The organism is Mesorhizobium sp. WSM4847 (assembly GCF_055811335.1).
Genome location: NZ_JBVVPY010000023.1, coordinates 30,394 through 87,559 on the forward strand (window position 1 = coordinate 30,394; position 57,166 = coordinate 87,559).

Annotated in this window: 49 protein-coding genes (1 of these 49 cut by a window edge); 31 read left to right on the forward strand and 18 right to left on the reverse strand. The window is 63.2% G+C overall.

The genetic code is table 11. The features are described 5' to 3' along the window. From AC0L28_RS27150 to AC0L28_RS27160, 3 genes are all read left to right on the forward strand, one after another. Positions 1–2,616: DUF5801 repeats-in-toxin domain-containing protein (locus AC0L28_RS27150; protein ID WP_473481322.1), on the forward strand; the 2,616-nt coding region annotated here is incomplete at its 5' end. A gap of 125 nt (positions 2,617–2,741) precedes the next feature. Further along, a complete protein-coding gene (locus tag AC0L28_RS27155; protein WP_473481422.1) occupies positions 2,742–4,505 on the forward strand; it encodes a type I secretion system permease/ATPase in 1,764 nt (587 codons plus the stop codon). Between the two features lie 466 nt (positions 4,506–4,971). Beyond that, positions 4,972–6,303 (forward strand): HlyD family type I secretion periplasmic adaptor subunit, encoded by a 1,332-nt coding sequence (locus AC0L28_RS27160; RefSeq protein ID WP_473481324.1) that lies wholly within the window; start codon positions 4,972–4,974, stop codon positions 6,301–6,303. Positions 6,304–6,394: 91 nt separating this feature from the next. Here AC0L28_RS27160 and AC0L28_RS27165 read toward each other — a convergent pair whose 3' ends face one another. Both AC0L28_RS27165 and AC0L28_RS27170 read right to left on the reverse strand, forming a co-directional pair. Further along, positions 6,395–7,669 carry an NAD(P)/FAD-dependent oxidoreductase gene (locus tag AC0L28_RS27165; RefSeq protein WP_473481326.1) on the reverse strand — a complete coding sequence of 425 codons (1,275 nt, stop codon included), beginning with the start codon at positions 7,667–7,669 and terminating at the stop codon, positions 6,395–6,397. 42 nt (positions 7,670–7,711) lie between these two features. Beyond that, positions 7,712–9,100: an aminotransferase-like domain-containing protein gene (locus AC0L28_RS27170; protein ID WP_473481328.1), complete on the reverse strand. Its 1,389-nt coding sequence runs from the start codon at positions 9,098–9,100 to the stop codon at positions 7,712–7,714. 312 nt (positions 9,101–9,412) lie between these two features. On the opposite strand from AC0L28_RS27170, the gene AC0L28_RS27175 reads away from it, so the two are divergent. The 4 genes from AC0L28_RS27175 to AC0L28_RS27190 are packed head-to-tail and all read left to right on the forward strand — an operon-like array spanning position 9,413 to position 13,765. Further along, a complete protein-coding gene (locus AC0L28_RS27175; protein ID WP_473481330.1) occupies positions 9,413–10,597 on the forward strand; it encodes an ABC transporter ATP-binding protein in 1,185 nt (394 codons plus the stop codon). A 5-nt stretch (positions 10,598–10,602) separates the two neighbouring features. After that, positions 10,603–11,652, forward strand: coding sequence for an ABC transporter substrate-binding protein (locus tag AC0L28_RS27180; protein ID WP_473481331.1), 1,050 nt, complete (start codon positions 10,603–10,605; stop codon positions 11,650–11,652). Positions 11,653–11,657: 5 nt separating this feature from the next. After that, positions 11,658–12,938 carry an ABC transporter permease gene (locus tag AC0L28_RS27185; RefSeq protein WP_473481333.1) on the forward strand — a complete coding sequence of 427 codons (1,281 nt, stop codon included), beginning with the start codon at positions 11,658–11,660 and terminating at the stop codon, positions 12,936–12,938. Positions 12,939–12,940: 2 nt separating this feature from the next. Then, positions 12,941–13,765, forward strand: a complete 825-nt coding sequence (locus tag AC0L28_RS27190; RefSeq protein ID WP_473481335.1) for an ABC transporter permease — start codon at positions 12,941–12,943, stop codon at positions 13,763–13,765. Between the two features lie 45 nt (positions 13,766–13,810). Here AC0L28_RS27190 and AC0L28_RS27195 read toward each other — a convergent pair whose 3' ends face one another. Next, positions 13,811–14,149, reverse strand: coding sequence for a winged helix-turn-helix transcriptional regulator (locus tag AC0L28_RS27195; protein WP_023799150.1), 339 nt, complete (start codon positions 14,147–14,149; stop codon positions 13,811–13,813). A 145-nt stretch (positions 14,150–14,294) separates the two neighbouring features. Here AC0L28_RS27195 and AC0L28_RS27200 point away from each other — a divergent pair, with 145 nt between their 5' ends. The 3 genes from AC0L28_RS27200 (at position 14,295) to ftsH (ending at position 17,842) form a co-directional block, all read left to right on the forward strand. Further along, a complete protein-coding gene (locus AC0L28_RS27200) occupies positions 14,295–15,209 on the forward strand; it encodes an NAD(P)-dependent oxidoreductase (protein WP_473481337.1) in 915 nt (304 codons plus the stop codon). After that, a complete protein-coding gene (locus AC0L28_RS27205) occupies positions 15,202–15,615 on the forward strand; it encodes a GFA family protein (protein WP_473481338.1) in 414 nt (137 codons plus the stop codon). Before AC0L28_RS27200 ends, AC0L28_RS27205 begins: the two co-directional genes overlap by 8 nt. 313 nt (positions 15,616–15,928) lie before the next feature. Beyond that, positions 15,929–17,842 (forward strand): ATP-dependent zinc metalloprotease FtsH, encoded by a 1,914-nt coding sequence (gene ftsH / locus AC0L28_RS27210; RefSeq protein WP_473481340.1) that lies wholly within the window; start codon positions 15,929–15,931, stop codon positions 17,840–17,842. A 114-nt stretch (positions 17,843–17,956) separates the two neighbouring features. Here the strand turns inward: ftsH and AC0L28_RS27215 are convergent, their stop codons facing one another. The 5 genes from AC0L28_RS27215 to AC0L28_RS27235 all read right to left on the reverse strand — a co-directional run bounded on the left by AC0L28_RS27215 (position 17,957) and on the right by AC0L28_RS27235 (position 24,922). Beyond that, positions 17,957–19,741 (reverse strand): ABC transporter ATP-binding protein, encoded by a 1,785-nt coding sequence (locus AC0L28_RS27215; RefSeq protein ID WP_473481342.1) that lies wholly within the window; start codon positions 19,739–19,741, stop codon positions 17,957–17,959. Continuing rightward, positions 19,741–20,757: a glycosyltransferase family 2 protein gene (locus AC0L28_RS27220; protein WP_287230071.1), complete on the reverse strand. Its 1,017-nt coding sequence runs from the start codon at positions 20,755–20,757 to the stop codon at positions 19,741–19,743. The genes AC0L28_RS27215 and AC0L28_RS27220 overlap by 1 nt, the downstream gene beginning before the upstream one ends. 46 nt (positions 20,758–20,803) lie before the next feature. Beyond that, entirely contained in the window at positions 20,804–21,907 is a 1,104-nt protein-coding gene (locus tag AC0L28_RS27225; protein ID WP_473481344.1) for a glycosyltransferase family 2 protein, read from the reverse strand. A 2-nt stretch (positions 21,908–21,909) separates the two neighbouring features. After that, positions 21,910–23,106: an acyltransferase family protein gene (locus tag AC0L28_RS27230; protein WP_473481346.1), complete on the reverse strand. Its 1,197-nt coding sequence runs from the start codon at positions 23,104–23,106 to the stop codon at positions 21,910–21,912. Positions 23,107–23,719: 613 nt separating this feature from the next. Beyond that, the gene (locus AC0L28_RS27235) at positions 23,720–24,922 is read right to left on the reverse strand and encodes an MFS transporter (RefSeq protein ID WP_473481348.1); all 1,203 of its coding nucleotides are present in this window, start codon (positions 24,920–24,922) and stop codon (positions 23,720–23,722) included. A 202-nt stretch (positions 24,923–25,124) separates the two neighbouring features. Between AC0L28_RS27235 and AC0L28_RS27240 the strand changes: the two genes are divergently transcribed. Beyond that, positions 25,125–25,556: a VOC family protein gene (locus AC0L28_RS27240; RefSeq protein WP_473481424.1), complete on the forward strand. Its 432-nt coding sequence runs from the start codon at positions 25,125–25,127 to the stop codon at positions 25,554–25,556. A gap of 130 nt (positions 25,557–25,686) precedes the next feature. On the opposite strand, the gene AC0L28_RS27245 is transcribed toward AC0L28_RS27240, so the two are convergent. Then, positions 25,687–26,580, reverse strand: coding sequence for a LysR family transcriptional regulator (locus tag AC0L28_RS27245; protein WP_128170482.1), 894 nt, complete (start codon positions 26,578–26,580; stop codon positions 25,687–25,689). Positions 26,581–26,677: 97 nt separating this feature from the next. Here AC0L28_RS27245 and AC0L28_RS27250 point away from each other — a divergent pair, with 97 nt between their 5' ends. Then, the gene (locus tag AC0L28_RS27250; RefSeq protein ID WP_473481350.1) at positions 26,678–27,427 is read left to right on the forward strand and encodes an SDR family NAD(P)-dependent oxidoreductase; all 750 of its coding nucleotides are present in this window, start codon (positions 26,678–26,680) and stop codon (positions 27,425–27,427) included. Between the two features lie 8 nt (positions 27,428–27,435). On the opposite strand, the gene AC0L28_RS27255 is transcribed toward AC0L28_RS27250, so the two are convergent. Next, complete coding sequence (locus AC0L28_RS27255; RefSeq protein WP_128170484.1) at positions 27,436–27,897, reverse strand: Lrp/AsnC family transcriptional regulator; 462 nt, start codon at positions 27,895–27,897, stop codon at positions 27,436–27,438. A 161-nt stretch (positions 27,898–28,058) separates the two neighbouring features. Here AC0L28_RS27255 and AC0L28_RS27260 point away from each other — a divergent pair, with 161 nt between their 5' ends. Further along, positions 28,059–29,066, forward strand: coding sequence for an ornithine cyclodeaminase family protein (locus tag AC0L28_RS27260; protein WP_473481352.1), 1,008 nt, complete (start codon positions 28,059–28,061; stop codon positions 29,064–29,066). Between the two features lie 78 nt (positions 29,067–29,144). On the opposite strand, the gene AC0L28_RS27265 is transcribed toward AC0L28_RS27260, so the two are convergent. Next, positions 29,145–30,077 carry a dimethylarginine dimethylaminohydrolase family protein gene (locus AC0L28_RS27265; protein WP_473481354.1) on the reverse strand — a complete coding sequence of 311 codons (933 nt, stop codon included), beginning with the start codon at positions 30,075–30,077 and terminating at the stop codon, positions 29,145–29,147. Between the two features lie 23 nt (positions 30,078–30,100). Next, positions 30,101–31,696, reverse strand: a complete 1,596-nt coding sequence (locus tag AC0L28_RS27270; protein WP_473481356.1) for a zinc-binding metallopeptidase family protein — start codon at positions 31,694–31,696, stop codon at positions 30,101–30,103. Between the two features lie 77 nt (positions 31,697–31,773). On the opposite strand from AC0L28_RS27270, the gene AC0L28_RS27275 reads away from it, so the two are divergent. The 5 genes from AC0L28_RS27275 to AC0L28_RS27295 all read left to right on the forward strand — a co-directional run bounded on the left by AC0L28_RS27275 (position 31,774) and on the right by AC0L28_RS27295 (position 36,875). Further along, positions 31,774–32,658, forward strand: a complete 885-nt coding sequence (locus tag AC0L28_RS27275) for a LysR substrate-binding domain-containing protein (RefSeq protein WP_473481358.1) — start codon at positions 31,774–31,776, stop codon at positions 32,656–32,658. A gap of 255 nt (positions 32,659–32,913) precedes the next feature. Next, positions 32,914–34,008, forward strand: a complete 1,095-nt coding sequence (locus AC0L28_RS27280) for an ABC transporter ATP-binding protein (protein WP_473481360.1) — start codon at positions 32,914–32,916, stop codon at positions 34,006–34,008. 91 nt (positions 34,009–34,099) lie between these two features. Further along, positions 34,100–35,212 carry an ABC transporter substrate-binding protein gene (locus AC0L28_RS27285; protein ID WP_128170923.1) on the forward strand — a complete coding sequence of 371 codons (1,113 nt, stop codon included), beginning with the start codon at positions 34,100–34,102 and terminating at the stop codon, positions 35,210–35,212. A gap of 23 nt (positions 35,213–35,235) precedes the next feature. Beyond that, positions 35,236–36,069 (forward strand): ABC transporter permease, encoded by an 834-nt coding sequence (locus tag AC0L28_RS27290; protein ID WP_023799168.1) that lies wholly within the window; start codon positions 35,236–35,238, stop codon positions 36,067–36,069. After that, positions 36,069–36,875 carry an ABC transporter permease gene (locus AC0L28_RS27295; protein WP_473481362.1) on the forward strand — a complete coding sequence of 269 codons (807 nt, stop codon included), beginning with the start codon at positions 36,069–36,071 and terminating at the stop codon, positions 36,873–36,875. The genes AC0L28_RS27290 and AC0L28_RS27295 overlap by 1 nt, the downstream gene beginning before the upstream one ends. 255 nt (positions 36,876–37,130) lie before the next feature. Here AC0L28_RS27295 and AC0L28_RS27300 read toward each other — a convergent pair whose 3' ends face one another. The 4 genes from AC0L28_RS27300 to AC0L28_RS27315 all read right to left on the reverse strand — a co-directional run bounded on the left by AC0L28_RS27300 (position 37,131) and on the right by AC0L28_RS27315 (position 40,705). Next, positions 37,131–38,195, reverse strand: a complete 1,065-nt coding sequence (locus tag AC0L28_RS27300) for a glycosyltransferase family 2 protein (RefSeq protein ID WP_023799170.1) — start codon at positions 38,193–38,195, stop codon at positions 37,131–37,133. Between the two features lie 375 nt (positions 38,196–38,570). Continuing rightward, entirely contained in the window at positions 38,571–38,879 is a 309-nt protein-coding gene (locus tag AC0L28_RS27305) for a HigA family addiction module antitoxin (RefSeq protein WP_023799171.1), read from the reverse strand. Positions 38,880–38,904: 25 nt separating this feature from the next. Further along, positions 38,905–39,183 (reverse strand): type II toxin-antitoxin system RelE/ParE family toxin, encoded by a 279-nt coding sequence (locus AC0L28_RS27310; RefSeq protein ID WP_473481364.1) that lies wholly within the window; start codon positions 39,181–39,183, stop codon positions 38,905–38,907. Between the two features lie 190 nt (positions 39,184–39,373). Next, positions 39,374–40,705, reverse strand: coding sequence for a dicarboxylate/amino acid:cation symporter (locus tag AC0L28_RS27315; RefSeq protein WP_023799173.1), 1,332 nt, complete (start codon positions 40,703–40,705; stop codon positions 39,374–39,376). A gap of 225 nt (positions 40,706–40,930) precedes the next feature. Here AC0L28_RS27315 and AC0L28_RS27320 point away from each other — a divergent pair, with 225 nt between their 5' ends. From AC0L28_RS27320 to AC0L28_RS27330, 3 genes are all read left to right on the forward strand, one after another. After that, the gene (locus tag AC0L28_RS27320; protein ID WP_473481366.1) at positions 40,931–42,805 is read left to right on the forward strand and encodes a sensor histidine kinase; all 1,875 of its coding nucleotides are present in this window, start codon (positions 40,931–40,933) and stop codon (positions 42,803–42,805) included. A 13-nt stretch (positions 42,806–42,818) separates the two neighbouring features. After that, on the forward strand, positions 42,819–44,174 hold the full coding sequence (locus AC0L28_RS27325) for a sigma-54-dependent transcriptional regulator (RefSeq protein WP_091599375.1): 1,356 nt from the start codon (positions 42,819–42,821) through the stop codon (positions 44,172–44,174). 292 nt (positions 44,175–44,466) lie between these two features. Continuing rightward, complete coding sequence (locus tag AC0L28_RS27330) at positions 44,467–45,192, forward strand: 3-keto-5-aminohexanoate cleavage protein (RefSeq protein ID WP_287260553.1); 726 nt, start codon at positions 44,467–44,469, stop codon at positions 45,190–45,192. Positions 45,193–45,241: 49 nt separating this feature from the next. Here the strand turns inward: AC0L28_RS27330 and AC0L28_RS27335 are convergent, their stop codons facing one another. Then, positions 45,242–46,072: an NAD(P)H-dependent oxidoreductase gene (locus AC0L28_RS27335; protein ID WP_287375659.1), complete on the reverse strand. Its 831-nt coding sequence runs from the start codon at positions 46,070–46,072 to the stop codon at positions 45,242–45,244. 93 nt (positions 46,073–46,165) lie between these two features. Between AC0L28_RS27335 and AC0L28_RS27340 the strand changes: the two genes are divergently transcribed. The 9 genes from AC0L28_RS27340 (at position 46,166) to AC0L28_RS27380 (ending at position 54,863) form a co-directional block, all read left to right on the forward strand. Then, the gene (locus AC0L28_RS27340; RefSeq protein WP_128170917.1) at positions 46,166–47,089 is read left to right on the forward strand and encodes a LysR family transcriptional regulator; all 924 of its coding nucleotides are present in this window, start codon (positions 46,166–46,168) and stop codon (positions 47,087–47,089) included. Between the two features lie 177 nt (positions 47,090–47,266). Then, positions 47,267–47,803: an Lrp/AsnC family transcriptional regulator gene (locus AC0L28_RS27345; protein WP_128170918.1), complete on the forward strand. Its 537-nt coding sequence runs from the start codon at positions 47,267–47,269 to the stop codon at positions 47,801–47,803. Further along, positions 47,800–48,963 carry a saccharopine dehydrogenase family protein gene (locus AC0L28_RS27350; protein ID WP_473481369.1) on the forward strand — a complete coding sequence of 388 codons (1,164 nt, stop codon included), beginning with the start codon at positions 47,800–47,802 and terminating at the stop codon, positions 48,961–48,963. Before AC0L28_RS27345 ends, AC0L28_RS27350 begins: the two co-directional genes overlap by 4 nt. Before the next feature lie 113 nt (positions 48,964–49,076). After that, the gene (locus AC0L28_RS27355) at positions 49,077–49,865 is read left to right on the forward strand and encodes an ABC transporter substrate-binding protein (protein ID WP_473481371.1); all 789 of its coding nucleotides are present in this window, start codon (positions 49,077–49,079) and stop codon (positions 49,863–49,865) included. A 175-nt stretch (positions 49,866–50,040) separates the two neighbouring features. After that, complete coding sequence (locus AC0L28_RS27360; RefSeq protein ID WP_236391119.1) at positions 50,041–50,712, forward strand: amino acid ABC transporter permease; 672 nt, start codon at positions 50,041–50,043, stop codon at positions 50,710–50,712. Beyond that, positions 50,709–51,383 carry an amino acid ABC transporter permease gene (locus AC0L28_RS27365; protein ID WP_128170922.1) on the forward strand — a complete coding sequence of 225 codons (675 nt, stop codon included), beginning with the start codon at positions 50,709–50,711 and terminating at the stop codon, positions 51,381–51,383. The genes AC0L28_RS27360 and AC0L28_RS27365 overlap by 4 nt, the downstream gene beginning before the upstream one ends. A gap of 29 nt (positions 51,384–51,412) precedes the next feature. Next, on the forward strand, positions 51,413–52,141 hold the full coding sequence (locus AC0L28_RS27370) for an amino acid ABC transporter ATP-binding protein (RefSeq protein ID WP_473481426.1): 729 nt from the start codon (positions 51,413–51,415) through the stop codon (positions 52,139–52,141). 460 nt (positions 52,142–52,601) lie between these two features. Next, positions 52,602–54,329, forward strand: a complete 1,728-nt coding sequence (locus AC0L28_RS27375; RefSeq protein ID WP_128173088.1) for an adenylate/guanylate cyclase domain-containing protein — start codon at positions 52,602–52,604, stop codon at positions 54,327–54,329. A 51-nt stretch (positions 54,330–54,380) separates the two neighbouring features. Continuing rightward, positions 54,381–54,863: a GNAT family N-acetyltransferase gene (locus tag AC0L28_RS27380; protein ID WP_473481427.1), complete on the forward strand. Its 483-nt coding sequence runs from the start codon at positions 54,381–54,383 to the stop codon at positions 54,861–54,863. Positions 54,864–55,716: 853 nt separating this feature from the next. On the opposite strand, the gene AC0L28_RS27385 is transcribed toward AC0L28_RS27380, so the two are convergent. Next, a complete protein-coding gene (locus AC0L28_RS27385; RefSeq protein WP_473481373.1) occupies positions 55,717–56,283 on the reverse strand; it encodes an NnrU family protein in 567 nt (188 codons plus the stop codon). 698 nt (positions 56,284–56,981) lie between these two features. Between AC0L28_RS27385 and AC0L28_RS27390 the strand changes: the two genes are divergently transcribed. Next, a protein-coding gene (locus tag AC0L28_RS27390; protein ID WP_473481375.1) for a hypothetical protein crosses the window boundary here: on the forward strand, positions 56,982–57,166 show its 5' portion. 163 nt of this gene lie beyond the right edge of the window; only the first 185 of its 348 coding nucleotides appear in the window; the start codon lies at positions 56,982–56,984; the stop codon falls past the right edge of the window.

A 57,166-nucleotide genomic window follows, 5' to 3' on the forward strand; every position in this document is an offset into this window, starting at 1 on the left:
AGCGACGACCTGGTGTTCACGGTCAGTGTAGACGGCACCGGCAATGTGACGCTCGACCAGAAGCGTGCGGTCGTGCATACACCCGACAGTGGGCCGGACCAGTCGACGACGCTGGCGGCCGCCAACCTCGTTCAGCTCACCGCGACCATCACCGACAAGGACGGGGACGACGAGGCGGCCATCCTCGACATCGGCCAGAACCTCAACTTCGAGGACGACGCGCCGACGATCAGCACCACCGGCACCCCGGCGACCCTGACGGTCGACGAGACCGACCTCACGACCGACACCAGCGCCAGCTTCGCGGCCAACTTCAGCTCGGCCTTCGGCGCCGACGGCGCCGGCACGCTGACCTACGCGCTGAACGTGGTTGCGGGTCCCTCGGGTTTGGTCGACACGGCGACCAATCAGGCGGTCGTTCTGTCGGTCACCGCCGGCGGCGTCGTTGAAGGCCGCACCGCTGTCAGCGACGACCTGGTGTTCACGGTCAGTGTAGACGGCACCGGCAATGTGACGCTCGACCAGAAGCGTGCGGTCGTGCACACACCCGACAGTGGGCCGGACCAGTCGACGACTCTGGCGGCCGCCAACCTCGTTCAGCTCACCGCGACCATCACCGACAAGGATGGGGACGACGAGTCGGCCACGCTCGACATCGGCCAGAACCTCGTCTTCGAGGACGACGCGCCCACCATCACGGGAAGTGGTACAGAGGCGATTGCCACGGTTGACGAATCTGATCTCGCGACCGACGGCACAGCTAACTTCTCGTCAAACTTCAACGGTGGCTATGGTGCCGATGGGGCCGGGACCACGACTTACGCGCTGAGCGTGATCGCGGGCGCATCCGGTCTTATCGACACGCTGACTGGTGAGGCGGTCAACCTGTCGGTTACTCCCGGCGGCGTTGTCGAGGGCCGTACGGCTATCGGTAACGCGTTGGTGTTCACGGTGACCGTGGACGCCGCCGGCATCGTGACGCTTAATCAGGACCGTGCAGTCATACATGATCCCAACAGCGGGCCGAACGATACCGAGACGTTGTCGGCGGATAACCTGGTCCAATTGACGGCGACCATCACCGACAAGGACGGTGATAGTGCCGCAGCTGTCCTCAACATCGGCCAGAACCTTGTCTTGACGGATGACGCCCCGACGATCGTCGACCAAGACGCCGCGACCGGTATCCAAGGGTTCGACGGCGACCCCGGCACGGCTGGTGCCCAGGGTGAGACCTTGACCAACGCGGTCGGTGCCCCGGCTACCGGTGTATTCGCGTTCGACATCGGCGCGGACGCTCACCTGCCGGCGTTCTACACGGGTGGTGGCTCCGACTTCGGTGATGCTGACCTCGTCACGGGTGGTGTCCAGCGGCTGGTGTTGACCGGCACGGTCGACAACGCGCAGAGCCCGAACATCACTAACATCTCGACGTCACTCACTTCGGAGACTGCCACCAGCGCAGTGTTCGCCTTCTCGTTCCATTACGACAAGGATCCGATCACGGCCGGTGTGCAGGACGCGACGGCGGGTGGCACGTTGACCTTCGACAAGGATGACGGCACGTACTCCATCGCCTTGAACGACGCGATCGACGGGTTCAGCTTCAGCGTCTTCCACTCTTCGGAGCTATTGTCGAAAGCACCTCCCGGTAACACCGGCCACCCCGAACTCGTGGTGACGGAGTTGGACGTCTTCGACGCGAATGGTGCTGACAACATCCCCGGCAACGCGGACGACGACACTGACGGGTTCTACGTGCAGTTCACCGCGAACTCGAACCCCGGCAGCAATGCTTTCGGGTTCAACGGGACGGGCGATGGTAACCCGATCGCCGGGGACACGACGTTCACCAACGGCCAGTTCGTCACCAGCGCCTTCGAGGATTGGGTGTCTGCCACGCAGAATACCAACGGCGTCGCCGGTGACACGATCCAGAAGGGCGAACTGCTCACCCTGCGGTTCTTCAACGAGAACATCCTTGGGGACGTGAACCCCGGCGCCCCCAATGGTGGTACCGAGAAGGTTTCCCCGACGGACGCCGTGGACGCTATCGCCATCAAGTTCGACGGCATCGGCAACGCCGAGGACCTTATCGTAGTCCTCGACCTGATCGACTACGGTGCTGACGGTGTCCTAGGTGGAACTGGTGTCAACGCAGACGTCGAGACGACGAAGTCGGTCTTCGTGCAGAACGCGGACTTCTTCAAGGGCAACACGGTGCCGGCACCGTATAACTCGGAGTTCACGCTCGACCGGAACGACGCCCTCGTGATCATCGAGAGCAACGACTACAACGCCACCGGCGAGCATTTCCAAATTCAGGGCATGCAGATCATGCAGTCCGGGAACGGGCTGGATGGTTCGGCCATTAACCTGAATCGAGTGACCGACAACCCGGGTACCGTCGCGGTGGAGGGTGCCAGCCTACAAACGGCGGGTTCGCTGCAGCAGTGGGAAGCTACGGACAACGACGTTCTCAAGATCACGGATATCGGCTTCATCCAGTCGACGTCCGGGCAGATCGGCGCCGACCTCGACTTCGCGGTCAACATCCAGGACGCCGACGGTGACACGACGGGCATACAGCACCTGCAGGTTGACGTCATCGCCTAGCATCTGACCAAAGGGAGGCGACTCACGTCGCCTCCCCGTACTGCCACCCACGATCCGTTGCACGAGATGACATCCGATTATGACGGGTGGTTCTGCTGCAACCGGCACGGCAGAGATAACAAATGATGAAAACGGCTAGACCATCTGCGTTGCAAGCAGTGATGAAAGAGGCCCGACGCGCGGTCAAGCCTCTTATCTGGTTCAGCGCCGGCATCAACGTGCTGATGCTGACCGGCGCGTTCTACATGCTCCAAGTCTACCAGCGCGTGTTGTCCAGCCACAGCCTGGAGACGTTGGTGATGCTGTCGCTGATGGCGGCAGGGGCACTCGCGACAATGGCCGGGCTGGAGGTAGTGCGCGGCCGCTTGTTGGCCACCGTCGGGACGTGGATGAACGCCCGGTTAGCCCCGGTTCTCCTGACCGCATCGGTTGAATACGCCGCCTCGGCACCTGGTCAGATCAACGCTCGGGCGCTGCGTGACCTCGACCAGGTGCGGAATTTCTTCACCAGCCCGAGCATATACCCGATCCTCGACGCGCCCTGGGCACCGATTTTCTTAGGCGCTATCTTCCTCATGCACCCTTGGTTGGGCTGGCTGGCAACCTGCGGCGGTATCGTGCTGTTCGCCCTGGCGTTGCTCACCGAGTACCTGACCCGCAAGCCACTAGCGGAAGCCGCAATCGCCCAGACGCGGGCTTACATGCAGGCCGAGCAAACGATCCGTAACGCCGAGGTCGTCCAGGCCATGGGCATGTTGAATCCCCTGCTCGAGAGCTGGAAGGCCCAGCAGGACGAGGCAAACAAAGGACAATCTCTCGCCAGTAACCGATCCAGCGTCATTTCGGCCCTCGCGCGGTCTTTCCGGCTGGCCCTCCAGATGGCCGTACTCGGCCTCGGCGCTTATTTGGTGCTGAGAAACGAGGCTTCACCCGGCATCATGATCGCCGCCGCAATCCTGATGGGTCGCGCGTTGGCCCCGGTTGAACAGGCGATCGGCACGTGGAAGGCGACGATCGGGGCACGGGCTGCCTACAAGCGTCTCGTTGCAATGGCCGGTCAACGACCGGAGGCCACATCGGCGCTGCCGTTGCCGCGCCCGAAGGGTAAGTTTGAGGCCGAGAACATTATGCTCGCCCGGAAGGACGGCGAACCGATCCTGAAAGGGATCAGCTTCCAACTCAAGACGGGTGAAGCGATGGCGTTGATCGGCCCGAGCGCGGCGGGCAAGACGAGTCTGGCGCGGGTACTGGCCGGTACTTGGCGTCCGACCGGGGGCCGCGCGCTGCTCGACGGGATGAGTGTCGTTGAATGGGCGGCGGAGGACCGGGGCCGTTACGTCGGCTACCTGCCGCAGGACATCGAGCTCTTCGCCGGTACCGTCTCCGAGAACATCGCCCGTTTTGCGTCGCTCAACCCCGCGGTTTTCAACAACGTGGTCAAGGCCGCGCAGTTGGCCGGCGTCCACGAACTGATCAAGGGATTGCCGAAGGGCTACGCCACCGAGATCGGTGAAGGTGGCGCGGCACTGTCCGGCGGGCAACGCCAGCGCATCGGGCTGGCGCGGGCGCTCTACGGCGACCCGGCGTTCCTTATCCTTGACGAACCCAATTCCAACCTCGACCACGAGGGCGAGCAAGCACTGGCCACTGTCATCGGCGGGCTCAAGGCGGCAGGTACGACCCTGATCTTGATCTCGCACCGGCCAAGCATTTTGGAAAAGGTCGACAAGGTGTTGGTGCTTAACCACGGCGCACAAGACCTATTCGGGCCGCGTGATGCCGTTTTCGGTGAACTCGCCAACCGCGCTCGCACGATGGCCCAGATGCCAAGAGCAATCCCGACGGTGGTCAAGCAAATGAACGACACCCAAGTCGTAAAAGAAGCATGAACACTATGAGGTCGTGCGGGTCTTGCAGTCTTTGTTGTAAGTTACCCGCGCTCGCTGAGTTTGACAAACCTATGAACACTTGGTGCAAGCACTGCGCCCCCGGCAATGGATGCAACATCTGGCCCAATCGACCTCAGACATGTCAAGAGTTTTGGTGTATATGGATGCTTAATCCGAACATGCCTGACAAGTACAAACCTGACAGAATCAATATGTATTTTGCGAGAACTGTCAAACAAGAGATTCTGCAAGTGTACGTCGACCCAGCTTATCCACGGGCATGGCGTGAAGGTAAGGGTAAAGAAGTCGTTAAATTTTTCGCGAAGAGTGGAAAACATATGTTCATTGTAGTCGGCCCTCGTGAACGACACTTTGTCCAAGCATTGGGGCAATCATTGCCTCAAAGCGTCAAGAACGTAATTAAGGAACATGGTGATCATGTTCTGACCAGTGAGGGATTATAAAAATGAACGTCGTGCCGTTCCCCGTCGCACCGCCCTCTCTCTTGGAGCCGCAACCCCTGCGTCTCATGGGCGTGACGTGCACCGGGTTCGCGATCATGTTCCTGTTCTTCGGCGTGGCCGGGGGTTGGGCGGCGCTGGCACCGTTGGACAGCGCCGCAGTGGCACCGGGCGTTATCAAGGTCGCCGGCGACCGCAAGCTCATCCAGCACCTCGAGGGCGGCATCATCGCGGAGTTGAACGCCGCCGACGGTGATATCGTCAATGCGGGCAAGGTCCTCATCCAACTCGACAACACACAGGCAAAGGCGCAGCTTGACCTGATCCAGAACCGGGTAGCAACGCGTGAGGCACTGGCCGCGCGTCTCAGGGCTGAGCGTGACGGCAAGGCCGAGATCGAGTTTGATCCGGCGTTGCTCGCAAACCCCGCCACTGCCGCAAAGGATGCGGTGGCCGCACAGCGTGACGTGTTCGCGGCGAAGCACCACAACTTGAAGGACGAGCGGGAAATGCTCAGCCAGCGCCGTCACCAAACCGAACAAGAGATAACAGGACTGGAGAAACTTGTAGTCACCGAGGACAAGCAGATCGAGGCGATCGAGGGTGAAAGCAAAGACCTCGAGAGTCTGCTCAAGAGGGGGCTGACCACCCGTGAGCGGAACCTGTTGCTCAGACGACAACAGCGGGAGATCGAGGGGGAGCGCGCTACCAACATCGCGGCAATCGCTCGTGCCAGAAGCGCCATGGCCGAGATTGGCATGCAAATCTTGAACCTCGACACAGTGCGGCTGAACGAGGCCGTCGAGGAGTTGAGCAAGGTCGAGGCGGAGTTGTTTGACCTCAGACAGGAGGAGCGTTCCGCCAAAGACGTGCTTGCCCGTACCAATGTCGTCGCACCAGTTGACGGCATCGTCATGGAGCTGAAGGTCCACACGGCGGGCGGTGTCGTGAAACCCGGTGAGACGTTGATGACAATCGTGCCGCTCGGACAACAACTCGTGGTCGAGGCTATGGTCAAACCAGAGGATGTCGAGACGATCGCCCCCGGACAGCCCGCGCGCGTCAGCTTCCCGGCCTTCGCCCGCTACAACCTGCCGCCACTCGACGGCGTCGTGGGGATCGTGTCGGCTGACCGCATGGTGGAGGAGCGCAGCGGGGCACCGTATTTCGCCGCGACCGTGTTGATCGACAAGAGCGAACTGGCCAAGCTGGAGGGCCGTAAGCTGCTGCCCGGCATGTCGAGCGAGGCGATGATCCGGACGGGTGCTCGCACCGTGCTTTCTTACCTCGCCGAGCCGATCACGCAGAATTTCCGCCGAGCCATGCGGGAAAAATAGTCACCTTTACTATCCGAGCCGAAGACAGAACTCGCCGGCCTTTGCCGTGCTGGTCGAAGCGCTGCGCTATCGCGGCCGAGCCAAAGTAACTTCATGCGTCGAAGCGGTTCGCTGCAAAAGGCGCGAGGCGGTCAGGATCGCCGCGTCCGGCAATCAGGTCGGCGACCATGCAGGCCGTGATCGGCGCCAGAGTGAGGCCGAGATGACCATGACCGAAGGCGTGGATCACCCTATGGCTGCCACGCGACGGACCAATGACCGGCCGGGAATCGGGCAGCGACGGCCGGAACCCGAGCCATTCGGATGAAGACCGGCCGAGTTGGGGAAAGAAGTGCCTGACACCGCGATCGAGCAGCGCCAGCCGGCGCGGATTTGCCGGCGCTGCAAGCCCGCCGAGCTCGACGGTTCCGGCGGCACGCAGCCGGCCAGTCATCGGCGTCATGTAGAAGCCGAGATCGACAGGACAGACCGGACGATTGAGCAGAGGCGCTTCGGTCGGGAATTCGAGATGATAGCCGCGTTCGGTCTCGAGCGGGACCCTGTCGCCGGCCTGCATGGCCAACGCCCGCGATTGCGCGCCCGCGGCGATCACCACCGTGTTCGCCTTGACGCGAAGACCGGATCCGCTGAGCCTGACACCGTCCGCCTCGACCCGCAGCCCGGTTACACCAGCCTGCGCCACCGACACGCCGCGGCCGGTCCCGGCATCGAGCAGCCGCCGCATCAGCGTCTTTGGATCGGTGACGTTCATCGAATCCGGAAAATACAGTCCGCGGGCACCGGCCGATGGCAGGCTCGGCTCCAGCGCGGCCACCTCTGCCGGCGTCAGAACCTCCTGATGCACGCCAAACCCGGCGCGCAGCGCCCTGCCCCCAGCCGCCTTGGCGAAATCGCTCTCGCGACGATATAGGTAAAGGCAGCCGTTGCGGCGCAGCAGATCGGCCATATCGGCCTCTTTTGCCATCTCCTCCCAGGCCGGCAGGGCCTCAGCCAGAAGCCCGGCGAGCGCCAGCGCATTGGCACGGGTGGCCGCCGGAAGCGACTCTCTGACAAAACTGACCAGCCACGGCGCCAACTGGAACAGAGCCGGCCAGCGCAGCGAAAAAGGGCTGTCTGGATCGAGCAGCAGTTTTGGCAGCGCGCGCAGAACGGCCGGATTGCCGACCGGCATACAGGCATATTCGGCGATCGTTCCGGCATTGCCGAATGAAGCGCCGGAGCCCGGCTCATTGGGGTCGACAAGCAAGACTTCGCGGCCCTCGGCGGCAAGGCGGAGCGCCGTCGCAAGCCCGATAACGCCAGCGCCGACAATGGCGATTTCAACGGTTTCCGCTGCTGCCACGACCATATCTTCTCGTTTGACCATGATCTTTTCCGAAAACCGGCCCCCACTTTTCGGGATCATGGTCTAGACGAAGCCAGGCAGTTGCAGATGCCCGGCCGCGAGCAGTTCGGCCATGGTGTTCAGCGCCGTGCGCAGATCGTCGAGCGAGCGCGCGGCGCCGACATTGATGCGCACTCCGTGCTGCACCGGCTCGCGCCCGACCGCGAAGGCATCGCCGGGAAGAACGGCAACGCCACGTTCCAGGCAGGTACGAGCGAAACCCGCGCCGCGCCACGGCTCCGGCAGGCGCAGCCAGGCATGCGTCGAGGTGGCGTGGCTCTGGACATCGTATCGGCCGAGGATTTCGGTGAGGATGGCCTGGCGCTGGCGAAGCTCCTGCTTCTGGGCTTCGATGATACGCGCCGCCGAGCCCTCTTCTATCAGCCGTGCGCCGATCAGCGCGGTCAGAGGGCTGATGCTCCAGCAGTTTATGCGCAAAGCCGCGGCGACCTGCCCGGCTATGGCGCGTGGCGCGATCACAAAACCGAGGCGCAGTCCCGGGGCAAGGCATTTCGACAAGGCGCCGATGTGAACCGTCAATTCGGGCTCGAGGCTGGCAAGCGACGGCGGCGGATTGTCCGCCAGCGGCCGATAGACGTCATCCTCGATGATGAGGACGTTATGGCGACGGGCGACAGTCACCAATTCGTGCCGGCGCTCCTCGCCCAGCGTGATGGTGGTCGGGTTGTGCAGGGTCGGCACCAGGAAGACCGCGCGCGGGCGCAGCTGCGCGCAGGCCGCCTCGAAGGCGTCGGCCCGCATGCCGCCACGGTCCATGGCGATGCCTCTGAGATCGAGCCCATGCACCCGGCATAGCGCATTGATGCCCTGATAGGTCACTTCGTCGGCGAGCACGACCTCGCCCTGCCTGGTCACCGCGCCAAGCACGCAATCCAGCCCATGCTGGGCACCCGCCGCCAGCACCACCCGGCCGGGATCGCCGTTGCCGGCGACCGGCTGCATCCACTCGGCAATCGCCGCCCTCGCCCACAGCGGCCCCTCGGGCGGGTGATAGTCCTGAAGCGTGGCGTAGTGCCGGTCCTTAGCCAAGCGCGGCAGCAGCAGGGCCAGGGCTTCGAGATAGGCCGAGGTTGCCGGCCGGTTGACGGAAAGGTCGATGACGCCGCTGTCGTCGCTTGGTGCCGACACGAAACCGGGTCCTTCGCCGCCGTTGCGGGCAGCGACCGTGGTGCCGCGTCCGGGCCGCGCTTCGAGCAGGCCGCGCTGCTGCAGCGTCGACAGCGCCCGCGTCACCGTGGTGACGTTGATGCCCAGTGCGCGGGCAATCTCGCGCTGCGGCGGCAGCCTGTCTCCAACGGCAAGCGTGCCGGCTGTAATCCGTTCGGCAATAGCGTCAGCAAGGCGCCGGTAGACCGGGCCTTCCTCCGAGGCGAGTTGCAGGTCCTGAAGCATGCGGATTGGCGGTTTCGGTGTGTTGACACTCTGGCTACCGGCGCATCTAGCATAAGACAATGTTCCGGACAATAGCGCTTGTCCGGTGCCTAATTCCAAAATCCGGGCTGAAAATCTCACACAACACCGAAGAAAGCCGCTTGACGGGCAAACTTGTCTGCATCTATGGTTCTTTTGGCGATTGATTGTGTGAGCATACAAGTTTGGTTTGCCGCCTTGCGCGGCCAGCGTCAAGCGAGACCGGCACATGGACGGCAAGCACCATTTCGTTTCGACAAGCGGCCATCGCGGGCGCTCAACGGAATTCCGTCCGTGATCGCCGAAGCGACAGGCCTGTCACGCGACAGCGCGGGTCCGGCACCGGAGGTCAACGTCGGCAGCCCCGATACCGGTGGCCGGGGATTTGTCGAGTTCGTCGATGTCGAGAAATCCTATGACGGCCGCACGTTCGCGGTGACACGGCTGAACCTCAGCGTGGCGCGCGGCGAGTTCCTCACCCTTCTCGGCCCCTCAGGTTCGGGCAAGACGACGACGCTCAACATGCTTGCCGGCTTCGAACGGCCGACTTGCGGCGTCATCACGCTTGAAGGCCGGTCGGTCGACAGGCTGCCGCCCTACGAACGCAACATCGGCATGGTATTCCAGAACTACGCGCTGTTTCCGCACATGAGCGTCGAGGAGAACGTCGCCTTCCCGCTCTCGGTCCGCAAGACCACCAGAGCGGACGTGGCATCCCGCGTCGGCCGCGCGCTCGACATGGTGCGGTTGCGGCAATTCGGCGACCGGCGGCCGGCGCAGCTTTCCGGCGGCCAGCAGCAGCGCGTCGCGCTCGCCCGCGCGCTGGTGTTCGAGCCAAGCCTGGTGCTGATGGACGAGCCGCTCGGCGCGCTCGACAAGAAGCTGCGCGAGCACATGCAGATCGAGATCAAGCAGTTGCACACCATGCTCGGCGTCACCATCGTCTATGTGACGCACGACCAGAGCGAGGCGGTGACCATGTCGGACCGCGTTGCCGTGTTCAACAATGGGGGGATTGCCCAGCTCGGTTCGCCTGACGATCTCTACAACACGCCGGAGAGCTCGTTCGTCGCCAGCTTCATCGGCGAAAACAACACGCTGGAAGGCAAGGTCGAGCGCGTCTCCGGCAAGGAGTGCCGCGTCGCGCTGCACGGCGGCGGTTCGGTCGCCGCGCTGGCCATCGGCGTCGCCGAAGGCGCGGCCTGCCATGTCGCCATCCGCCCGGAACGGTTGAAGCTCGCGCCCGCTTCGAACGGTGCAAATGCGTTAGCCGCCACGGTCGAAGGCCGCATCTATCTCGGCGACCACCAGCGTCTTCTGGCCAGGCTGGAAAGCGGCCAGCTGCTGACCGTCAAGGTCGGCCCCGAAGCGACCATGGACAACGGGGAGCCGGTCACGGTTTCCTGCGCGCCCGCCGACTGCCGCGCCTTTCCGGCCGATGCCGGAACGGGCGGTTCCATCTCGAAAACAGGGGAATAAGAACAATGAAAATCACAAAAGACCGGCTGTTCGCCTTCGCGGCAGCCACAGCATTCATCACCTTGGGAAATGCCGCTTTCGCGGAAGAGCTTTCGATCATGGCCAGCGGCGGCGCCTGGCAGGATGCCCAGCGCAAGGCATGGTTCGAGCCGTTCAGCAAGGAAACCGGGATCAAGATCGTCGAGCAGGAATATCTTGGCGATCTTGGCAAGGTCAAAGCGATGGTCGATACCGGCAACGTGCCGATCGATCTGGTGACGGTCGAGACCGCGACCGTGCTGCAGGGTTGCGACGCCGGCATTCTCGAGCGGCTCGACTATTCCAGGATCGCCCCGCGTGAAAAGTTCATCGAAGGTTCGGCGCTCGACTGCGGCGTCGGTCTCGACGCCTATGGCGATGTCCTTGCCTATGACCCCAACGTGCTGAAGGAGGCGCCAACCTCGGTCCTCGACATCTTCGACACGACGAAGTTTCCGGGCAAGCGTGCGATGCGCAAGTTTCCGGCACAGAACCTCGAATGGGCACTGATGGCCGACGGGGTCGCGGCGGCCGATGTCTACGAGGTGCTGGCAACCCCCGAAGGCGTCAACCGCGCTTTCAAGAAGCTCGACACCATCAAGCAGGACATCGTCTGGTGGGATGCCGGCGCACAGCCGCCGCAGCTCCTCGCATCCAAGGAAGTGGTGATGACCACCGCCTGGAACGGCCGTATCCAGAACGCCATCGACAAGGACGGGGCGCCGTTCAAGATCGTCTGGAACAACCAGATCCTCGAATATGACATGATCGCCATTCCGAAGGGCGCCAAGAACCCGGATCTGGCCTACAAATACCTTGCCTATATCAGCCAGCCGGAAATCAACGCCAAGCTCGCCAGCTACATCACCTACGGGCCGGTGCGCATCGATGCGGCCTCCTTCGTCGCGCCGGACGCCCTGCCGAAATTGCCGAACGCACCCGACCACATGACCGCTTACCTGGTCGCCGATACCGAATTCTGGGGCGACTATGGCGAGGATCTGGTCAAGCGCTTCAACGCCTGGCTCGCGCAGTAGGGAAAATGTCGGCGCTCGAGCCCACGAAACTGGACCGGCCGCGGGCAAGCCGCGACTGGTCGGCCGCCGATTCCGGCACAGCAAAGTCGGTTGCGGCTGCACTTCGCCGCGCCGATCTCGGCGACCGCCTGCGATCGCTGACGCTGGCGGCACCTTTGCTGGTGCTGCTGGCATTGAGCTTCGGCATCCCGATTGTCCTGTTGCTGTCGCGCGCCGTTTATGATCCGACGATTGCCGACGCCTTGCCGCAGACCAGCCAGGCATTGCGCGGCTGGAACGGCACCGGACTGCCCGACGATGCTGCGTTCCTGGCCCTTGCCGCCGATCTCCGCAGCAATCAGGCCAAGGGCACCGCCTACGAACTCGCCAAGAGCCTCAACGCCCGCCTCCCCGGCGCGCGCAGCCAGGTGCTCAAGACGGTGCGCCAACTTGAGGCTGCCGACCGGCCGCCGCTGGAGGTGATGAAAGCGGTGCCGTTCTGGTCGGCGCCGGGCACATGGCCGGTCATCGAGAGCGGCACCCATAGCGTGACGTCGTTCTATCTGCTGAGCGCGCTTGACCTGCGCTGGAATGCCGATGGCGGCATCGAAAGAGTGCCACCCGAACAGGCGATCTTCGTGCAGGTGTTCATGCGCACATTTTTGGTCGCCGCAGCCGTGACGCTGGCCACGCTGGTCCTGGGCTTCCCCCTCGCCTATCTCATCGCCTCCGTGCCCAAGGGCCTCGCCGCAATCCTCATCGTTGCGGTGCTGCTGCCGTTCTGGACGTCGATCCTGGTGCGAACCGCGGCCTGGACGGTGCTCCTGCAGAAATTCGGCCTGGTCAACGACCTGCTGCTGTGGCTCGGCGTCGCCGACGACCGGTTCGATTTGATGTACAGCCGCATCGGCCTGATCATCGCCATGACCCACATCCAGCTGCCGTTCACCCTGCTGCCGATCTACAGCGTCATGCGCACCATCCAGCCCTCGCAGATGAAGGCTGCCTATTCGCTCGGCGCAAAACCTTTCACCGCGTTCCGCCGCGTCTACCTTCCACAGGTCTTTCCGGGCGTCATGGCCGGCTGCCTGCTCACCTTCATCCTCTGCCTCGGCTACTACATAACGCCGGCGCTGATCGGCGGCGCCAGCGACCAGCTGATCAGCAATTTCATCGCCAGCTATGTCAATGTCGAACTGAATTGGGAGATGGCGGCAGCGCTCAGCTTCATCCTGCTCGTCTTCACCCTAGCGCTGTTCGGCATCTTCGCCCGCATCCTCGGCCTCGACCGCCTCAAGCTGGTATAGCCATGTTGCTGTCTCCCTATCCAACGACAGGCGAAAGAATCCGCATCGCCCTGCTCTGGCTGTGGTGCGGCATGGTGATCCTGTTCCTCCTCGTGCCGATCCTCATTCCCGTTCCCTTGTCGTTCAACAGCGGCGCCTTCTTCATCTTTCCGCTGGAAGGAATTTCGACGCGCTGGTACGAGGTCGTGCTCGGAACCCAGCGCTGGCAGGCAGCCATCGGCAACAGCCTGATCGTTGCGTTCGGGACGACACTGATCGCAACGATATTAGGCACGTTGACGGCGATTGCACTTTCCGACGAAAAATTTCCCGGCCGCCGCATCGTCATGCCGCTGCTGTTGTCGCCGCTGATCGTGCCGGTGGTGATCACCGCCGTCGGCTCGTATCTGTTCTACGCGCGCGTCGGCCTCGCCAGCACCTATGCCGGGATCATCCTGGCGCATACCGCGCTCGCCAGCCCGTTCGTCGTCGTCACGGTGGGGGCGAGCCTCTCCGGCTTCGACCGCAATCTGATGCGCGCCGCCGCCATCTCCGGAGCAAGGCCGATCACATCGTTCTTCAGGGTGATGCTGCCGCTGATCCTGCCCGGCGTGCTGTCAGGGGCGGCCTTTGCGTTCGTCACCTCGTTCGACGAGGTCGTCGTGGCGCAGTTCCTGGCCAGCGCCAATCAGCGCACGATGCCGCTCGAGATGTTCATCGGCCTGCGCGAGAAGCTCTCCCCCGCAATCACCGCCGCCGCGTCGCTGATGATGGCATTGTCGATCGTGCTGCTCGTCGTCGCCAATCTTCTGGCCCGCCGTGGCAAGCAGCGACCGCGCATCGAGTAGGAATGTCGTGCGGCAGTCGGCCGAGCCGCTATAGGTCTGCCTGCGTCAGGCTGCTTTACGCTGCGATTTCCATGTCTCGTGGTGCTTGCCCCACGCCGACATGACTGTCACCGCATCGTTCAGACTAAAGCCGAGCGGCGTGATCGAGTATTCCACGCGAGGCGGCACCTCGTCATAAGCGCGCCGGCTGACTAGTCCGTCGGCTTCCATCTGCCGTAATTGCTGCGTGAGCACCTTCTCGCTGACGCCAGGCAACAAGCGGCGCAGTTCGGCAAAGCGGTATGGCCGCAGGTGCAGTTCCCATAGCAGCGAGGTTTTCCACTTTCCGCCGATGGCCTGCAGCGCGGCAGCAAAACCGCAGCTGTCTGGTTCCTTGCGCCTCATTTGGCAGCTCCTGTCATGATGGCCATAGCTTACCTCAAGGTGCGTACTTCTCAACACAGCAAGAATTTATATCTTCGGACTGAGCGCGCCAAACATGAAAACGGACCCTCGTCGAGAGGGCCATCAGTCTATCGGAGAAGTTACTATGGCATCAAATGTCTGCGTGCTCGGCGCGGGCCGAATGGGCTCGTCCATTGCTCGAACGCTGCTCGACCGCGGCTATCCAACCTGGGTCTGGAACCGGACCGCGGCAAAATGCGAGCCATTGGCGGCCCTGGGCGCGACGGTGGCATCTTCCGTGCAGGAGGGAATCCAGGCGGCCGAGGTCGTGATCATCAATGTTCTCGACTATGCCGCCAGTGACGCTTTGCTGAAGCGGGACGGCATCGCCTCGGCATTGGCCGGCAAAGCCGTCGTGCAACTCACCTCCGGCTCGCCGCGCCTGGCACGGGAAGAAGCGCGCTGGGTGGAGGCGCATGGTGCCGGCTATCTGGACGGGGCGATCATGGCCACTCCGGATTTTATCGGCAAACCAGAGACCGCAATGCTTTATTCGGGTTCCCGCGACGTTTACGAGAAGCACAAGCCCCTGCTGTTCGCGCTCGGCGGCGGCACGAACTATGTCGGCGAGTTGCCGGGCCAGGCCTCTGCACTTGATACCGCTCTGCTCACCCAGATGTGGGGCGGGCTCTTCGGAGCACTCCAGGGCATGGCCGTCGCCGAGGCCGAAGGTCTCGACCTGGAGACGTTCAGGAACCATCTTTCCGCATTCAAGCCGGTCGTCGATGCCGCTCTGTTCGACCTGGTGGATAGAACGAATGCGCGCCGTTTTGCCGGCGACGACGCAACGCTGGCGTCATTGGGCGCCCATTACAGCGCCTTCCAGCACCTGCTTGAGGCGTGCGAGGAGCGAGGCCTCGACGCGGCCATGCCGCGCGCCATGGATATGATTTTTCGGCAGGCGCTTTCGCTGGGGAGCATGGAAGATGATTTTGCATCTCTCGCGCTGCTGTTTCGAAATGGCTCGCCGCGTCAGAGCCGGGAGCCAGCGAATGCATAGCGGCAATACGAAACGAACCGCGACCTGCTCATGCCGGGACGTGGAACTTGTCCTCGCCGGAGAGCCGCGACGCATCTATGCGTGCAGTTGCATGGAGTGCCAGCGCTGCACCGGAACGGCGTTCTCATACCGGGCCATCTACGCCGGTTCCGCCCTCGTCGGCCAGAAGGGCGAGACCAGGTCCTGGCGCAGAACCGGCTCGTCGGGACAATGGTTGGAGCAGACATTCTGCACTACATGCGGCTCGGTCGTCTTCATGCGGGCAGAAGGGCTGAAGGATGCGCTGTCGGTATCAGTCGGCTGCCTGGAGGACCCGGAATTCCCACCCCCTATAATGCTCCATTGGCCTCACAGAAAGCATAAATGGCTTTGCTTGGAGGGCCTGCCCGAAGCAGCCGCCTCTTGAGGGCGGATCACCAAGCGCGATGTCTGGCTTGCAATAGGCTCGGCATCGTGAGTCCGGCAACGTCTCCTTCGGCAATCGATTTCCGTTCAAGAAGGTCCCGATTGGAAGGATAGCTGTCGCCCTCACAGCACTCCTTGCAACACTTTGCGCTCCCCGACGTTCTCCCAAGGCACGCTCCGAACCCGATTGTCGCGACTCCAATGGCAAATCCAATTGCTGGGGAGCCATGACGGCTTCGCCGGGCTGGCCACGGCACCCAGCATGACGCGGCGGTTCGGCGAGCCTGCATCGATGTGACGCTGGAGGACACGCCATGGACATGGGCAACAGGAAGACGCAGTTCAATATCTGGTACTGGATCGTCGCCTTCGTCGGGCTGATGATCTTCCAATACGTCTACACCGCCACCCAGCACGTCGCGCAGATTCCCTATAGCCAGTTCGAAACCCTGCTGCGCGACGGCAAGATCGCCGACGTGCAGGTTTCCGATCGCTTCATCCAGGGCCGCTTCAAGCAGCCGCAGGACGGCAAGCCGCTGTTCATTACCACGCGCGTCGAGCCTAACCTGGCGCGGCAGCTGCAGGAACACGGCGTCACCGTCACTGGCCAGATCGAAAGCACCTTCCTGAGCGACCTGCTCTCCTGGGTCGTCCCGATCCTCGTCTTCTTTGGCTTGTGGATGCTGCTGATGAGACGAATGGCGGGTGGCATGGGAGGTTTGATGCAAATCGGCAGGAGCAAGGCCAGGGTCTATGTCGAGGCCAATACCGGCGTCGGCTTCGACGACGTGGCGGGCGTCGATGAGGCCAAGGCCGAGTTGCAGGAAATCGTGGATTTCTTGAAAAGCCCGCAGGAATACGGCCGTCTTGGAGGGCGCATGCCCAAGGGCGTGCTGCTGGTCGGACCGCCCGGCACCGGCAAGACACTGCTCGCGAAAGCCGTTGCCGGCGAGGCAAAAGTTCCGTTCTTCTCGATCTCGGGCTCGGAATTCGTCGAGATGTTCGTCGGCGTCGGCGCCGCCCGTGTGCGCGACCTGTTCGAACAGGCACGCGCCAAGGCCCCGGCGATCATCTTCATCGACGAGCTTGACGCGCTGGGCCGCGCCCGCGGTGCAGGCCCGATGATGGGCGGACACGACGAAAAGGAGCAGACGCTCAATCAACTCCTGGTCGAGCTCGACGGTTTCGACCCGAAAATCGGCGTCGTGCTGCTCGCCGCGACGAACCGCCCGGAAATCCTTGACCCGGCACTTCTTCGCGCCGGCCGTTTCGATCGGCAGGTGCTGGTCGATCGCCCGGACAAGCAAGGTCGCGTCCAGATCCTTAAAGTCCACATGAAGAAGGCCAAGCTGGCGGCGGATGTCGATGCCGAAAAAGTCGCCGCGCTGACGCCGGGTTTTACCGGCGCCGATCTCGCCAACCTGGTCAATGAGGCAACCCTGCTCGCCACGCGCCGGAGGGCGGATGTCGTCACGATGGACGATTTCAACAATGCGGTCGAGCGCATCGTGGCCGGGCTCGAGAAGCGCAACCGGCTGTTGAACCCGAGGGAACGCGAGGTCGTCGCCTATCACGAAATGGGCCATGCGTTGGTAGCCATGGCGCTGCCCGGCGTCGACCCCGTGCACAAGGTATCGATCATCCCGCGCGGCGTCGGCGCCTTGGGCTACACGATCCAGCGGCCGACCGAGGACCGCTTCCTCATGACCCGCGAGGAACTGGAGAACAAGATGGCGGTGCTGCTCGGCGGCAGGGCGGCCGAGTGGATCGTGTTCGGGCATCTGTCCACGGGGGCCGCCGACGACCTAGCCAAAGTGACCGATATCGCCCGCGCCATGGTGACGCGCTACGGCATGTCGGAAAAGCTCGGCCATGTGGCGCTGGAAAAGGACCAGCGCTCCTTCCTGAGCCCCAACCCACTTGCCGGCGGTCCGCGCGAGCACGATTACGGCGAGGCCACCGCCGAGGCCATCGACGAGGAGGTTCGCAGCATCGTCGACACAGCTTTTTCGCGAACCGTCGGGCTCCTCACCGAGCGACGGGATCTGCTGGAAAAGACGGCGCGCAAGCTGCTCGAGATCGAGACGCTCAGTGAGGCCGAGCTCGCATCGCTCGTCGGAAACGCCGCGGCGCCGGATCGCACGGAGGCATCCGAACCGCAATCGGGGAAACGACCGATAAGACGAGGCAAGGCTGCGGCGACAAATTTTTCGCGCCGGGCCGAGTGACGGCCTTCCTGTCCCGACTTGGTCCGGGGTCGACTGCCGAAAGCCGCAGCCCCACATGAGAGATACTGCCTGCGGCGGGAAAGCGACCGCGGCAAGCAGAATCGCAATCCTTCATCAATCCATTGAGTCATGCTGGTAAAGCTCATCCATGCTGAGCGTCGCCAGAGCGGCGAAAGGCGCCTGCTTTTTCACGCGACCGCCGCTGAGGATCACCACGTCGTCGCAGAATGAGATGGTGCTGTGATGATGACTGATCACTATGGTCGTGCGGCGGCCTGCCCTCGACTTCAAGGTCTCGACGATTGCCGCTTCCGACAGTCCGTCCACCGCATTGGTGGCTTCGTCCAGGATGAGGATATCGGGATCGCGCACCAATGCTCTCGCCAGTGCGATCCGCTGCCGCTGTCCCGCTGAAAGATTGACGCCCCGATAGCCGACGACCGTCTGGTAGCCTTGCGGCAGATGTTCAATGAATTCATGCGCTTCGGCCAGCTTTGCAGCACGCTGGGCGTCGCCGGCCGAGGCTGCGTCCTGCCCGTAGATTATGTTCTCAAAAATGGTGCCATCCACCAGTTCCAAATCCTGGCTGGCGAGTGCGATATGCCTTCGCCAGTGGCTGGGATCGATCTGGTCGAGGGGTGATCCATCGACGAGAATTCTACCGGCATCAGGCTCGACGAAGCGGCACAGGAGATTGACGATCGTCGTCTTGCCGGCGCCTGAGCGGCCGATGAGCGCCGTCGAGCGGCCGCTGCGGATCTCGAATGCCGCCGAATGCAGCACCACGGCACGCTGGTCCTTGCCGGAATAGGTAAAGGTCACGTCATCGAACTTGATCCCTTGCGCCAAGCCCTGGAACGGTCGGTGTCCTCGCGGAGGTTCGGGCTTGTCGGTCGGGTCCAGCATCCAGACCACCTCTTCAAGCGATCCGCTCAAGCCTTGCAACTGGCTCCAGGCCATTTGCAAGGCCCGCATATACGGCTGCAGCCTATAGAGCAGGATGACGAACGCGACGATCAGCGGGAAGCTCACGCCCACGAACCAGGCGCTGATCACCACCGCCAGAAACAGCATCGCGTGGAGAACCTCGGTCAGCGGCGGCAACGCGCCCTGACGCGTAAGCAGGACGAAAGCAGCCCGGCGAACCGCGTCCGACGCCTGATCGAATGTCGCCTTCTCGCGGCTCTCCTGTCCGAAAATGCGGATCAGACGCCCGGCATGCACGAGGTGGAGCATCTGCGATGCAAGATCGCTGTTGCGCGAGGCGACGCTGCGGCTGGGCGCCTTCAAATTGGCTGACAGCATGGCGTGCGCGATCTGAACGACGACCAACCCCAGCGTGACCAACAATGTCATCTGCCATGAAAGCAGGAGCAGAAAAGCCAGCAGAATGATTGCGGCCGATGCGCTGACGATGGCCGTCAGCATGATCTGGATCGCATCCGATGCCCGCCAGGATTCGTTGGAGATGATGTTGAGCAGCCGTCCGGGACTTTGCTGCAGGAAGAATGGATAACCGACCCGCAGCAACTGCTCCGACAGTGCGCTGCGGATCGAATGGCTGGCCTTGCCATAGATGAAGGTCGTCAGCAGCGTGTTTGCGAAGGCGAAGACGTTCTTCAGGACGATCGAGGCGAGAATGGCGGCCGAAATGACGATCAGCCGGTCGCGCTCGCTCAGGTCAGATCCGAAATGCTGGAACACGGCAGAAAAGCCGGCCATTCCGGTTTGATCCCCCTGCCCCATGATGATGCCCAGCAAGGGGATGATCAAGCCTATGCCGAAGCCTTCAAGGGCCGCGCTGGCAAGACCCAGCATCACCACGGCAGGAAGCAGCCGCAGTTGCTTCCCTCCAAGCGCGCGGCGCAGCATCGGCAGGCTCGGCGGTACCAGTCGCATTATGGCGTATTCACCCTCGCCTCGGCATTTGCCTGTTGATCCTGTGCTTGTTGATCCTGCCGCACTTGCGGCGCCTGAGGCCGTCTCGCCAACGAAAGAACCGCGAACTTGGCCGCGCCGAGCAGATTCATGATGACGATCGGCCAGTGCGACAGCTTGAGTTCGCAATCGAACCGAGGCCCCTTCACCAATTCCCGGAAGGCCGATCGCACGGCCCAGTAGAAATGGCGAAGCAGCCAAGGCGCATGGCGAACATGTTTCAGGCACAGCCCGCCATTGCCCAGACAGTAGTCGCGGTGGAGCTTTTCGATGGCCTTGCGATCTCGCCGGCCGTGATGGTGGAAAATCGTCATGTCGGGCACATATTCGACTGGGATTCCGAGCAGCACCGCTCGCACAAGATAGTCCGTATCTTCCGCGGAGCGCAGCGGGCCGCCTGCGCCGAACCGCTCGTCGAAAAGGCCGATGCGGGCAGCAGCATCGCGGTGCATCGTCATGTTGCAGCCGAGCACAAAGCCGCCGGGATGAACATCCGATGTAAGCCGCTCGCGGACCAGCGATCGCTTGATCGTGAACGGCAGATCCCTGGCATCGCCGATCTCGACGCGGCCGCCCCGGACGACCCGTTCCCCGGTCCCGTAATGTCGCTGCAAATCACTGAGGTAGTCGCCATGGACCTGGCAATCATCATCGACGAAGACCAGCACACGGCCCCGTGCTCGCGCCAGACCGGCGTTGCGGGCCGCCGCCAATCCGCGTCGTGGCTCGCAAACAGCCGTCAATGGGATGTCCGACAGTTCGGCGATGCTGGCCAGGCGTTCTGCCGTGCGGTCGGTCGAGCCGTTGTCGACAACCACGAGTTCGGCCGCGAAGGCAGGATGGGCACGGCACGCGGCCTGGATCGACTTGATGCAAGGCTCGAGAACCGCAACGCGGTTGCGCGTGCAGACGATGAAGCTGACCTCCGGTGCCGGGCCGTGCTGCGGCCGGGGATCGGCCGAAATGGGCGCAAGCATACTCGAGCGACTGTGCTGCAGAGGCTGGTGGGATTTGACTGTCATTCTAGCGCAACCCAAGGGAAGGCAGAACCGCCGCGGCCGGCACGGATTGCAAGTACCGCGACAAGGCGTCTACCTGCCTGGTCGCCGACATCGAGACGAGACTGAACCGCGGCGCGTAGGCGCCGGCACGCAATGCGTACCGCTCGCGACGCCGAATGCGGTCCCATTTGGCAGTCCGCGTCAGGAACTCATGCGTCAACAGCGGTTGCATCTCATCGCCTATGAGTTGGTAGAGGAAATAAAACAGGTTCAGCGTGCCGGCCTCATAGCTCGGCCTCGTTTCCGCCGGCAGTCCGGAAATCCTCTCCTGCAGCGCAAGCATCCAATCGGCGGCACGGCGGACCGTGTCCATTGAGGCAGCATCACCGATGTCGCGGAGGTCCCGCGCGTTTGGCGCGAGGCCTTCCCGCTCAAGGGTTTCGGCCACGATCTTCAAATGCGTCCTTCGCATCTCCCGCTTGTGCCGGTTCGTCACGCTGTCGCCATGGATACGATAGGCGATCAGGTTTTCGGGGATCATAGCCGCCGGGTAACGGTCGGTAAGCCGTCTGAAGAGATCGAAATCTTCGGCATGGGTATAGCTCTCGTCGTAATATAGATCGCCATCATTTATGGCGTTCCTATTAAAAACTACTGTAGGATGCATGAATATCGTGAAGAACATTGACAATATGCCCAGGATATTTTCCTGAAGAGCTGGATCAGGCAGGCCTTTGACGATGCGGTTGCCAAGCAGGAAATCGACACCTGCGCCGCACAGGGCGAGGTCGGGCCGCCGGTTGAAGAGTGCGACCTGACGCGATAGGCGCCAGGGATAGGCGATATCGTCGGCGTCCATCCTGGCGACCAGATCACCCCGAGCCACCGCCAGCCCTTCATTCAGGGTTGCGATGAGGCCCCGGTTTTCGCGTGAGACGATGGAGATGCGGTTGTCAGATTTGCGGAAATTCTGCAGGATCTGCAGGGAATTATCCGTCGATCCGTCATCGGTCGCGATGATCTCCAGGCGATCGTAATCCTGCCGCAGGATGCTGGCGAGCGCGGCAGCCAGATAAGGTCCGGCATTATAGATCGGCAGCAGAACGGACACCAAGGGAGCAGCCATGGTCAACTCCGATCCGTTCGCGGGAGGTCGCGTGCCAGGGACGCTCTGCGGCCATCGAGCGGGCCGCTGAAATAAGCTCCTGTTGTCCTTCCAAGCCACCCGGCGTCATTCGATTTGACACCTGTCAGGATGACGGCGCCAGTTCCTGGAGCAACATAGGGGAAGTAGCGCTTGAGGCTGTTGAGCGGCTTTTCGAAAAGCAGCCATGAGACCGAAGCCACAATGATGGTCGCCGCTCCTGCAACCAGGAATCGCCCCGGCCCTTGCTCAGAGACGTTGAGCGGGATCCAGGGCTGGGACATGACCGCGAGCGACAGGACGATGGGATGGTAGAGATAAACCCCGTAGCTGATGCGGCCGAGCGCCAGCAGCGGTGGCAGGTTGAGAAACTTCCCCCGATAACCGTCAATGCCGGAGGAACAGCTCGCAACGACCACGACCAGCGGCGCGAGAGGCAGGACTTCCAAGAGCAGCCAGCGGCCCCATTCCTGCACGGAATTTGCCGGCGTCGGAGCAAACCACTGCAGGACGAAAAAGGCGGCCGCGAGCGCCGGCCAGCCAAATCGCAACCACTGCGGCAAGCCGACGGTTCTGGTTCGGTAGACTGCAAGCAGCGCACCTGACGCCAGCGCGTCCATCGATGCTGGCGGAAGCAGGTCGCGCGCGAGGTCGGGACTTCCGGTGATCGGCCAATAAAAGCGATACGACAACGACAGCAGGATGACCCCGATACAGATCGACTGAAGACGCCGGAGCGGCGCCAGCAAGACGATCAATGGCCAGACGATATAGAACTGCTCCTCGATGCTCAGGCTCCAAAGATGGGCGAGCACCCAGGGCGTCCATTCGTTGCGCAGTGCGAACCAGAAATTCGACAGATAAAGCGCATGCCAGACCAGCGATCCCCTCGACTGCTCCAGGTCGACCAGCCAAACGAGAGCCAACACGGCAAAGTAGGGAGGGAATATACGCAGCGCCCGCCTGATGTAGAAGGATTTGAGTGCGGGCGCGGTTTCGAATTCAGCGGACGCGCGCGCGTCCAGAAGAAGCCGCGTGATCAGAAAGCCGCTCAGCACGAAGAACAATCGCACGCCGATGTGGCCCCAGAAAGAGGACCCTCCCGCCGCAAAGAAATGCGAATACATTACCATCGTCACGGCGATGGCCCTCAGCGCGTCCAATTGCGTGTCGCGTCTCATCAGCGGCTTCCGCCAGTTAGATGTCTCCGATGACATCGTTGCCGCGGGTCGCCGCAGCTCACTCTGCGGACAGCGGCGCCTGCGCAATGCGGCTGATCGTTTTCGCTCAAAGCGCTGCGTCTCGCGCGGGCTGCGGAGGTTCGGGCGGAGCGACCAAATGGCTCGGCGCCATCCCCCGCCAATGGGTCCACCAGATTGCAGATTGCCTCAACACCACGCTTCTCCAAGCCTCCAGGGAGAATTGCCAAGGAGAGTCTTTTCACGCCATCGAATGCCCCGGGCGACGATAGGAAAAAAATGCTGCGCCGCAACACAAAATGTTAACGTGGCTGAAATAGTCGCGTGAGGCGCGGCTTGCGAAATGCGCGAGAACCGCCTGAATTTGCACTATTCTGGCAGTTTTGCGTCCGAATCTCGGACTTATCCACACCTCGTATTGGCGCGAGCGCGCTGCGCTGCAGCATGACCGATCGCTAATCAAGAAAGAAATCGGGCCCACAGACCTGACCTAACAGAGCGCAAAGCTCCTGTCGTTGCCGATGGGGTCTCGTGGTTGGGGGTCAAAAGCCGGCATAGTTTATGTCCACTTTCGACCCCCTGCGTCCTCTCTCCGCTACGCCGGTTGCAACTCCCTGCGCAGCCGCCGCGGGAAGGCGATCGCCACCGCCACCGCGCCGAGCCCGACAAGGGCCGAGCCGATGAACAGCCAAGAATAGCTGGCATAGGCATCGAACACCATGCCGCCGGCGAGCGGGCCGAAGGCCATGCCGATGCTGGACAGCATGGTGACGGCACCAAACACCGTGCCGAGGATGCGCTGGCCGAAATATTCGCGCGCCAGCACCGCATAGAGCGGCATCACGCCGCCATAGGTGGCGCCGAAGATGACGGCGAGCGTGTAGAATTGACCAAGCTCGCTGACCGCAAGATAGGCTGCGATGACCACGGACTGTATCGCCAGACCGGTAATCAGCACCGGCTTGACCCCCAGCCGGTCGGCAAGCACGCCGTATAGAAGCCTGCCGCCTAAGCCCGCCAGGCCCTCGATGCTGTAGATGCTGACCGCCGCCATCGGCGCTATGCCGCACAGCATGGCATAGCTGACCATGTGAAAGATCGGTCCGGAATGCGCCGCGCAGCAGGCAAAGAAGGTCAGTGCCAAAACGATGAATTGCGGCGAGCGCAGCGCCTGTGGAACCGACATGCCGGTATCGTTGGCGGCAATATCGGCGGCGGCGTCTTCAGCGGCAGGCTTGGGCGGCTGGCGCACCAGCAAGGCGGCCGGCACCAGCAGCGCCCATGCCGCGACGCCGATGACGAACATGGCGGTGCGCCAGTCATAGGCCGTGATCAGCCATTGCGCGAAGGGCGAGATCGTCATCGGCGCCACGCCCATGCCCGCCGAGACCAGGGAAACGGCCAAGCTGCGATTGGTGTCGAACCAAGCGGCGGTCAGCGCGATCATCGGCGCGAAGAAGGCGCTTGCCGCGAGGCCGACGAGCACGCCATAGGTGATCTGGAAGACAAGCAGCGAGCCGGTGCGGCTGGCCAGCACCAGCGCCAGCCCGAGCAGCACCGCCCCTGTCATCACGACAATGCGAGCGCCGTAGCGATCGTAAATGGCGCCCCAGGCGAAACCGCCGAGACCCATCACCAGGAAGTTCAGCGTCATCGCGCTCGATATGCCGGCGCGCGACCAATCCGTGTCGAGCGCCATCGGTTCGAGGAAGATCGCCAGCGAGAACATCGCCCCGAGGGCGACGCAGGTCATCAGGGCGCCAGCCGCGACGATGACCCACCGATAGGAAATGCGCATATTTTTCTCCCGAGATCGTTTGGACACGGCGCGACTTCTTTCAACTTCGTCACACCGCTTGCGTCCGAAGGACGACGGCGACATTTCGAATCCTACAATCCGGTTGCATTTTTTATCCAGTCAGGAAATCGCGCCATTCAATTGCTCCATTGCATTGACCGTGCACCGTCCTGAGCTAGATTTCCAACCTGGCGATCAGGAGCTGTCAGGCATGGAACTTCATCGCGGCCGTCTCATCGACCACGTCCAGCTGGTGGTCAGGGATCTCAAGGCCAGCCGCCGCTTCTACGAGGCGGTTTTCAAGGTGCTCGATATTCCGATCGGCGGCAGCGCCGAGGATTATTTCTGGGCCGACGAGTTGTTCGTCTCCAGCATCGACAGCCCTGCGGCCAGCGGGCAACTGACGGGGCGCCACCACCTTGCCTTCCAGGCAAAGGACCGCGCGATGGTCGACGCCTTCTACAAGGCCGGCCTCGATGGCGGCGGCACGGACAATGGCGCACCCGGCGAGCGGCAGCACTACCATCCCGGCTACTATGCCGCCTTCCTGCTCGATCCCGACGGCAACAACATCGAGGCCGTCTTTCACGGGCCGGCCAACCGCAGCGCCGCTTCGGTGGAGATTACGTTTTAGCTCGATGACAGGTATTCTCGTTACGTCGCGCCGCGCCAACGCTTAATATTCAACTTCAACGCAGCGACGCTCAAAGGCTACCGCATGGCCATCGACGAAGCGCCGCTGTCTTTGCCACGGAGCTCCCGCCCTATCGCGTCAGCGCCGCCATCCGGCCCGCCAGGAACTCGACGAACAGCCGGGCGCGGACCGGTAGCTGTCGCCCATACGCATGGACGATGTGCACCGGCATAGTCGGCATCGCCACCTCGGGCAGAATGCGGACCAGACGGCCGGTGTCGAGATCGTCCTGCACGGCAAACTGCATCAGATGCGCGATGCCGGCTCCGGCCAGCGCCGCTTGCCGGATGGCGCCGCCGTCGTCCGTATCGAGCCGCCCGTTCGGCACGATCACCGCGCCGTCGGCGAAGGTGACCGGATAAGGCCGCCCGGCCATCTGATAGCGGACGGAGTCGTGGCTCTGCAACGCCTCGACCGATGCCGGCCGGCCGCGCCGTTCGACATAGGCCGGCGAGGCCACCAGCACGATCGGCAGATTGGCGATTTTGCGCGCGGGGAGCCCGGTGTCCGACAGCGTCCCCATGCGCACCGCTACATCATAACCTTCGCGGATCAGGTCGGCGTGACGGTCGGTGACGCTGAGCTCGAGTTTCAGTTCGCCGTGCTGCGCCAGGAATGCTTGTGCCCATGAGGCAATCAGGCCGCGCCCGAGTTCGACGGATGCCGTGACGCGCAGCAGGCCGCGCGCGGTATCCGCCATCTGGACGATGTCCTCGGCATCGTCCAGCGCTCTGAGCAAAGGCGCGACCCGCTCGTAATAGGCGAGGCCTTCGCTGGTCAGTGCCAGCCGGCGCGTCGAGCGCTGGATCAGCCGCACGCCCAGCCGCCGCTCGAGCCGCGCCACGCTCTTCGACACCGCCGACGGGCTGGAGCCGACCAGCCGGCTGGCGGCATGGAACGAGCCGGCATCGACCGTGCGCACGAAGGCGACGAGACCGGCGGTCTTTTCGAGGATGGTGGTCATTCAAGAATTCCAGGCACGAAAGAACCGATCGAGGTAATCCTAATACGCTATCCGATCACTATTAAATACCGCTCATCATCGACAAAAGAGAGATTTGATGAGCAAGCTGAACGGTAAGGTCGCCATCGTCACCGGCGCCTCCAAGGGTATCGGCGCCGGCATCGCAAAGGGTCTTGCGGCGGCCGGTGCCGCGGTGGTCGTCAACTATGCATCGTCCCGGGAAGGTGCGGACCGCGTCGTTGCCGAGATCAAGGACGCAGGCGGCCGGGCCGTTGCCGTCCACGGCGACGTGTCGCAAGCGGCCGACGTGCGCCGCCTGTTCGAGGCCGCCAAATCGTCGTTCGGCGCGGTGGACATCCTGGTTAACAACGCCGGCGTCTTCGCATTCGAGCCGCTGGAAGCGGTGACTGAGGCCGAATTCCACCGTGAGTTCGACACCAATGTGCTGGGCACCATCCTGACCATCCGGGAAGCGGTGAACCATTTCGGCGCCGGAGGCGGCAGCGTCATCAACATAAGCTCGGTCGCCAGCCTCAACCCGCAGCCGAACTCGCTGGTCTACGCCGCCACCAAGGGGGCAGTGGATTCGATCACGCTCTCCATGTCGAGAGAACTGGGCGCCCGCAACATCCGCGTCAACGCCATCGCGCCCGGCGGCGTCGACACCGAAGGCCTGCAGCGGATCGGCATCGTCGGCAGCGAGTTCGAGAAGCAGGTCATCGCCATGACCCCGCTCGGCCGCTTCGGCCAGCCCGACGACATTGCCCGCATCGCGGTGTTCCTCGCCTCCGACGAGGCGTCCTGGCTGACCGGCGAACGCATTACCGCCTCGGGGGGTTGGCGGTAGGCATCTGATCACACCGGCAAGAGGGCGTTCGGCTTGACGTCGGCGATGGAGGCGAAAGTGTGCGTTTCGCGCACGCCGGGCAGAGGCAGGATGACTCGCTGCAGGAAATCCTGGAACACCGCCATATCAGCGATCCGCGCCTTGACCAGATAATCGAAACCGCCAACCACCATATGGCACTCCAGAACCTCCGGAGCTTTCGCCACGGCTTCGGCGAAGCGGTCAAAGACATGCGGCGCCGTGTGGTCAAGCCGGACCTCGATGAACACCAGCGTTCCCCGGCCGACCTTGCGCGGATCAAGCATGGCCCTAACCGCGGTGATGAACCCGTCGCGGAAAAGGCGCTTCACCCGCTGGCTCGTTCCGGTCGGCGACAGCCCGATACGCCCGGCAAGATCAAGCGTCGTCCGGCGCCCGTCTTCCTGCAGCAGCCGGAGCAGGCTGCGGTCTATCTGGTCGAGGTCGTCCATTTTCACAATCCACTCTATCTCAGGGATTTGTGTGCCGATTTCACGCAGAGATGTCAAAATCAACGTATTTCATCACATAAAACCTCGCAATAGCCTGCGCTTCCCTCACCCACTCAAAGCAAACGTGGTGAGCCGATTTCGACAAACAAAAGGAGTGCAAGATGACCAAGGAAGCGTTCAGCCCAGCCGGCAGGAGTGCGGCGGAAATCAGCAAGGGAGCGACCGAGATCCTGGTGCTGAGCGAAGTCGACGTGATGGCGTGCATCGATCTCAGCCAGCTTCTCGATGTTTTGGAAGACGGCTTCAAGGCGCTGTCACAAGGCAAGGTCGTCAATCCACCCCGACCACAGCTCGATATCCCCGGGGCCGGCTACAGCCTCGCCATGCCGGCCTGGATGGAGGGCATGAACTTGACCGTCAAGATCGTCAACGTCTTCGAAGGCAATTTGGCCAAGACCCTGCCCAGCCACCTCGCCACCATCAGCCTGTTCGATCCGCTGTCCGGCCTGCCGGTCTGCATCATGGACGGCACCTTCATAACCGCGGTGCGAACCTCCGGCTCCGCCGTTCTGTCGGTGCGCGCGCTCGCGCGCCGGGACGCCAGGATAGCGACAGTGGTCGGCGCCGGCGTGCAGGCCAACCAGCACCTGCATCTGTTGCCGCTGGTGCGCGACTTTGCCGAAATCCGGATCGCTTCGAAGAGCTTCGACGATGCGGCAGCGCTTGCCCGGCTGCATCCGTCGGTGGTGGCGGTCGCCGACCTCGAGGCGGCAGTGCGCAGTTCCGACGTGGTGTGCCTGGCGACGCATTCCTACGAGCCGGTGATCGAGGCAGACTGGGTTCGGCCGGGCACGCACGTCTCGTCGGTCGGGGTGGCACCACCCGGCGGTGAAATGCCGATCGAGCTCATCGGCAAATCCAGTCTTTTTGTCGAGACCAGGGATGCGTTCGAACCGACCCCGGTCGGTTCTTGCGAGCTTGCCGGCTTCGACCCGGATTTCGGCACCGAGCTTGGCGCCATGCTGCTCGACCGCGCGCCGGGCCGCGTTTCGGATCAACAGATCACCACCTACAAGGCGATGGGCATTGCCATGGAAGACATGGTCGCCGCCGATCTCGCCTATCGTTGCGCCAAGCGTCTGCACAAGGGAAAGCTCATCGTGCTGTAGGCGTGCCGCGAGCCAGGCGGGATCGACGTTGCTGACAATGGCGCTTTCGCGGAAGCGGCCGGGCTAAAGGGCGGTCCCTCAGGCCGGCTCGCGCTTCAGCGCCTGCGCCATGCAGTGAATGCCGCCGCCGGTCTTCGAGATCTCGCTCATGTCGACCGCCGCGACCTCGAAGCCGCGCGCCTTGAGCTGGCCGATCAGCGTCTGGCTCGAGGTCGGCGCGATCACCCGGTCCTTGCCCAGCGACATGAAGTTGCAGCCGAGCGCCATCGTGTCCTGGAACGGCACGTCGATGATCTCGTGGCCCTTGCCCTTCAACCAGTCGACGATGCCCGGCTCGGTGCAGGCGAGGCAGACGGCGGTCAGTTTCTCGGCGATCGGCACCACCATCAGATCGATATGGACATAATATTCGTCGATGAAGGCGATGCGGGTTTCCCAGCCCTCCTTGTCGAACCAGGCCTGGACCTGGCGCGCGCCCTCCTCCTGGGTGCGGGCGCCGCCACAGCCGATCAGCACCACGCCGTCCTCGATGACGTTGAAGTCGCCGCCCTCGAAAGTGCCCGCGGTGACCATGTCGTAGATCGGGATGCCGAGCTTCTCATAGGTGCGGATCGCCGCATAGTTCTCGCCGCGCCGCCACCATTGTGACATCGCGGTGATGATGGCGCCATACGGCGTCATGACGCTGGAATCGCGCGAATAGACCTGCATCGGCAGCTCCGACGTCGGCTCGTGCCAGTGGATGTTGACGCCGAAATGCTCATAAGCGGCAACCAGGTCCTTGTGCTGCGCCTGCGCGATCTGGACGTTGCACGGCGCCTCGCGCAGATGTTTGCGCGACAACGAGCTGGTCGAGAGGTGGCGCAGGAAATTAGGCGAGCCGAGCAGCACATCGGTCAGGACATCGGTCTCGTTGGCAAAGCCCCAGGCGGTCAGCGGCTTGGTGCCGCCGGCCGGATTGCGGCGCTGCAGTGAAAACGGTTCTGCTACGATGCGGTCATGAACGGTCATGGCATTCTCCTGGCTTCGAGTGATCACGCGGCTTGCGGTTTGCTTGGTATCCACCAGTCCCGTCCGCGCGGGGTGGTGACATATTCCGGCCAGCGGAAATGGATCGGCGGTTCGTAGTCGCAAAGCGGCGCCAGCCAAGTGCTGCCACCAATGCCGCCGCCGGTGCGGGCGACGAATTCGTCCATCGCCGCATCGCGGGCCGCCTTGTCTTCCAGCAGGCGAAGGGCTGCCATCGCAATCGTCTTCGATGCGCAGGCAACCATCGGATCGATCGTCGCAGAAATGCCGCCCAGCGCATTCATCGCCCAGGACGGATACGCCTGGCCGTTTTGCGAACGCAGCGCCGGCCGGGCGACATAGAACCGCGCCGTCGGCGTCTGCCACGACATGTCGGTGTAATCGTCGGAGGTGGAATTGAGCTGCGACGGCGGCAAGTCGCGGCGCAGCAACGCCTCCGCCTCGTCAGGCGCAATCAGCTGCTCCAACTCGGCGATGAACGGCTCGCCGCTCGCCGCGCCGCCGGCATTGACCTGGATTTCGCGGGCAATCGCCTTGGCCGCCTCGTCCCAGCGCGGCGCCCCGACCGTCGACAGCGCGTCGTAGGCAATACCCGCCATGGCATGGTTGGCAAGCCCCGGCCGCGACTTCGACACCCAGTGCCGCTCATGGCGGCAGCCGCTCATCTTCGCGGCGGCCTCCGCGTTGCGGTCGAGCACGGCGGTGACCTGCTCGGCCATGGCAAGCGTCGGCACGCGGATCATGTACTGGATCTCGGCCAGACCCGCCGGCAGATTGTCAGCGGTCGCCTGCCCCGCGGTCAGGATCGCCTCGCTGATCGACCAGCCGCCCTGATGCGGCAGCATGGAATCGCGCAGCGCCTTGGACGCCATGTACATCATGACAAGTGCGTCGTTGGCGCCGGGCGCCCTGACCGCCGAATGCGCCTGCGGAATCGGCGCTCCATCGCTTGCGCGAACCCAATTTTCGGGTTTGTCGCAGACAAAGCGATAGATCATCGCATAGGCCGCGCCGCAATGCGTGTCCCAGCGCGCCGTGTTGCAGAGCGGCAGCATGTAGAAAGGATGGAAGGAGATCATGCCAGCAAGGCCATCATAGTAGCCCTTTGCCGCATGGATCGGCTTCGACCCCCGCACCTTCTCCGCCGGCTCGCCGGTGAAGCGCAGCGTGCCCGATATGCCGTGGCGCTGCATCGCCGCCTTGGTCGCCAAAAGCCCGCCCATGCTGGCAACGCCGAGACCGGAATGCGGATCGGTGTGGCCGCCGGCCTCAGCGCCGAGCCCCGGGCGCGGTCGCTCGACGGTCGCCGCGTCCTGGCAATTGCCCGGCACCGCGTCATACTCGGCATACATGCCGATCGTCGGCCCAGCGCCGTTGGTCCAGTGGGCGCAAAAGGCGGTCGGCATCCCGCCGGAACCTTCCTCGACCGAAAAGCCCTCGTGCTTCAGACGCTCGACATACCAGGCGGCCGACCGGTATTCGCGCCAGGCGGTCTCGCCGAAATCGAAGATCGTCCGCGTCCATGCCGACAGCAACGGCTGGATGTCGTCCAGACAGGCAAGCGCGGTTGCTTGGGCAGAGGTGATCACCGGTTCCTCCATGGGATGAGAAGAAAGCAGTGAAGCGCGTCGCCAAAAAGTGATATGTTTTCCCGGCTCATGCAAATTCGGTTCACCTCTTGAGAATTCCCTCGACTCAGGCGCTACGCGCCCTCGACAGTTTCGCCCGCCACGGCAGCGTCTGGCGCGCCGCCGACGAACTGCATCTGACCCGCAGCGCGGTCAGTCATCAATTGCGGCTGCTCGAACGCGATCTCGGCTTCGACCTGCTCGAGCGCATCGGCAAGGGCGTGGCGCTGACGCCGCGCGGCCAGCGTTACGCCAGCGACGTACGCAAGGCGCTGACGGTGCTCGGCGATGCGGTAACGCGCCATGCCGGCACCGGCGTCGGCGGCTCGTTCAGCGTCAGCTGCACGCCGGGCTTCGCCTCGCTGTTCCTGTGCACGCACATCGGCGAATTCCGGCAGATGTACCCCGATGTCGCGCTGCGCATCCTGACGCCGCGGCGGCTGGACGACGTCAGCAATGCCGACGCCGACGCCTTCATCGCCTTCGGCGTCGGCAACTGGCCGAACCGGGCGGTCGAGCTGTTGTGCGAGATCTCGTTCACGCCGCTGTGCAGTCCGACACTGCTCAACAAGATCGGCGGGTTTTCCAGGCCGGCCGACGTGCTGCGCGCCAATCTCCTGCATCTCGGCGACACCGAGGACTGGGCGCGCTGGCTGGCGCTGTCGAAGGTCGAGAATCCCGACACCGAGGGCGGCATCTTCTTTTCCGACATGAACCTGGTTTTTTCGGCCGCCATCGCCGGCCAGGGCATCGCCATGGGCGACGAACTCACCAGCCGCCGGGCGCTGAGCGAAGGCCGGCTGGTGCGCCCCTTCGACATCGCAATCAGTTCGCCACGCTCGTATTTTCTCGTTTCCGAACATGCCAAGGCGGCGCATCCGGTGCTGGAGGCGTTCGGGAGTTGGCTGAGGTCGAAACTGTCGGAGATTAGCTAATCTCCCCCCTCGAGGGGGAGATGTCGCCGAAGGCGACAGAGGGGGTCGCCGCGCGTGAAGCCCCAGCCTCCATCTGCAGCAGCAGGCCGAGCCCAGTCGGACCGACCCCCTCTGGCCGCTTTGCGGCCATCTCCCCCTCGAGGGGGGGAGATTGGCGCCACAGATGAATCAAATTTGCCGATGCGGCGAAAACTATTCGGTTGCGGTGAGCCGCGGGCCTGCCTACGATTTCAATCACATTGAGGACAAGGCAGGATGCAGCAACCCGGCCGTGCCGCAGAGATCAAGGCAATCGGGATCGGCAAGAGCTTCGGCTCGTTCCGTGCGCTGGACGATCTGACGCTCGATATCGGCCGCGGTGAGTTCCTGACCCTGCTCGGGCCGTCGGGTTCGGGCAAGACCACCTTCCTGATGATCCTTGCCGGTTTCGTGCAGCCGACCGACGGCCGCCTTTACAGCGACGGCGTCGATATCACCGAGCGGCCGGCCGAGCAGCGCGCTGCCGGCATGGTGTTCCAGGGCTATGCCCTGTTCCCGCACATGAGCGTCGAGGCCAACATCGCCTTCCCGCTCAAGGTGCGCAAGAAGTCGGCGGCCGAGATCAAGCGTCGCGTCGGTGAGATGGTCGAGCGCGTCGGGCTGAAGGCCCACGAGAAGAAACTGCCGTCGCAATTGTCCGGCGGCCAGCAGCAGCGCGTGGCGCTGGCCCGCGCGCTGGTGTTCGAGCCGGGTGTGCTTTTGCTCGACGAGCCGTTCTCGGCGCTCGACAAGGGCCTGCGCGGCCAGATGCAGGCCGAGATGAAGCGGCTGCACCAGGAAACCGGCACCACCTTCGTCTTCGTCACCCATGACCAGAGCGAGGCGCTGGCGCTGTCGTCGCGCGTCGCCATCTTCAACCACGGCAAGTTACTGCAGGTCGGGGCGCCTGACGAGGTCTACGACCGGCCGGCCAACCGCTTCGTCGCCGAGTTCCTCGGCGAGATCAACATGCTGCCGCTGAAGGGCGTTCGCAACGCCGACAACGGCGCCACCGGCCTGTGCGAAGACCGCACCATCACCCTGCGCGGCAATGCAAGCGCCGTCGGCAGCAACGCCATCCTGGCGATCCGGCCCGAATACATGTCGATCGCCCCCGAAGCGACAGCCGGCGAGAACGGCATCGCCGCGACTGCGGTCGCCTCGACCTATCTCGGCGCTGCGACGCGGCTCGATCTCACGACGCGCCAAGGTGCCAAGGTGACGGTCTCGGTGCCGAACGAGGTCGCCGCTTCGGCACTCAGCAAGGGCAATTCCGTATGGCTGACATGGCCTGCGGAAAAAGGTTTCCTCCTTCCGGACGGAGGACAATGACGATCGGCGTGGCGAAGCTGAAATTCGCCAGGCCGGCTTTCGGGAAATATCAACGACAAAAAGGGGAACTGACATGACAAACAATTCAGAGATGAGCGAAACCAGGAAACACGCCATCGAGACACTGTCTGCCAGGGCGGTGCGCGGCGAGATCTCGCGCCGGCAGTTCACGCAGCTGGCTGCGCTCGTGCTGGCCGGCACGCCGATGCTGCTGCGCTCGACCGGCGCCTTCGCGCAAGCCAAGGAACTGGTGCTGGTCAACTGGGGTGGTGACGCCATCACCGCCTATGACGCGGCCTATGGCCAGGCCTTCACCAAGGAGACCGGCATCACCGTCAAGATGGACGGCTCCGGTCCGACCGAGGGTGCGATCGCCGCACAATTCAAGAGCGGCGCCCCGACCTGGGACCTGGTCGACGTCGACCCGTTCTCGGCGATCACACTCGGCGCGCAGGGCATGCTCGAGCCGATCGACTATTCGATCGTCGACAAGAACAAGATGCGGCCTGGCTTCGGCTGGGAGCACGCCGCCTCGACCTATTTCTTCTCCTATGTCATCGCCTACGATTCCGAGAAATTCGGCAGCCAGGCACCGACCGGCATGGCCGACTTCTTCGACGTGACGAAATTCCCCGGCAAGCGCTCGCTCTACAAATGGGGCGTATCGAGCTGGGAAGCGGCACTGCTCGCCGACGGCATCGCGCCGGCCTCGCTCTACCCGCTCGATCTCAAGCGCGCGCACGACAAGATCGCCGCCTTCAAGGAGAATGTCGTTGCCTATTGGGGCGGCGGCGCCGAGAGCCAGAGCGTGCTGCTCGACGGCGAGGCTTCGATGGCGATCGTCTGGTCGACCCGAGCCTCGCTGATCGAGCAGGATTCCGGCGGCAAGATCAAGTTCATCTGGGACCAGGGCCTGATCTCGCCCGGCGCGCTCGCCGTGCTCAAGGGCAATCCCGGCGGCAAGGACGCAGCGATGAAGTTTATCGCCAGCGCCCAGGATCCGCAAAAGCAGCTGATCATGTTCGACAAGCTCGGCCAGGGCCCGGCCAATCCGGCCACCGACGCGCTGATCCCCGCCGACAAGAAGCGCATCAACCCGGTCGACCCCGAAAACATGAAGAAGCAGATCCCGCTCGACATGGAGTGGTACGCCAAGAACTACGGGGCCGCACTCGACGAATACACGAAGATCATCTCCGCCTGATAGACCGGGATAACCGGGCCGAGATGAAAGCATATCTCTCCGACAGGATGGGCGCGGCGCTGTTGATGGCGCCGCTGCTGCTGTTCCTTGGCGCCGCCTATGCCTGGCCATTCTTCGGCGTCGTCAACTGGAGCTTCACCCTGCCCGAGCCGGGGCTCGGGCAATATGGCACACTGCTTAGCGACCCGCTGGTGCAGTCGGTGTTTGTCCGCACGCTGCGCATCGCTGCGATCGTCACGATCGTTTCGGTTGCCGCCGCCTACGCCATCACCGTGGTGTGGGTGCGCGGCACGCCGGCGCAGCGGGTGATCGCCGAGTTCTGCATCCTGGTGCCGTTCTGGATCTCGGTGCTGACGCGCGCCTTCGGCTGGGTGGCGCTGCTTTCCAATCGCGGCCTGTTCAACACCTGGCTGCAAGCGATCGGCTTCATCTCGGAACCGCTGACGCTGGTGCGCAACGAATTCGGCGTCATCGTCGGCATGACGCATTTCCTCATTCCCTTCGCCGTGTTCCCGCTGGCGTCTTCGATGCGCAGCCTCGACGACCGCGTGCTGCTGGCGGCGCGCGGGCTCGGCTCCAGCCGCATGCGCACCTTCTGGTCGGTGTTCGTGCCGATGACCCGCTCCGGCATCATCGGCTCGGCGCTCATCGTCTTCGTGTTTTCGCTCGGCTTCTTCGTGACGCCGGCGATCCTTGGCGGCGGCCGCAGCGTGATGGTCGCCGAGCTGATCTATCTGCGCATCTTCCAGAGCCCGGATTGGGGGCTGGGGGCGGCGATCAGCGTCGTGCTGGTGCTGTTCGTCGGTACGCTGATGGCGCTGCTGTTCCGCTATGTCAGACCGAAGCAGCTGATCTGATGCCGACCTACCGCCCCGGCCCCGTCTCGCTGATCCTCGCTGCACTGGTGGCGCTGTTCCTGCTGTTGCCGCTGCTCGCCGTCATCCCGGTGTCGCTGACGCCGACCCGCATGCTGGCGATGCCGTCCGGCGAATTGTCGCTGCGCCACTACCGGGCGCTGATCGAGGATCCGCGCTGGATCAATTCGATCCTGCTCTCGATCAGGATCGGCGTCGTCAGCAGCGCCTTTTCCACCGTGCTGGCCCTGTGCTTCAGCCTCGGTGTGTGGATGTTCCAGCCGCGCTTCACCGCCGCGCTGGTCGGCTTCGTGCTGCTGCCGATTGTGGTGCCGCCGGTGGTCTCGGCGATCACGCTCTACTTCCTGCTGACCTCGATCTCCGGCGTCTCTTCGTTCTTCGGCTACGACACCTGGCTCGGTGTCGCCATGGCGCATGCGGTGATGACGGTGCCCTTCGCCACGGTGCTGATCCTGGTGTCGCTCAGCCAGCTCGACCGGCGCATCGACCTTGCCGCGCGCGGTCTCGGCGCCACCGTGTGGGAACGCGCCACCCGCATCATCATGCCCAACATCAAATTCGGCATCGTCACTGCCGCCCTGCTGTCCTTCGTGCTGTCCTGGGAAGAGATCGGCGTCACCCTGTTCATCACCTCGGTCAACGCGATCACGCTGCCCAGGCTGATGTGGATGGGCCTGCGCGACAACATCGACCCGGCGATCGCCGCCCTCTCGGTGATCCTGATCATCATCACGGTGCTGGTGCTGGCGGCGCGCAGTGCCGTGGTCAGGCTGCGCGCGGGGCAGTGAGGCGCGAAGCGGAAAACAGATCAAGTCAAAGGTGGGCAATCCTTCGCGCCCCCCTCTGTCCTACCGGACATCTCCCCCACTTGGGGAGAAATTGGCCGTCATCTCCGCTTTCGCCAATCACTACCGCCGAAGAAAGGAGCCGTCGCCGAAGCTGCCGATCTCCCCCCAAGTGGGGGAGATGGCCGGCAGGCCAGAGGGAGGCGCTGTCCCGCCAACTGTCGAGCGGATACGCGCTCCGCTTCGGGCGACGGTCTTCTACCCCATTGCGTGGCGAATGGTCTTGGACAGACGGCTCAGGAATGCCGGTCTAGACGATGCGTCGAGCTTCCACGACAGCACCGCCGTCGCCAGTTTCCGCGGCAGCACCCCGACCGACAGGAACCAGGCGGCAAGGACGGCGCGCCGGCGCAGCGACGCGGTCATTTCGAGGCTGGCGACGACACCCGCCGCCCCAAGCGCCAGCCGGGAATCATTGGCCACGGGGTGCCGGCGCCTGTCCGCGCACAGCGACGCCAGCCGCTCTTCCAAGTGGACCGGATCGTGGCGGACAGCCTCCGACGGGACGATGGTCAGGCCGATCCCGGAGGCTTGGTCCGACAGCGCCTGCATGCGGCGGAAGTCGTGGGTTACCCGCCAGCGTGCCCGCTCGGCGAGCTTTTCACCGAACACCGAATGGTTGGCGCCGTGGATCCGGTAGGCGCCGACGCATTCGTCGATGGACTGGACGTGTCCGTACATGGGCGCCAGCGTTACAAGGTAGCCATCGGCGCCCTGGCGGAACTCCGCCTCCGGTATAGGCATGATCGATTCGAGGGTTGTGCGATCAAAGGCCAGCCCGCTGGTCACAGTCGTCTGATAGCGGCCCTTGTGCAGGAGTTTCGGCATGACGTCACCGCTGTCAAAGGGCAGTTCGGGCGGCGGAAAGACGTCCTTGATGCGTTGTCGTTCGTCGACGATATGCAGCCTTGACTGCACCTGGGCAGTTGCCGCATCCCAGGTGTCGACGATCCTGGAAACGGCGGTCGGATAAAGAAAATCGTCGGCGTCGAGGAACAGGACGATCTTGCCCGAGCTTGCCGCGAACCCGGTGTTGAACGCCGCCGCATGCCCGCCATTTTGCGCGCGCGGGCAGGCGAGGATCCTGTCCCCATACGATTTCATGATTGTCGTGGAATTGTCCTGCGAGGCATCATCGACGACGATGACTTCGACATCCGCGTAGTCCTGCTCGAGGGCGCTATCGATGCTGCGTTTGAGGAAACGCGCGTAATTGTAGTTCGGAATGATGATAGATACCGGAATCCTCGGGACAGACTGCATCGCATTTGACCTCGCATCTTGCTTTGGTTTCAGCAAACCCGCGCGCGGGCCTGGTTCCTCCTCAAGCGCGTCCCACGAATTCCTGGGAGAAGGCTCGTGCCTTTCGTCAGGACGGGTCACGTCTCTTGCTTTGCGACTTCATGCTGAGGCCGCCATTGCCTTCAAGAGCTGCCGCCGAGATCATGGTCGACGGCAGCAAGGGCTCCGACGGTTCGGCTCGGATGACACGACAACCGAGCCTGACGGAAAGGCTTGGGTCGCGATCAGGTCGGGACCGCAGCGGACAGGCACCTTGAAGGCATGGCGGATACTGGCCTTCAAATGCGGCTGGAGCAAGCCCCACGCCAGACCAAAGGCTCACAAGCCTGTTACGTCTCAGGCGGCATGCAGCGTTGGAATGGCGCTGACATCCACTTCGCGCTCCGCGTGCCAGGCATCATACGCGGCCTGCATCCTGAGCCAGATCGCGGCGCCGTCGCCGAACATCTTCCCAAGGCGGGCGGCGACGGCCGGCGACACCGGCTTCTTCTCGCGGATGATGTCGTAAAGCTGCTGGCGCGAGATTCCGAGCAGATTGGCGATTTCCACCTTGGTCTTTCCGGTTGCCGGGATAATGTCGTCAAGCAGCGCTCCAGGGTGGGTTGGGCAGCGCTCCATCGGACGAATCGGCTCATACACGCTCATATCCGACTTCTCCAATCTGACCGCCTCAATGGTATTGTTCGAAATCGACGCGGGCGACATCAGTGCCGTCGAACTCGAATGTGATGCAACACGGCCCGTTGACATGCACCGTGTAGCGGGTCGGGCTGAAACCTTTCAAAGCGTGGAAGTCGAAGCCCGGCATGTTCATGTCTTCCGGCCTTTCCGCGACTTCCAGACGGTCAAGCCGGACAAGGATGCGCTTGTGCATCTTGGAGTCGATCTTTCCGGTTCCTCCGGTTTGAAAGAGGTCCGCCAGCGCCTTGTGTTTGAACGATTTGATCATGCAAAACGTAAGCACATTGCTTACGCAAGTCAACTGAGTGTAAGCAAATGATTTACGGGATGGTCTGCTATCAGCCGCTATTGCGCGGCAACGGGCAGGAGACGACCTGCGACCATCGGCTTACAAGGCCGGTGGTCTTTCCCGGAGCCGGCGAACCGGCTCCGGGCCGTATGGTGGCAGGCCTGAACAGTCACGCAGCCTGCAGCCCCGGTAGCGACAGATCGGCTTCCTCAGGCAAGTCGCCGGCCATCGCGGCAGCGAGCCTGGTCTGGTCGAGTTCCCCTTCCCAGCGCGCCACGACCACGGTCGCCACCGCATTGCCGATGAAGTTGGTCAGCGCCCGGCATTCCGACATGAAGCGGTCGACGCCGAGGATCAGCGCCATGCCGGCGACCGGCACTGCGGGCACGACCGAGAGCGTCGCGGCCAGCGTGATGAAGCCGGCGCCGGTGATGCCGGCGGCGCCCTTGGAGCTCAGCATGGCGACGGCGAGCAGCAGGATCTGGTCGCCGAGGGTGAGCGGCGTGTCGGTCGCCTGGGCGATGAACAGCGCGGCCAGCGTCATGTAGATGTTGGTGCCGTCGAGGTTGAAGGAATAGCCGGTTGGAACGACCAGCCCGACCACCGAGCGGTTGCAGCCGGCGCGCTCCATCTTGGCCATCAGGCCCGGCAGTGCCGCTTCCGAGGACGAGGTGCCGAGCACCAGCAGCAGCTCTTCCTTGACGTAGCGGATCAGCGCCAGGATCGAGAAGCCGTTGTAGCGGGCGACCGCGCCCAGCACCACCAGCACGAACAGCAGCGATGTCAGGTAGAATGTGCCGATCAGCATGGCGAGGTTGGCGATCGAGCCGATGCCGTATTTGCCGATGGTGAAGGCCATGGCGCCGAAAGCGCCGATCGGCGCGGCCTTCATCAGGATGGCGACGAGGCGGAAGATCGGCGTGGTCAATGCCTGCAGGAAATCGACGACCGGGCGGCCGCGATCGCCGACCGCCGCAAGAGCGAGCCCGAACAGCACCGAAAAGAACAGCACCTGCAGGATGTCGCCCTTTGCGAAAGCGCCGATGATCGTGTCGGGGATGATATTCATCAGGAAGCCGACGATGCTGGTGTCGTGCGCTTTTTCGGTGTAGGTCGCCACTTTTGTGGCATCGAGCGTGGCCGGATCGATATGCATGCCGGCGCCCGGCTGGACGACGTTCGAGACGACGAGGCCGACGACCAGCGCCAGCGTCGAGAATGCCAGGAAGTAGATCATCGCCTTGCCGGCGACGCGGCCCACCTTCTGCAGGTCGGAAACGCCGGCGATGCCGGTCGCCACCGTCAGGAAGATCACCGGCGCGATCACCATCTTCACCAGCTTGATGAAAGCGTCGCCGAACGGCTTCATCGCCTCACCGATTTCGGGATAGAAGTGGCCGAGCAGCACGCCGGCGGCGATCGCCGCCAGCACCTGCACATAGAGATGCCGGTAGAACGGAAGTTTGCCGCGCGGCGCGGCGGCAGCGAATGCTGTCTGCATGACGTCCTCCATTGTGCTCCGATCGAAAGCTCGACCTCCCGGAGCGTTTGCATTTGACCCCCAGCAGCCTCACGACCACTGAAGTCGTGTTTGCAACTGCCGTGCCAGACTGCGCTTAAGAGGCTATCGATTTGATTTTGTTGGGTATCCTCGAACTCAAGCTTTTGGCTTTGCCCACACAAAGTGCGGATGTTCGCATGGTCGAATTGTGCTTTGTGCGAAATCATGCACAAATGGGCGATGCTGCAACGACCCGCCGCTGCCTTGCCGTCGACGCCCGAGCAACTCGGCAGGCGAGCGCGCCGTGCCTGGCTGCTGTTTGCGGTAATCGCCCTTGCGACGGCCACGGCCGCACTTTACGGCGCCGGTCTCTATGGCCGCATCACGGAGCTCGGGACACTGACGGCGCAGGGCCGCACCGACGCCAATCTGAAGGTCGCGCTATTGCGCGCCGTTCTGGAAAGCCCGCGCGCCCTGCCCCTGCTTTTGTCGGAAGACCAGCAGGTGCGCGACGCGCTGGCGCAGAAAAGTGCTGCTGCAATCGATGTGCTGAATCGCAAGCTTGAAGGGCTGGTCTCCGGCACCAAGGCCTCGGTACTCTATGTCATCGGCAGCGACGGACTGGCGATCGCCTCCAGCAACTGGCGCGACCCGATCAGCTTTGTCGGCAACGACTACCGGTTCCGCGACTATTTCTCCGCAGCGATGCAATCCGGAACCGCCGAATATTTCGCGCTCGGCAATGTCAGCAAACGCCCAGGCCTCTACATCTCGCGACGCGTCGGCGATGCTGCCGCACCGCTCGGCGTCGTCGTCGTCAAGGCGGAGTTCGATCAGCTCGAAGCCGACTGGCACGAGGTGAACCGCCCGGCCTATGTCAGCGACGAGCGTGGTATCGTCCTGATCACCAGCGTGCGGTCCTGGCGCTTCATGACGACGGCGCCGCTTGCCGCGTCTGATCGTGCCGCCATCCAGAACAGCCAGCAGTTCGGCGACGCACCGCTGATGCCGTTGCCGATCACGCGCCCGCAGGCGCTCAGCCCGGACACATCCATCGTCCACGCGGTGACGCCCGGCGGCAGCGACGCGGAATATCTCCGGCTTTCAGCCCCGGTTGCTTCGACCCCCTGGCGGCTCGACTATCTCGTCCCGGCCGAGGCGCCGATCGCCGCCGCGGCCCGTGAAATGCGGCTCCTTGCGCTCGGCGTCTTGGTCCCGTTGCTCGGCCTTGCTGCGTATCTGTTGTGGCGCCGGCAGTCGGGACAAATGCGGATCGCCGCCGAACAGGCGGCGCGCACCGAACTCGAGCGCCGCGTCGTCGAACGAACCGAGGATCTGAGCCGTGCCCGCGATCGGCTGCAGGCGGAGATATCAGACCATCGCAGCACGGAAGCCAAGCTGCAGGTGGTGCAGCAGGATCTGGTCCAGGCCAACCGCCTCGCCATCCTCGGCCAGGTCGCCGCCGGCGTCGCCCATGAGATCAACCAGCCGGTTGCCACCATACGCGCCTATGCCGACAACGCCCGCGTCTTCCTCGACAGGAAGCAGACCGCGCCCGCCGAGGAAAACCTCGGCGCCATCGCAGCATTGACCGAGCGCATCGGCACCATCACCGAAGAATTGAAGGCCTTTGCCCGCAAGGGCCGCACCGCCGCCGAGCCTGTCGCATTGCGCGGTGTCATCGAGGGCGCCGTCGTGCTGTTGAGAAGCCGCTTTGCCGGCCGGCTCGACGCACTGGCGATCGACCTGCCACCGCCGAGCCTCAAGGTCATGGGCAACCGGGTCCGGCTCGAACAGGTGCTGATCAACCTCTTCCAGAACGCGCTTGAAGCGCTGGACGGCCGCAACGACGCTCATGTGCGGGTTTCGGTCGAGGAGACCGCGGACGGCGTGATGGTCGGCGTGTCCGATAACGGACCTGGCATTCCGCCAGGGATTCTCAAATCGCTGTTCACGCCGTTCAATACATCCAAGGAAAAAGGCCTCGGTCTTGGCCTTGTCATCTCGAAGGATATCGTCGCCGACTACGGCGGACGCATCGAGGTTTCGAGCGACGGCAGCGGCACCCGCTTCGCCATCCATCTCTTGAAAGCAGCATAGTGGCCAAGGCAGCATGACGAACGACGACGCAGCGCCGGTCATCTTGGTCGATGACGACAGCGATCTCCTCAAGGCCACCGCGCAGACGCTCGAGCTTGCCGGCTTTTCGGTCTCGGCTTTTTCGGTGGCGGCCGAGGCGCTGGCCAGGCTCGACACCGGTTTTGCCGGCGTGGTGGTGTCGGATATCCGCATGCCTGAGATTGACGGCTTGCAGCTTTTCAACCGCATCCTGCGGCTGGACCCGGACATCCCGGTCATCCTCGTCACCGGGCATGGCGACATCGCGGTTGCCGTCAAGGCGATCAAGGACGGCGCCTACGACTTCATCACAAAACCCTTCGCCGCCGACCGGCTGGTGCAGAGCGTGCGCCGCGCCGCGGAAAAGCGCCGCCTGGTGATGGAGAACCGCGCCTTGCGCGAGGCGGCCGGAGAGGCGCAGGACGGCCTGCCGCTGATCGGCCAGACGCCGGCGATGGAAAGGCTGCGCCGCACGCTGCGCCAGATCGCCGACACCGATGTCGACGTGCTGGTGACAGGCGAAACCGGTTCCGGCAAGGAAGTGGTGGCCAGCCTTTTGCATCGCTGGAGTCGCCGCGCCAAGGGCAATTTCGTCGCGCTGAATTGCGGCACGCTGCCCGAGACGGTCATCGAGAGCGAATTGTTCGGCCACGAGGCCGGCGCCTTCACCGGGGCGCAGAAGAAGCGGATCGGCCGTATCGAGCATGCCAGCGGCGGCACGCTGTTCCTCGACGAGATCGAAAGCATGCCGGTCTCGACACAGGTGCAGATGCTGCGCGTGCTGGAAATGCGCGAGGTCACCCCGCTTGGCACCAACGAAATGCGGCCGGTCGACCTGCGCGTCGTTGCGGCCGCCAAGGTCGATCTCGGCGATCCGCGCCAGCGCGGCGCTTTCCGCGAGGATCTTTATTACCGGCTCAACGTGGTGACGATCTCCATTCCGCCGCTGCGCGAGCGCCGCGACGACGTCGCACTGCTGTTCTTCTACTTCGCCGAGCGCGCCGCCGCCCGCTTCCGGCGTCCGCTGCCGGCGGTGCCGGCCGCGGTGCACCGCCATCTCAGGGAGCATGACTGGCCTGGCAATGTACGCGAGCTCGCGCATTTCGCCGAACGCTTCGTGCTTGGACTGGAGGAAGACGCCGGAGTGGCATCCCCTGCCCCAGCCCAGCCGGATGCCGCCATGAAACTGCCGGAACGGCTGGAGCGCTACGAGGCCGACATCATCCGCGAGACGCTTAACCGCAACGAGGGCGACGTCAGGCGCACCATCGAAGCGCTGGGGATTCCGCGCAAGACCTTTTATGACAAGCTGCAGCGCCACGGCATCGTGCGCAGCGAGTTTTCGAGGTAGAGGGGCCAATGTCGGCGCTGCCCCTCATTGCCCTGCCAGGCATTTCTCCCCGTAGAACCGGGAGAAAGAAGCCTTCGCCGAGATTTCGCCAAAAACCAACGTTGCAGAAAGAGCGCCCGAGGTTGCAGCCAGCCCCTTCTCCCCGTTCTACGGGGAGAAGGTCCCGGCAGGGGGATGAGGGGCAGCGCCAACGTCTGCAAACGTCCCTCCCGCAGCAACTCTCCTGACGCGAACCGATTCCGGTTTTCGCCATCCTGCGCTACACTTGGTCCACTTCAACCGGACCACTCTCATGATTGTCCAGACCTGCATCAATGGCGCGCGCAGCGCCGATTTCCATCCGCAGCTGCCGCTTGATCCCGAAGCCATGGCGCGTGACGGCGCGTCCTGCGTGGCCGCCGGTGCGGCCGAGCTGCATGTCCATGCACGCGGGCTCGACGGCCGCGAAAGCCTTGCCCCGGCGACGATGGACCGGACCGTGTTGGCGCTGCGCCGCGCCTGCCCGGGAACGCTGATTGGCGTGTCGACCGGCGCGTGGATCGAGAACGACGACGAGCGCACACTTGACGCGATCGCCGGCTGGAGCGAATTGCCTGACTACGCCTCGGTCAATCTGAGCGAGAAGGCCGCGCCCGAGGTCATGCAAAGCCTGCGGCAGCGCGGCATCGGTATCGAGGCCGGGCTCGCCTCCGTCGCTGATGCCGAGCGCCTGGTCCGCCTCGACCATGGCAACCAGGTGCTGCGCATCCTGATCGAGATTTCCGAGCAGGCGCTGGACGCGGCGCTGGAAGCCTGCGACGGCATCGCCGCCGTGCTCGACCGCGCCGGACTGCGTCGCGCCATCCTGCTGCACGGTGCCGACGCCACGGTGTGGCCGTTCGTGCACCGGGCGGCGGAACGCAACTGGTCGACGCGCGTCGGGCTGGAAGACGGCAAGGCGCTTCCGGACGGCACTACGGCATCCGGCAATGCCGCACTGACGGCTGCTGCGGTTGCGATCTTCCGGGCCGGTCGTTGATTCATCCCGTAGGCTTCGGGCGCCTTGCCGATCTTCTCGGGATGCTGCGTCAGGCCACGTCCCGCAAAGTCGAACGCGGCGTAGCCGATTTCGCGGTTGCGCGATCCTGGTGAAGCGCGAACCCTGCGGCGCCCGGGTCGCCCAGTTCAGAGCGGAGCTGCATGCTCGGGATGTGGTAGTCGCCGCCATTCTGCTGCCGGTAAGGAATGGGCCGGGTTGTCTCGAGCGTCCGCATCCTTTCGCGCAGGCGCTCCGCGACAGGCTCGAAATCGGCCTCCCCAAAACGATCCACTCTGTAGACGACGAACGGCGGAAGCACGTCATAGCCCGGATAGTAAAGGATCCCGTGATTGATCGGAAACAGCAGGTCGTCGATTGGGCCGTTGACGCCGCGGGCGGAGTAATGCTCCTCCCAGCCGCCGGCGGTCACGATCAGCATCGCGCGCTTGCCGGCGAGCGTTCCCTCGCCAAAGCGGTCACCCCACCGCTTGTCGCTGTGCTCGCCGACACCATAGGCGAAGCCGTAGGCGTACACCCGGTCGACCCAGCCCTTGAGGATTGCCGGCATGGCATACCACCACAGCGGGAACTGGAGGATCAGCGTGTCGGCCCACAGCAGCTTGTCGATCTCTGCTTTAACATCTTCGGTTAGCGTGTTGGTCGCAAAAGCCTTTTTGGATGCCCCAGCCGGCAGGAAGCGCGCTTCGGGCGGCCACGACGGAAAGTCGGCACGGTCCACCTCGGCTTTCCAGCCATCGGCATAGAGGTCCGATATCAGCACCTCGTGGCCCTGGGCCTCGAGTTCCCTGATGGCGACGTCGCGCAGTGCGCCGTTGAGCGAACGCGGTTCAGGATGAGCAAAAACAAGCAGGACTTTCATGGGTCAACTCCGAAGAAGGACGATAGACGCTGAAGGTAGCCAGCCCCGGGATTATCCGCTACATCTGAGCAATGCATAAGATTATGCCGAATAATGGATAGGTCTGACGTGACACTCGAGCGCATGCGCACCTTCGTTCGCGTCGCCGAGCGCGGCAGCCTCTCGGCGGTGGCGCGCGAACTCGGAGTTGGGCAGTCGACGGTCACACGGCATCTGCGCGAGCTCGAGGAGGCTATCGGCGTGCCCTTGCTCAGCAGGACCACCCGGCGTGTCACGATGACCGATGAAGGCAGCCGTTACTATGCCGACGCCGTCCAGATCCTGCGCCTCGTTGAGCAGGCCGGCGATGAGGCACGGGGCACCCGCGGCGCTTCGGCCGGCACGATCCGGATATCCTGCACGGCGGCGCTCGGGGTCTTGCACGTCAGCCGCCTGATCTTCGCCTTTCAGGACCGCTATCCCGACATCGGGATCGATCTCAACCTCACCGACGAGCGCATCGACCTTGTGCGGGAGGGAGTCGACATCGCACTTCGCCTCGGTCCGCTCACCGACAGCTCGATGAAGCTGCGGGCGCTCGGCCAGTCCCGGCGCCTGCTGGTGGCGTCGCCGGCCTATCTGGCGGTGCGGGGCAGACCGGCTGTCCCGCAGGACCTGCCTGGCCATGAAGGCATCCGGATGTCGAACATCGCAGGAAGCGACACGCTCGCCCTGCAGGGGCCGGGCGGCGAACGCCATGCGGTGCCTTTCGGCGGCCGATTTCGGATCGATCATGGGCTTGCAGCGCGCGAAGCGCTCGTCGCCGGGCGCGGCATCGCACCTGCCCATCACTGGCTTGTCGACGATCTCCTGGCGGCCGGCCGGCTGGAAGTGATCCTGCCGGACTACGCCCCGCCTCCCATTCCGCTGAGCATGCTGATCGTTCCGGAGCGCGCGGGCATTGCCAGGGTCCGGCTGCTGGTCGACTTTCTCGCCGAGCGGATCGGCGGCATTCCGGGGATTGGGAAGCCGCGTTAGCCGGCGTGTCCTCGGTCGGCTGCGGCACCGGCAAAACCCTCCGTCTTCCGGGATACACCGTCCGGCCTTGTTGACAGACGGCCGAACGCTCTTGCGATTTCAAAAGATACACCCTAAGCTGTTTTCATATCAGAAAGAAAACTCCATCATTTCTTTTCATTTATGAAAGTTTGAACGCTGCGGGAACATCTCGATCAGACCGACCGGCGACTGGTCAAGCTGCTGTCGCAGGATGCGCAGCTTGGCGTCAATCGCCTCGCCGAGAAGATGGCCGTCTCGGTGCCGACGGTGCGCATGCGGTTGCGCAACCTGCTCGACCGCAACCTGCTCAAGATCGTCGGGCTGCTCAACCTGACCGAGCGCCCAGAATTGATCTCGGCGATCGTCGGCATCAATGCGCAGGGGCGCGGCCGCGCTCGGGAACTGGCGCAGCGCATCGCCGAACTGCCTTTCGTGAACTCGGCCTCCGTCGTCACCGGACGCTTCGACATCATCGTCGACGTGACGGTGGCCGGCGATGTCGCCGATCTCTATCGCGTCACCAGCGAGCTGATCCCCGGCGCGGGCGAGCCCGGCGAAGTCGTGCGCAGCGAGACGTTCGTCGTCATGGCCTCCTGCAACAAATGGGTCAGCCTGCCCGAAGGCTGCTGGTCGGACGAGACCAAGCGCGACGAAACTGGGCGCGACGAACCTGGGCGAAAGGAAATACCATGAAGATCGCGGTTCTCGGCGGCCTCGGCCTGCAAGGCCGGGCGGCGATCGCCGATCTCATCGCCAGCGCCGATGTCGAAGAGGTCGTCTGCGTCGATACCGTGCCGGATGGCGCAGCCCGACTTGGCGGCCTGACCGACCTTACCCGCGTGCGTTTCGTCGTGCCCGACGGCGCGATCGCCCCTGTGTTGGCGAATGTGCTGGCAGGTGTCGACGCCGCCATAGATCTGTTGCCGCAGCCGCTGATGCGCGAGGCGGTGCAGGCCGCGATCGCGACGCGCACGCCGCTGGTCACCACCAATTACGGCAAGACGATCGCCGACCTTGCCCCCGCAGCGGAAGCGGCCGGCGTTTCGATCATGACCGAATGCGGGCTCGACCCCGGCATCGACCTTGTGCTCTACGCGCGCGCCGCCCGTCAGTTCGACGCCATCACCGCGATCGATTCCTATTGCGGCGGTATCCCCGAGCCGAAGGCGATGGCCAAGCCGCTGTGCTACAAGGTGAGCTGGAACTTCGACATGGTTCTGATGAGCCAGAACCGCGACAGCGTGCTGGTCGAGGATGGCCAACGGGTCGATGTGCCGGCCGGCCGCCAGCACGACAATCCGTTCATCCATCAGATCGAGGTCGAGGGGCTGGGCAGACTGGAAGCCTTCCCCAATGGCGATGCACCGCATTACGCCGGCATGCTTGCCGCCGCCAAGGGGCTGCAGCGCTCCGGCCGCTATTCGCTGCGCTGGCCGGGCTGGTCGGCGTTCTGGGCGCCCCTGAAGGAGCTCGGCTTCCTCTCCGAAGACAAGGTGCCCGGCGTTGGCGCCAGCCCACGCGAATTTCTCGGCCGGCTGCTCGGCCCGCAACTGAAATATGGCGCCGACGAGAAGGACCTGTGCGTGATGCGCAATGTCTTCTCAGGCACCCAAGGCGGCCGCCGCAAGACGGTGACCTTGGACCTGATCATCGAACGCGATCTCGCCTCCGGCCTGTTCGGCATGAGCCTAGGTGTCGGCTATCCCGCCAGCATCGTGGCGCAGATGCTGGTGCGGGGCGAAATTACCGAGCCCGGCCTGCTCAATCCACTGTTGCATGTGCCCGACGGCCGCTTCCTCGACGAACTGGCGAGACGCGGTATACGCGTATCCGAAACGATCGACCGGGACTGAAGGATTTTCGAACGGTGGTTCGCCGCCGGCAACGGCGCTGCCGCTCAAAAAGCACCCCCAAGGGGTGGAACAACAAAGTGAAAATAACAAACGACAACAAGGAGGAATGCCCAATGAAGATTGCCAAGCTTTTCATAGCAAGCCTTGCGCTCGCCGGCCTCACTGCCGCCGCCAGTGCCGGAACCCTCGACGAGATCACCAAGCGCGGCGAGTTGCGCGTTGCCGTGCAGACGCAGGGACCGCCCTTCTCGCTGGTCGGCGCTGCCGGCGAGCGCACCGGCAGTTCGGTCGAGCTTGCCGAACTGATGGCCAAGGAAATGGGCGTCAAGATCACCTTTTTGGATTTCGATTGGGACGGCCTGATCCCGGCCCTGCTGTCGGGCAAGGCCGATCTTCTGGTCGCCGACATGACGCCGACGCTGGCGCGGGCGATGAAGGTCGCCTTCACCAAGCCTTACATGTACACCGGCAGCACCGTCTTCACGAAGGCCGACGGCAAGTTCAAATCCACCGAGGATTGCAAGGCCAAGGGCACCAAGATCGCCGTGCTGCTCGGCGCCACCGGCGAGAAGGAGGCCAAGAAGGCTTTCCCGGACGCCGACATCAAGAGCTACAAGGGCGGCGGCCCGCTGCTGCTTGACGCCGTCAACAACGGCCAGGCCGATTGCGGCGTCAACGACGTCTCGGCGGTCAAGGGCCAGTCGACCGCCTACCCGGCCGGCAGCTTCACCATCATGCCGGACATGCTGTCGAAGGAGCCGCTGGCCTTCGCCACGCGCTATGACGAGCAGGACCTGCTGACCTGGATGAACCTGTTCCTCGACCAGGTCAGCCTCGACGGCCGCCTGCAGAAGAACCTCGACTACTGGGTCAATTCCGACGACTGGAAGAAGGATCACTGAGTAGAGTGAATAGGCAATGGTGAATATTGAATAGTGAATAGTGAATAGTGAATAGTGAATAGTAAGTATTAGATCACTACTCGCTATTCGCTACTCCTTATTCGCTGTTCACTACTCCCTATTTAACCATTCACTATTCACTATTCACCGCCATTCACCATTCACCGCCCCACCCATGCTCGAAAATTTCAGCTTCCGCACCATTGTCGAATATCTGCCGCTGTTCGGGCAGGGCCTCGTCACGACCGTGTGGCTGTCTGTCCTCGCCTTTGCCGGGGCGCTCGCCGTCGGCATCGTGCTCGCCGCCATGAACCTTCAGCGCGGCCGGCTGTTCCGCATGCCGGCCAAGGCCTATATCGACGCGGTGCGCGCCACGCCCTTGCTGGCGCAGCTTTATTTCCTCTATTTCGGCCTGCCGCGGCTCGGCATCATCCTGCCTGAGCTCGTCGTCGGCATCCTCGCTCTGTCGCTGAACAGCGGCGCCTATGTCGCCGAGATCATCCGCGCCGGCATCCTGTCGATCCCGCGCGGCCAGGTCGAGGCCGGCGTCGCTTCGGGGATGACCTATGTCCAGCGCATGCGACTGGTCATCCTGCCGCAGGCGTTCAAGGTGACGATCCCGCCGCTGCTCGGCCAGGCGATCGTGCTGGTCAAGGATTCCGCCCTGCTGTCGCTGATCGCGGTCGCCGAACTGACGCGCGCCGGGCAATTGCTCGCCTCCGACCGCTTCATGCCGGCGGAAGGTTTCATCACCATCGCCGCCTTCTACCTGCTGCTCTATTACGGGCTGAAGGGACTGGCGGCGCTGTCCGGGCGCTGGCTCGGCCTGGCGGGGGCACGGACATGATCTGGCAGCAGCTGCAAAGCATAGCCGGCAGCTATCCCCTCGCCCTGCGCGGCCTCGGCATGACCGTGATGCTGTCGCTGGTCAGCCTGGTGCTCGGCACGCTGATCGGCTTTGGCCTCGGCATCCTGCGGACCGGCGGCAACCGGCTGATCAGCGGCGTGATCGGCGCCTGGGTCGACCTGATCCGCGGCACGCCGTTCCTGGTGCAGATTTTCCTGATCTTCTTCATCCTGCCGGAACTCGGCATCGAGCTCGACGCCTTCACCGCCGGCATCATCGCGCTGACCAATCTGGCCGCCTGCTTCATCTGCGAGATCGTCGTCGCCGGCATCCGCTCGGTGCCGACCGGCCAGGTCGAGGCGGCGCTGGCGTCCGGTCTGTCGCGCTGGCAGCGCATGCGCCAGGTGGTGCTGCCGCAGGCAATGCGCATCGTGCTGCCGCCGCTGGTCGGGCAATATGTGCTGTTGATCAAGGATTCCTCCGTCGTTTCGGCTATCGGGCTCACCGACCTCACCCGCGTCGGCTGGCTGGTTGTGCAACGCGTGCCGAACGGCCTGCTGGTCTTCTTCCTCGTCGGCCTCGGCTATTTCATCGTCTGTTATCCGCTGATCCTGCTGGCGCGCCGGCTTGAGCAGCGCATGGGTGCGGCCCATGGCGAGGTGCAGTTGTGACGTTGAACCTCAGCAAAAATGGCACCGGTATGATCGAGTTTCGCGGCGTCAACAAATGGTTCGGCGCGCTCAATGTGCTCAAGGACATCACGCTCAGCGTCGAGCCGCGCGAAGTGGTCGTCGTCTGCGGGCCGAGCGGTTCGGGCAAGAGCACGCTGATCCGCTGCATCAACGGGCTGGAGACGATCCGCGACGGCGACCTGGTGGTCGACAGCCAGCGCCTCGGCGACCCCGCCACCAACATGACGCGGCTGCGCACCGAGATTGGCTTCGTCTTCCAGTCCTTCAACCTCTATCCGCACAAGACGGCGCTCGAGAACGTGACGCTGGCGCCGATCCATGTGCGTAAGATCCCGCGCGCTGAAGCCGAGAAGGCCGGGCGCGAGCTGCTCGCCAAGGTCGGTCTTGCCGACAAGGTGAACGCCTATCCGGCGCAACTCTCCGGCGGTCAGCAGCAGCGCGTGGCGATCGCCCGCTGCCTCGGCATGCGCCCCAAGATCATGCTGTTCGACGAGCCGACCTCGGCGCTCGATCCAGAGATGATCTCGGAGGTGCTCGACGTCATGGTCGCGGTGGCAGAGGAAGGCATGACCATGATGGTGGTGACCCACGAAATGGGCTTTGCCCGCAAAGTCGCCCAGCGCGTGGTGTTCATGAATGCCGGCGCCATCGTCGAAAGCGGCACGCCGGATGAATTCTTCTCGCACCCCAAGACCGACCGCAGCCGCGCCTTCCTGAGCAAGATTCTGCGGCATTAGAGTCAAAACTCAACCAGCTGGCTGTCGCCAACGGCCGAGACGGGTGGAATGTTGCCATTCGTCTCGTCGATGGTAACGAGCAATTAGCGCCAGAAGCGGTCACTCCGTAGCAAGCCCTTGAATGACCGCAATGGGGCCGACAGCGGACTGGCAGCTTTGGTCCTCGAATCTTCAATAGCTGACCTTCAAGTCGGTGCGAGTAACGTCGTGACGTGACCCCAATCGGAAATTCCCGGCTTAAATTTGCTCTCGGCAAGCAGACCTTCACCGCAACCAGCAGATTTGACCCCTTGCTGACCTTCTTGAGCCGGTGCTCTTGCCAGAAAGCACACATAGGCCGCGACCAGTGCTGATCCGTTTCTGACCTTCCTACGAGGTAGGCCGGGGTCGGGCTGATAGACTCGTTCACGAAGCGTCGGTACACTGCCGGACTGCTTTCAAATGAGAGCAATCGCCGCACATGACCGACGAACGCATCCAGCGTCGACTCGCCGCCGTAATGGCGGCCGATGTCGTTGGCTACAGCCGCCTCATGGAAACGGATGAGGCCGGCACGCTGGCCGCGCTCAAGTATCGACGTAAGCAAGTGCTGCAGCCGTTGCTCGCCAGGCACCATGGCCGGGTCTTTAAGGTGACTGGCGACGGCGTGATGGTGGAGTTCGCCAGCGCCGTCAATGCTTTGCAATGCGCCATAGACGTGCAGCATGCGATGGCTGCGGCCAATGCCGCTCTGCCTGAGAAGCTCCGTATTGTGCTGCGCATTGGCGTCAATTTGGGTGATGTGATGGTCGAGGGCAGTGACCTTTATGGCGATGGCGTCAACATCGCTGCGCGACTGGAAACCACCGCCGAGCCAGGCGGCATCCTCATCTCTGGAACGATCTACGACCACGTCCGAAATAAGATCGAGGTTGGTTTCGAGGATCTCGGGGCCCAGACCGTGAAAAACATTGCCCTGCCAGTTCGCATCTACCGCGTTTCCGGCACGCCGCCTGTTGTGACTTCCACATCCAAGGCCATCACCGACAAGCCTTCGATTGCCGTTCTGCCATTCACGAACATGAGCAGCGATCCCGAGCAGGAGTACTTCGCTGACGGTCTGGCGGAAGACCTGATCACTGACTTGTCGAAAGTGCCTGGTCTGTTGGTGATCGCACGCAACTCCACATTCGCTTACAAGGGGAGGTCAGTCGATGTCCGCTCCGTCGCCAGGGAGCTGAGGGTGCGCTATGTGCTTGAAGGTAGTGTCCGCAGGGAGAAGGCGAGGGTGCGGATCAATGCCCAGCTAATCGACGCGACGGACAGCAGTCACCTCTGGGCTGATCGCTTCGATCGCGACTTGGCGGACGTTTTCCTGTTGCAGGACGAGGTCGTCAGCACGATTGTAAGTGCCCTGTCCGGCGTGTTGCCGGCCGCGGTGACCACCAGCACACGTAGGACAGCAAGTCTCGAAGCGTATGACCTCTTCGTCCGCGGCCGCATGCTGGTGGTTCAGTCGCCCGAAAGCAACAGGGCCGCTCCCGTGCTCTTGGAAAGGGCCATCGAACTTGATCCTGGCTTCGCCGATGCTCATGCTTGGCTTGCGATGAGCCACCATTTTGCCTGGGCGTATTGGCTGGATGCTCCAGAGCGCCATCATTCGCTGGCTCTGGCGGCAGCCCGGCGCGCCGTATCGCTTGATCCGGAAAATGCCGTGGCCCATGCAATCCTCGGCGACGTGCTGATCTACGATGGCAAGCCGGATGAAGGCGCGGCGGAGCTGGCCACTGCCCTTCGGGTCAACCCCAATCATGCTGATGCCTGGGCATTCCTGGGGCAACTGAAGGCATTCGAGGGAAAGGCTATCGAGGGCATCGGACATTTGCGCCACGCCATTCGCCTCAATCCGCACCCGCCGGGGTGGTACTATTGGCTTCTCGGGCTCGCCCAATACGCAGCGGGTCAATACGCCGATGCCGTCGAAACACTCCGGCATGAGGCAACGCACCGGCTCGGCTCGCAACGTATCTTGGCTGCAAGTCTGGCACGGCTGGGGCATATGGAAGAGGCCAGGGAAGAAGCAAGGCAATTCCTCGCCTCGAATCAGGATTTCTCGATACAGCACTGGGCCAGCACACAACCGTTCCTGCACGAGGCTGATCGACAGCATTTCATCGATGGCTATGAAGACGCCGGCCTGCCACAGTAGGGCCGGACGTGGCCGCAACCCCATCCGTGCAAATTTGGATATCTAGCCTTGCTGACCATTCGCACAGCCACACTTGCCGACGCAGACGCCATTTGGAGCATACTCGAGCCCATCTTGCGGGCAGGCGAAACCTACGCGTTGCCGCCTGACTGGAGCCGATCCGACGCGCTGTCATACTGGTTTTCCCCGGATCACGAGGTGTTCGTCGCAGAGACGGACGAACTGGTGATGGGAACTTATTATCTGCACGCGAACCAACGGGGCGGCGGTGCCCACGTCGCCAACTGCGGTTATATAACCGCGCCGAACTCGGTCGGCCGGGGTATTGCAACGGCGATGTGCCAGCACTCTCTGGGTCGCGCGGCTGCGCGAGGCTTCCGGGCCATGCAGTTCAACTGTGTTGTCAGTACCAACGAACGCGCGGTCAAGCTTTGGCGTCATCTTGGATTCGACGTGGTCGGAACCATTCCGCAAGGTTTCGAGCATCCGGTTCTGGGGTTCGTGGACACGCTGGTAATGCACCGATCGCTCTGACTGCCTTGCGCAGGCGCATAGCAGCCCTAACACGCTGGTCAGATCGCGTCATGCAACGCTCGCAACTGAATGACCGCAAAAGGGTCGAACTCGGTCGTTCAGAGTGATTTGGGTTTTGGGGATGAGAGCGGCCGGCCATGAGAACTTCCCGAAATGTGAACGAGGGTGTCGGTAGCGCGCGCCTGATAGGGGCCACAAGCCACCCCACCCCCGCCACCGACGAACCCGGGCGGGGCGGGTGCCGGGAGCTACCAGCGCGACCCGAGCGGTGTCCGCGTTGCGGGCTCAGCGGCCTCTTGTTGCAGTTCTGCGGCGATTGGTTCGAACGTCGACGATGATGATTTGGCGTCGACCTTTCGTGGCGTGGTGCGCTTACTTCTCCTTGATACCAGCATCCGCGAGACGGCAGTGGGCGTGTAAGGCTTTCCGGCACTCGACAGATATCCCGCCCCAGCCAGCGCCTTAGCGACGTCGGCCAGGGTGCGTTGGCGGCCATTGACTGGATACCGATGCAGCTTCTTTGCGAGCGCAATCAGCTCAAGTCCGCCATCGAGTTAGCGGGAACTCCCGAGAATCGACGGAGGACATCTGAGCCATCCCGGGGACGCATTCGCTCCGATAATTGTATCCCGTACCGCTCGTGTTGCAGCGTCGCGCGCGGTTGGCAAAGCAAGGCGCGATCCGAGCCGAATTACTGCAACGTTGCCGCCTGGAGCCGTCTATGGATCAAAATTCTGATGTGCCGACCTTATGCCAAGCATTGGTTCACTGTGGCGTCCGCGAGGCGCTCGATCCGCGGCAACTGGTGGGATTCGCCAGGACATCCTCGAAGGCGCGCCGTCGCTGCGGACGTTCAAGCGAAGGGCGAGACTCCGAACAGCCAGCCGTGCAGCCAGAGCCCGAACAATGCGAAAGCAACCAAGCCGATGCCCACAGCAATCAGGTCGCTACGCGGTCGCACGACCGCGGGTGCCGGATCGCCGCGTGGAATGACGGCAATGAGATCGACAATCGCGTAAACCAGAAACGCTCCGAAGACTAGGAGCGAGGCAAGGTCGCCATTGGCCAGGAGGTGGCCGATGGCCCATAGAATGATGCCCACCAGCATCGGGTGCTTCAGCCGATGCTTGATTGAACCCGTGGGCAAGTAAGCGGCTGCCAGAAAGACGAATGCGGCGAGCACCAACACCGACGCGACATGGCGGCCCCAAGAGGGCGGCTCGTAGATCTCAGGCGCATTGGGCCGATAAAGACTCCAGCCCCAGACGATCAGCACGAAGCCGATGATCGATAGGAGCGAATAAAGTCCCTTCCAGCGCCGCTCGTTTGTGGCGATTTGCGCATCACGAAAGCCGCTGGCGGCGATCCGAACAGAATGGATTCCGAAGAAGATCACGAGGCCGAAAACCAGTACTAGCATAACACCTCCGAGGTTCGGCGCGTCGGCGGGAAGGAAGGCTTGCTTACGCTCTCGCTCGAGTTGCCGGCTGCATATGCGCAAAACGGATTCTGCGAACGAGATGGTCAGAGTAATATATCAGGGACCCGCAATCTTGGAATGGGCGAAGCTGCCGATTGGCACGGCACAGCGGCATCGCCTGCGCGCAGGTTCTTCGCGTTCAGCACGGAACCGCCGCGGTGAATGCCTGTGGCGACGTTCCGTTCACATAAATTGCATGAGGGCAACGGGCGGGCGGCGCTGTAGCGTTCGATATGCCCGTTCTCGTCGTCACGGCATCCAAGGCTGAGCGGTATGCTGCTTCGACCTAATTGCCGCCCTCCGCACATGGTACATGAAGGTCCGGAAATGGTCGAACACGACCTTGAGTTTGACCAGCCTATAGATCCGTTTCTGGCGCTAGTTGCCCATTCCGGTGGCCAGCTCGAACGGTAAAACCTGACCCAATCCCGATCTTCCTGCGTTGGAATCTTTCCCAAAAGCCGACGTTGGGTGCGACCGGCGCTCATGACGCGATCCGCATCTTGCCACACGCGCCCGGCCTCGTTTTTGAATGCGTTGCCACGAGTGTGAGAATTCTCACAGACGAACCTACCCACTCCTCATATGCTTTGCGCACCGATCTTGTTCTAACCTGTTCGGTTGGGGAGGAAAATATCATGTACAGATACACGGTCCTTGCAGCGCTTTGCGTGACGACGGGCTATGCCTCTGCAGGTGAACTGGACACCCAACAAGGAGGGAGTATCGATCTCGGCGGTTTTCAAGGCGTCGTCTATTATACGGAAGCCGATAACAGCTTCCGGGTGGTCACCACGATCGCTGAAGGCGAGGCGGGCTTGCC

What these genes read in the sequence shown, in the direction of transcription:
- AC0L28_RS27285 (WP_128170923.1), top strand. Translation starts at nt 34,100, where the DNA reads ATGAGCGAAACCAGGAAACACGCCATCGAGACACTGTCTGCCAGGGCG.
- AC0L28_RS27300 (WP_023799170.1), bottom strand. Translation starts at nt 38,195, where the DNA reads ATGCAGTCTGTCCCGAGGATTCCGGTATCTATCATCATTCCGAACTAC.
- AC0L28_RS27280 (WP_473481360.1), top strand. Translation starts at nt 32,914, where the DNA reads ATGCAGCAACCCGGCCGTGCCGCAGAGATCAAGGCAATCGGGATCGGC.
- AC0L28_RS27290 (WP_023799168.1), top strand. Translation starts at nt 35,236, where the DNA reads ATGAAAGCATATCTCTCCGACAGGATGGGCGCGGCGCTGTTGATGGCG.
- AC0L28_RS27340 (WP_128170917.1), top strand. Translation starts at nt 46,166, where the DNA reads ATGGATAGGTCTGACGTGACACTCGAGCGCATGCGCACCTTCGTTCGC.
- AC0L28_RS27375 (WP_128173088.1), top strand. Translation starts at nt 52,602, where the DNA reads ATGACCGACGAACGCATCCAGCGTCGACTCGCCGCCGTAATGGCGGCC.
- AC0L28_RS27205 (WP_473481338.1), top strand. Translation starts at nt 15,202, where the DNA reads ATGCATAGCGGCAATACGAAACGAACCGCGACCTGCTCATGCCGGGAC.
- AC0L28_RS27265 (WP_473481354.1), bottom strand. Translation starts at nt 30,077, where the DNA reads ATGACCGTTCATGACCGCATCGTAGCAGAACCGTTTTCACTGCAGCGC.
- AC0L28_RS27350 (WP_473481369.1), top strand. Translation starts at nt 47,800, where the DNA reads ATGAAGATCGCGGTTCTCGGCGGCCTCGGCCTGCAAGGCCGGGCGGCG.
- AC0L28_RS27305 (WP_023799171.1), bottom strand. Translation starts at nt 38,879, where the DNA reads ATGAGCGTGTATGAGCCGATTCGTCCGATGGAGCGCTGCCCAACCCAC.
- AC0L28_RS27245 (WP_128170482.1), bottom strand. Translation starts at nt 26,580, where the DNA reads ATGACCACCATCCTCGAAAAGACCGCCGGTCTCGTCGCCTTCGTGCGC.
- AC0L28_RS27310 (WP_473481364.1), bottom strand. Translation starts at nt 39,183, where the DNA reads ATGATCAAATCGTTCAAACACAAGGCGCTGGCGGACCTCTTTCAAACC.
- AC0L28_RS27270 (WP_473481356.1), bottom strand. Translation starts at nt 31,696, where the DNA reads ATGGAGGAACCGGTGATCACCTCTGCCCAAGCAACCGCGCTTGCCTGT.
- AC0L28_RS27330 (WP_287260553.1), top strand. Translation starts at nt 44,467, where the DNA reads ATGATTGTCCAGACCTGCATCAATGGCGCGCGCAGCGCCGATTTCCAT.
- AC0L28_RS27315 (WP_023799173.1), bottom strand. Translation starts at nt 40,705, where the DNA reads ATGCAGACAGCATTCGCTGCCGCCGCGCCGCGCGGCAAACTTCCGTTC.
- ftsH (WP_473481340.1), top strand. Translation starts at nt 15,929, where the DNA reads ATGGACATGGGCAACAGGAAGACGCAGTTCAATATCTGGTACTGGATC.
- AC0L28_RS27200 (WP_473481337.1), top strand. Translation starts at nt 14,295, where the DNA reads ATGGCATCAAATGTCTGCGTGCTCGGCGCGGGCCGAATGGGCTCGTCC.
- AC0L28_RS27365 (WP_128170922.1), top strand. Translation starts at nt 50,709, where the DNA reads ATGATCTGGCAGCAGCTGCAAAGCATAGCCGGCAGCTATCCCCTCGCC.
- AC0L28_RS27165 (WP_473481326.1), bottom strand. Translation starts at nt 7,669, where the DNA reads ATGGTCAAACGAGAAGATATGGTCGTGGCAGCAGCGGAAACCGTTGAA.
- AC0L28_RS27360 (WP_236391119.1), top strand. Translation starts at nt 50,041, where the DNA reads ATGCTCGAAAATTTCAGCTTCCGCACCATTGTCGAATATCTGCCGCTG.
- AC0L28_RS27235 (WP_473481348.1), bottom strand. Translation starts at nt 24,922, where the DNA reads ATGCGCATTTCCTATCGGTGGGTCATCGTCGCGGCTGGCGCCCTGATG.
- AC0L28_RS27260 (WP_473481352.1), top strand. Translation starts at nt 28,059, where the DNA reads ATGACCAAGGAAGCGTTCAGCCCAGCCGGCAGGAGTGCGGCGGAAATC.
- AC0L28_RS27320 (WP_473481366.1), top strand. Translation starts at nt 40,931, where the DNA reads ATGCACAAATGGGCGATGCTGCAACGACCCGCCGCTGCCTTGCCGTCG.
- AC0L28_RS27370 (WP_473481426.1), top strand. Translation starts at nt 51,413, where the DNA reads ATGATCGAGTTTCGCGGCGTCAACAAATGGTTCGGCGCGCTCAATGTG.
- AC0L28_RS27185 (WP_473481333.1), top strand. Translation starts at nt 11,658, where the DNA reads ATGTCGGCGCTCGAGCCCACGAAACTGGACCGGCCGCGGGCAAGCCGC.
- AC0L28_RS27155 (WP_473481422.1), top strand. Translation starts at nt 2,742, where the DNA reads ATGAAAACGGCTAGACCATCTGCGTTGCAAGCAGTGATGAAAGAGGCC.
- AC0L28_RS27190 (WP_473481335.1), top strand. Translation starts at nt 12,941, where the DNA reads ATGTTGCTGTCTCCCTATCCAACGACAGGCGAAAGAATCCGCATCGCC.
- AC0L28_RS27215 (WP_473481342.1), bottom strand. Translation starts at nt 19,741, where the DNA reads ATGCGACTGGTACCGCCGAGCCTGCCGATGCTGCGCCGCGCGCTTGGA.
- AC0L28_RS27230 (WP_473481346.1), bottom strand. Translation starts at nt 23,106, where the DNA reads ATGAGACGCGACACGCAATTGGACGCGCTGAGGGCCATCGCCGTGACG.
- AC0L28_RS27220 (WP_287230071.1), bottom strand. Translation starts at nt 20,757, where the DNA reads ATGCTTGCGCCCATTTCGGCCGATCCCCGGCCGCAGCACGGCCCGGCA.
- AC0L28_RS27295 (WP_473481362.1), top strand. Translation starts at nt 36,069, where the DNA reads ATGCCGACCTACCGCCCCGGCCCCGTCTCGCTGATCCTCGCTGCACTG.
- AC0L28_RS27355 (WP_473481371.1), top strand. Translation starts at nt 49,077, where the DNA reads ATGAAGATTGCCAAGCTTTTCATAGCAAGCCTTGCGCTCGCCGGCCTC.
- AC0L28_RS27195 (WP_023799150.1), bottom strand. Translation starts at nt 14,149, where the DNA reads ATGAGGCGCAAGGAACCAGACAGCTGCGGTTTTGCTGCCGCGCTGCAG.
- AC0L28_RS27180 (WP_473481331.1), top strand. Translation starts at nt 10,603, where the DNA reads ATGAAAATCACAAAAGACCGGCTGTTCGCCTTCGCGGCAGCCACAGCA.
- AC0L28_RS27385 (WP_473481373.1), bottom strand. Translation starts at nt 56,283, where the DNA reads ATGCTAGTACTGGTTTTCGGCCTCGTGATCTTCTTCGGAATCCATTCT.
- AC0L28_RS27255 (WP_128170484.1), bottom strand. Translation starts at nt 27,897, where the DNA reads ATGGACGACCTCGACCAGATAGACCGCAGCCTGCTCCGGCTGCTGCAG.
- AC0L28_RS27325 (WP_091599375.1), top strand. Translation starts at nt 42,819, where the DNA reads ATGACGAACGACGACGCAGCGCCGGTCATCTTGGTCGATGACGACAGC.
- AC0L28_RS27335 (WP_287375659.1), bottom strand. Translation starts at nt 46,072, where the DNA reads ATGAAAGTCCTGCTTGTTTTTGCTCATCCTGAACCGCGTTCGCTCAAC.
- AC0L28_RS27250 (WP_473481350.1), top strand. Translation starts at nt 26,678, where the DNA reads ATGAGCAAGCTGAACGGTAAGGTCGCCATCGTCACCGGCGCCTCCAAG.
- AC0L28_RS27170 (WP_473481328.1), bottom strand. Translation starts at nt 9,100, where the DNA reads ATGCTTCAGGACCTGCAACTCGCCTCGGAGGAAGGCCCGGTCTACCGG.
- AC0L28_RS27160 (WP_473481324.1), top strand. Translation starts at nt 4,972, where the DNA reads ATGAACGTCGTGCCGTTCCCCGTCGCACCGCCCTCTCTCTTGGAGCCG.
- AC0L28_RS27225 (WP_473481344.1), bottom strand. Translation starts at nt 21,907, where the DNA reads ATGGCTGCTCCCTTGGTGTCCGTTCTGCTGCCGATCTATAATGCCGGA.